The organism is Epilithonimonas sp. (assembly GCF_032054305.1).
Classification (GTDB): domain Bacteria; phylum Bacteroidota; class Bacteroidia; order Flavobacteriales; family Weeksellaceae; genus Epilithonimonas.
In genome coordinates, this window is record NZ_DAMBSX010000002.1 from 230,687 (window position 1) to 288,357 (window position 57,671).

A 57,671-nucleotide genomic window follows, 5' to 3' on the forward strand; every position below is an offset into this window, starting at 1 on the left:
ACTTTTTCTTTAAAATTAAAAGTCCGTCACGAATTTGAATTAAATCTGTATTATCTCCTACAAACGCCGAAGTTGCTCCCAAGTGAATAATTCCTTTTGCAGAAGGCGCCACATCACCATAAGCGTGAACGTGAGCCATCACATCATGACGGAATTTCTTCTCATATTCTGCTGCAATCTGGTAATCGATATTTTCTACGTTGGCTTTCAGCTCCGCGATCTGCTCGTCTGTGATATCAAGGCCAAGATCTTTTTCAATCTCAGCAAGGGCTAACCAAAGTTTTCTCCAATTCTGGAACTTGTTGTTATGCGAGAAATTAAACAACATTTCTTCACTGGAATAGCGCTCTTCCAATGGGTTTTTGTAGGAATTCATTTCTTTTTTTACTTTCTTTTTATTAGATTCACAAATTTAAGGAAATTAACCGATTGAATAAAATCTAAATAAAAATTGGATTAAAGATTTAACCAAATCTTTATTTTTGAATCAAAAATTCGGCGGGATATTTGTATTTCTCAATCTAAATCTAATAGAAATGGTCTCAAAAATTACATCAGAAATCAAAGTCAGTGTAACGACAGAATATGATAACCATAACAGTTATCCTTCTGAGAATCGATATGTTTTCCGGTATAATATTGAGATTCAAAATCTTAGCAATTTTCCTGTGAAATTACTTTCCAGAAAATGGATGATCTATGATCTTGGGTTTGGTTTTACAGAAGTTGAAGGGGCTGGTGTTATTGGATTGACTCCTGTCATTGAAAGTGGTGAAAAATTTAATTATTTTTCTAATGTAATTGTGAAATCAGGTGTTGGAAACATGGAAGGCTTCTATATTTTTGAGAATGCTAATCACGAAACATTTGATGTTACAATTCCGAAATTCAATTTGGTTTCAGAAGTTTTGAGTAATTAAAGAATCTTGATTCTTTTACTAAAAACTTCTTTAACCTCTTCATTATTTGTGATCATTAATCTCTCGAAGCTTAAAAGTGAAATTTTAGCGCAAACTTCTGCATCAGCATCTGCGCGATGATGATTAAATTTGATCTGATGTTGTTCAGCAATATTTTTCAGACCATAGCTTTTAAGATTTTTCCACGCTTTTTTCGCTACACCAATACTGCATAGATAGTTGATATTAGGTTTAAAAAAGCCATAGTGTTCAAGACAACCTCTTAGAACATTGGCATCAAAAGCAGCATTGTGAGCTATCATTATATTTCCATACAATAGATTTTCTACTTCGTACCAAACATCAGCAAAAGTAGGAGAGTGTTGTACATCTTCCGGAGTAATGCCATGAACAGCTACATTATGATGATTGAAATAGGGGAAAGACGGTGGTTTTATCAGCCAAGATCTGGTTTCTTTGATTTGACCGTTTTCAACAATACAAATTCCCAACTCGCAAGCCGAGTTTTTTTCATGAGTGGCTGTTTCAAAATCTAAAGCAATAAAATCCATATTACTGATTTTTCTTTGAACCTAAAAAATATTTAAACATCAACCATTTTGTTTGATAATATGGGTCGATTTGAGATTTTTGTCTAAGCTGAATCGATTTTGGAAGTTGACAATAGAATCCAATGTGTGATTTGAAAATTGCACAAAGATGTTGCCATCCATTTTTATACGCTAAATAGACAGCAGCATAACCATCTAGATTTAATCTGAAAAATAAAATGAAAAATGCTTTATATGCCGGAAGGTTTTTCAGCAACATTGTTAGGTTATTCCTGAAATTGAGAAAGGTTTTTTGTGGATTTTGTTTGTTGAGTGTCCCGCCGCCAACGTGATAAACTTTGGATTTTCCAGTGTAATAAATTTTTTTTCCATTGTTTTTTAATCTCCAACAAAGGTCAATTTCTTCCTGGTGCGCAAAGAATCTTTCGTCAAAACCGGTCATATTCCAAAAGTCATCTGAACGGATAAATAATGAACAACCGGAAGCCCAAAAGATTTCGGTTTCGTCGTCGTATTGCCCATTATCAAATTCGATATCATCAAAAATACGTCCTCTACAGTACGGATAGCCGAGATTATCTATCAAACCGCCGCCAGCGCCAGCAAATTCGAACTTGTTCTTTTGATTATAATCCAGAATTTTTGGCTGAATTGCTGCGATGTTTTTGTCTTCGGAAAATAATTTCATGATTGGAAAAATCCAATTCTCAGTAACTTCTACATCAGAATTCAATAAACAATAGATATCTGCATTGATTGATTTCAATCCTTTATTATAACCAGCTGCAAAACCTGAATTATCTTGATTTTGAATGATTTTAACTGAGGAAAAATTAGATTTTAAAAATTGAACCGAATTATCTGTGGAAGCATTATCAATGACGAATATTTCGGCTTCAGAAGAATGTTCTATTACCGATGGTAAGAATTTCTCCAACCATTTTTTTCCGTTCCAATTAAGGATTGCAATTGCGACTGTCATTACTCTTCGTAAGTTTTTATAGCATCCTTATATTTCCATCTTCTATGTGACCAAAGCCAGTTATCCGGATTTTTCCTAATCGTGTTCTCCAAAAGCTTATGAAATTTCTTCACAACCTCGTGCTCTACAAATTTTTCTCCATCCGGATAAATTCTATGATAGTTAACTTGATAAAAACCCCGTTTAACTTTTTTCATCTCGCAATAGATGAAGACCATATCCATTCTCGTAGATAACTTGTCATATCCGATGAAAGCGGGCGTTTTCTGATTCAGAAACTTTAGTCCATAATTGACAGAATGTACATTCGGAGTTTGATCAGCAACGAACATATAAGCTGAATTCCCATCATTCTGATTTCGAAAAATATGTTTGATAACTTCGGTAGCTTCGAGAGATTTGTTATTAAACCTATTTCTTATCAATTTGATTTTTTCCTCCCAAAACGAACTGCTCATTTTACGATATACAGGATGGCAATCTTTTTGTGGAATGAGCGTTGCAAGGGCATTGAACCATTCCCAGTTAAAAACATGTCCGGATAACATTATAATATTCTTACCTTCATCTTTAGCTTGTTGAAAGAGCTCCTGATTCAAGTGTTGCATTCTCACTCTGGATTCGGTTTCGGAAATTGTAAAACCTTTTAGCATCTCGGCAAGATAGTCACAGAAGTTGGAGAAGAATTTTTTGGAAATATCATTGATCTCTTTCTCCGATTTTTCAGGGAATGAGTTTCTGAGATTTTCCAAAACTTCTTTCTTTCTGTAGCCTACTATATAATAATTGACGAAGAACATTATATCTGAAAATAAATATAATATTCTAAGCGGTAATCTGGAAATTAGTAATAATATGCCGAATAAAAATTGATTCAATGTATAATGAATATTGGCAAATATACTGAAAAATGGCTGAATTTTTAATTAACTTTGGCCTTTAATTAAAATCAATCATCGATAATAATGAGAAAATCTGTTAAGAAATTGTTATTTGTTGGAGGCATACTTTTATTATCTCTCGCAAATGCTCAAACATCTGAGCTTACCAAAGAACAAATCGAAGCTAAGAAAAAAGCAGCCGCCGAAGAAAAGGCTAAACTACCAAAACCTTATCATCCTGAAGCCAATGCGGCCTTAGATATTCAAAACGCTGTAAAACTTGCTAAAAAAGAGCATAAAAATGTTGTTATACAAGCCGGTGGAAACTGGTGTATCTGGTGTTTGAGGTTTAATAATTTTGTACAACAAACACCTGAACTGAAACAAATTGTCAATGACAATTACATCTATTATCATTTGAATTGGTCTCCGGAAAATAAAAATGAAAAGATTTTTGCTGATTATGGTAATCCTGGAGAAAAATTTGGTTATCCCGTATTTATAATTCTAGATGAAAATGGCAAACAGATTCATACGCAAGACAGCGCAGTACTGGAAGAGGGAAGTGGTTATAGTCTTGAAAAGGTAAAAGAATTTTTTAATTCCTGGAAACCAAAGAAATCTTAAACTATAACATTATAATAAAAAAAAAACCACTTCAAAATGAAGTGGTTTTTTTTTTATTTTGAATCTTATTTCAATTAAGCTTCTTCAGCAGGAGTTTCTACTGGTTTTGTAGGAGCTGGTTTTGGAGCTTCTACTGGAGCGTCAGAAACGATATCAAACTCGTAGTTGTACTCAACATTTCTGTGAAGTCTTACAACTGCAGAGAATTTACCAGTTCTCTTGATCGTGTTACCAGGAATTCTGATATACTTTTTGTCAACGCTAACACCAGCTTTTGCCAAAGCAGCAGCAAGATCAGCATTGTTGATAGAACCGAATAACTTGTCACCGGCACCCACTTTTGCAGGAATAGTAATTGTAGTTTTTTTCAATTGTTCTACAACTGCATTAGCAGCAGCAACCAATTTAGCTTCTTCTTCTTTTCTAGATTCCAAAGTAGCTTCTAGAGCAGCTTTGTTTTTTGGAGTTGCTAATAATGCAAAACCTTGGGGAATCAAGAAGTTTCTTGCATAACCTGGCTTTACGTTTACTGTATCAAACTCAAGTCCTAAGTTTTCTACATCTTTTTTTAGGATAATTTCCATTGTTGTTGTCCTTTTTTAGATTTTAGGTATTTCTAAAATCAAGTTAGAATTAATTAATTTATTCAGCAACAAAAGAAGCAGGCGAACCTACTTCTTTTATTATTTTTTTTATTTCAATAAGTCAGCTACGTAAGGCATCAAAGCAAGATGTCTTGCTCTTTTGATAGCTGCAGATACTTTTCTTTGGTATTTAAGAGAAGTTCCAGTGTATCTTCTTGGTAAGATTTTACCTTGTTCGTTTACGAATTGTAAAAGGAAGTCAGCATCTTTGTAATCTACGTGCTTAATCCCAAACTTTTTGAATCTACAATATTTCTTTTCAGATTTTGTATTGATATCAAGTGGAGTAAGAAATTTTACTTCTGATTCGCCCCCGGCAGAGGCTTGTTTTGCCATATCGTCTATTGCCATTATTTTAAATTTTTTAAGGGTTAATGAATTAAGCTTTCGCAGATTTTAATTTGCTTCTTCTTGTTACTGCATAATCTACAGCGTGCTTGTCAAGTTTAGTCGTTAGGTAACGGATAACTCTCTCATCACGTTTGAAGGCAGTTTCTAGGTCTGCAACCACAGTTCCTTCTCCTTTGAATTCGATAAGGGTATAAAAACCATTCTTTTTCAATTGGATAGGATAAGCCAATTTCTTAAGTCCCCAATTTTCTTTGGCAACGATTTCGCAATTGTTTGAAGTCAATAGGTCTTCAAATTTTTTCACTGCTTCCTCCACCTGAGCATCAGATAGAACGGGAGTTAAAATGAAAACAGTTTCGTAATTGTTCATAATGTTAATTAATTTTAATTAAAAATTCGAGTTGCAAAAGTACAACTTTTTTTTGAACTACAAATATACCTAATAAAAAAATCCCGTCAAATATTGACGGGATTTAAATTTATTAAGGTTAGTGGTTATTTCTTAATTACTTTAGTTGATGAAGTAGTTCCATCTGCCATTGTAGTTGTTACAACATATACACCAGCATTGAATTTGCTAAAATCAATTTGGGATTTAGTCTCGTTCAATTCTTTGGTTAATAGTTGTTTTCCGGCAATGTCAAATACTTTCACTGATTGTATACTTCCTTGAGCCTCAATAGTGAAGATGTCTTTAACAGGATTTGGATAAGCTTTGATTGTTGATTTACCGACCTCAGAAACAGCAAGCGTTCCAATATTTAGTGTATAATCTTCAACCTGTCCATAAGTGCTGGTTCCACAAGGTGAAGTATTAGAGGTTGCAGAACTTGAGTCATCTAACCTAACTCTCATACGGGTTGTGCCTATGCTCGCAGTAGCAGGAATGGTTATAGATCCTGTCCAAGGAGATGCTTTGGTTGGGGTAACTAAAACTTGTTCACCCGCATCGTCAAAATCCTTGTCATTGTTCAAGTCTATCCAGACCAAAACCTGGTCTTCTGGATAAGAAGTTCCTGTAAATGTAGCTGTAAATGTATAAGTCGATCCTGCCGTTACATTACCAACGATTGATGTGAAATTTTCATAACCTGCAGTAGAGGTTGAATTGTTGTTGATGTTAGCAAATGTTACATTACTGATTTTTTCAAAACTTGTAGAAGTTGCCCCAGCGGTACAATAAGTAGCTGCTGCTGTAGTGAAAGAGTAAACTGTACATCCTGTAGCTGCGCCAATAGTATTTTTAGGTATAACTTTCCAATAATAAGTTGTACTTAAAGCTAAGCTAGTTGCAGATGTGTAGCTTGTGCCCGTGACGTTGCCGACCAAAGTTGTTGGATTTGGATTGGTGTCCAGATAAACATCGTATGAATCTGCGCCGGAAGAAAGAGCCCAAGATAAAGTAGTGGCTGTAAATGGTACATCGACAGCTGCATTGGCAGGCGAAGTTAAAGCAGAACAGGCTGGTGCAGTTGTAGGAGCGATGGAGGTGGTAACCTTGAAATCATCGACTGCAAAGCCAAACTGATCCGTAGAGGAACATTGGATGGCTATATATACTTGTTGTCCGGCATAAGCGCTCAAACTAGTTGTGAATTCATGCCAGGTAATATCCGATGGTGTAGTCTGTACAGCTGATAAAGGAGTGAAATCCGAAACAGCCGTTCCTGTCGTAGAGATGTAAACTCTGTATTTTTCTGCACCATAAGTTGTATCACAGCTTTTTGCCCAAAAGCTTAATGCTCCTCCATCTGCAGCTAGCTGGATTTTTGGGGAAATAAGCCAATCATTGTTGGAAGCACCACTGGTAAGATAAAAAGATGCCATGGTTTTCTGACCTGTTCTTGCAGTCCAGTTGGAAGTAGAAGTAGGAGTTAAAACAGGGGTGGTAGTGGTAGAGTTAAATACCTGAAAGGCTTTGTTGGTACCATTTCCATTGGGAAATGTTATGCCGTTAAATCCACCAGAAGGACTGTTATCTACATCAAGTAAAGTCCAACTGCCAACATTTGAAATTGCAAAGTCGGTATAGCTTTCAAAACTGTCTTGAAATACGACATACTGTGCATTTACAGTATTTGTCGTTGACAAACCGGCCAAGGCCAGTAAAGAAAATAGAATTTTTTTCATAAAATTAATTTTTTTAATTCTCTCAAATTTAGTTAAATTATTTTGAAATAGCCAAATTATTTACAATAAAATTATTAAATATATACTTATTTTATATTTTTATTGAATTGTATTTTGTTTAAATAATTACTTATTAATGCTGAGTTTTTATAAAATTTTCTTTATTGATTGTGTATTTTAGAATTTTTGCGAAAATTTTACTTAAAAATTAAATTATATTTTTAGGGCTAAATCATTTTAAAACAATGAAATCTAGATAATAATTAAATAACTAAAGTTTCCGGATTATGAAGTCGAATGACATTCGCTCCTTTTTTTAATAACTTATGATGTAAATCCAATGTTTCTTTTTCAACTTCGTTCGGTTGTTTTCCGAGCGGTTTGTAGATAAATGATTTTTTTGAAATTCCAGCAAGAATCGGTAATTTTCCAAATCCAATATATTCGAAATCTTCAATCATTTTGTATTGGTCTTCAACGGTTTTTCCGAATCCAAATCCAGGGTCGAGAATAACATCTTTGATTCCTTTTTGTCTTAAAAGATTCACTTTTTCCGAGAAAAATCTATTGATAGAAAGGATAATATCATCAAATTTAATTTTATTGTGCATCGAATCATAAGTTGGATTAATATGCATCAATATATAAGGTAATCCTATTCTTGAAACTGTATCCAAAAGCTCAGAATCAAATTGTCCTGCAGAAATATCATTCACGATGTCAATTCCTTCATCATAACCAAATTGGACGACATCAGAATAAAATGTGTCCAACGAAATCAAACTTTGCGGAAATTCTTTTTTGATTGATGAAATTACATTTCCAATTCTTCTGATCTCTTCATCAGCTTTCAGAAATTCTGCATTTGGACGAGTTGATTGTGCACCAATGTCAATAATTGTCGCACCGTTTTTCAATAAATTTTCAGCTTGTTGTAAAGCCGATTTTTCGCTGTTAAATTTCCCGCCATCAGAAAAAGAATCTGGTGTCAGATTCAAGATTCCCATTAATTTTGGCTTTGATAAATCCATCAACCTACCGTTACAATTGATTGAGAAAAACTTCGAATTAGTTGTAAAAATCTGCATTGAACAAAAATATAATTTAGTTATGATTTATTTAGTCTCGACTATGGTTATTTTTGAGCCAAACAAAAACTGACAACCATCAACTTTTAACTTTCAACTAAATTTGTATCTTTGACCAATTAGACAGATTTATGCACAATACATCCGCTCAGTTTGACGACGTTATCAAGGCTTGCAGAGACCTTTTTCAGAAGAAAATGAAAGATTATGGAACAGCTTGGCGTGTTCTTCGTCCAAGTTCTATCACGGACCAGATCTACATCAAAGTAAGCAGAATCAGAACGTTACAAATGACGGATGTAAAAATGGTGGATGAGAGCGAAGAAGACGAATTCATTGCGATTATCAATTATTCCATCATCGGATTGATTCAGTTGGAGAAAGGTTTTTCTGATGAACTGAATGCTGATCCAGAGGAAATCATCAATCTTTACGATTCTTACGCTCAAAAAGCAAAAGAATTGATGGAACGCAAAAATCACGATTATGGCGAAGCTTGGAGGGATATGAGAATTTCTTCGATTACAGATCTGATTTATCAAAAAGTTTTGAGAACCAAGCAAATAGAAGATAATCAAGGGAAAACTTTGGTTTCGGAAGGTTTGGATGCCAATTATTTTGATATGCTGAATTATGCTGTATTTTGTTTGATTAAAATTAAAAGTTAATACCGGAAAAATTATGAAAGCAGTTTTACGCTACATTGTTTCACTAATATTCATCGCTTCAGGCTTCGTAAAAGCCGTTGATTTAAAAGGATTCTCTTTCAAATTGGAAGAATATTTCTCACCGATTGTTTTCAATCTTCCATTTTTAGAAAAATATGCTTTGGCGTTTTCAATTATTGTAGTGGTTTTAGAATTGGTTTTAGGTTTTATGTTATTGATGAAAATCAAGCTTAAACAAACACTTTACGCATTGATTACACTTTGCGTTTTCTTTGGCTTTCTGACATTTTATTCAGCTTATTATAATGTTGTTACAGATTGTGGATGTTTCGGAGACGCACTGAAATTCACACCTTGGCAATCATTCTGGAAAGATATTACGCTTTTGGTTTTATTAATCATATTAGCATTTCTTTACAGAAAAAGAGAAGAAGACGAAAAAGTAAGATTTGGAAAATTGCCATTATTAGGCGTTTTTGTTTTAGTAATGATTTTCGTGATGTATAGAGGAATTGCTCACGAGCCGATGATAGATTTCAGAGCTTATTCTATTGGAACTGACCTAGCAGCCGAGAAAGAGAAAATCAATAAAAATCCTTCGGAATATAAAACGTTCTATTCACTTAAAAATTCCAAAACTGGCGAAGTGAAAAAAGTGGATCAAGACGAATACATCAATAAGGAATATTGGAAAGATACAAGCTGGCAAATCGAAGAGGGGAAAACTACCTCTGAAATCTCAAAAAAAGGCTATGAATCAGAAATTTCGAAATTCAAGGTTGAAGATGTTAACGGAAACCCTATCACAGATGAAATCTTGAAAGAGCCAAGAGTTGTTTTAGTTTTTACCTATAAACCAAAAGAGGCAGATTTAGAATTAGTTAAAAAAACTGAAACCAAAGCTTTGACAGAGAAAGCGAAAGTTTACGGAATCAGTACACAACCCAATTTCTATAAACAGATCCCTAATTATCTAATGGATGAAATTGCTATCAAAACCATAGCAAGAAGTAATCCTTTTATATTGGTTTTGGAAAAAGGTAAAGTGGTTGAAAAATTGGGAGCAAAAGATTATTTAAATAAAGATTAAATTATATAATGAGAAAATCAAATAAACCAATCGCCGGATATCATCTATTAATGATTCTTTCTGCGGTTGACGGAATCTTCAAAGCGGAAGAAGGCATCAAAGTTCAGGAATATATGGCGGAAGAATTTCCGTTCCGTCTCAATCTGGACGAAGAATTAGAAATTATTGCGCAGTTGACTTCTGACCAATGGCAAGAGCACTTCGAATTCCACGCCAAATGTTTCGAAGAAGATTCTACCGAGAAGGAAAGAAAAGACTTTATCCAATTTGCAAAATCCCTTATCAAAGCTGATAATGAAGTGAGCGATGAAGAACACACATTCTACATTCTACTTAAAAAACTTTGGAACTTAAATTAGTGTGATCATGAACAAGCTCCTTTTTGGATGTTTAATCTTTTCCTATAGCATTCATGCTCAAGATTGGCCTTCAATTAATCCACCTATTGCTGAAAAACATGATCATATCCGTGATATACATGGAGATAAGGTGAATGACCCCTATTATTGGATGATTGACTATTTCAAAAAAGGAAAAGATTCTACAAAAGTTGTGGATTATCTTAAATCTGAAAATTCCTACTGGGAAGGGATGATGAAAGATACCGAACCTTTCAGAGAGAAACTTTTTCAGGAAATGAAATCCAGGATTAAAGAAAAAGATGAGTCCGTGCCTGTTTTCAAAAAAGGCTATTATTATTATACCCGAACTGAAACAGGAAAACAGTATTTTAAATATTGCAGAAAAAAAGGTAGTTTAAATGCTCCTGAAGAAGTTCTTCTGGATGTAGATCAGCTTGCAGATGGTCATGCCTATTATTCGGCATCAGGATTCAGCATCAGTCCGGATAATTCTAAAATGATTTACGGAGTCGATGATGTTTCAAGAAGGCAGTATAAATTGTTTTTAAAAGACCTTAGAACGGGGAAAACAATCGATTTAGGAATTAAGAATACAACAGGTTCCGCTATTTGGGCAAACGACAACAACACTATTTTCTACACAGGGAAAAATCCTGAAACGCTTTTAACTGAGAAAATCTTTAGACACTCTTTAGGAACCGAGCCATCAAAAGATGTTTTGGTCTATGAGGAGAAAGATAAAAGCAATTACATCGGTGTCGGAAAATCTAAGAACGAAAAGTTTATCATGATCTATTCCGGAGCAACAACATCTTCTGAGATACGATTTTTAAATGCTGATGAACCGAAAGGAACATTCAAAGTTTTCCAACCTAGGATGAAAGACGTTTTGTATGATGTAACTCCTCTAGAAGACAAATTTTTAATTACAACCAACAAAGACGCGCTGAATTTCAAAGTTATGGAAACCCCTTTGGACAAAACTGGTGTTGAAAACTGGAAAGATTTTATTCCGCACAGAAAAGACGTTCTGATAGAAGGAATCAGTGAGTTTAAAAATTTTCTGGTTTTCAGCGAAAGACAAAACGGACTTTCACAATTGGTGATTTTGGATAGAAAGACAAATAAGAGAGAATCCCTAAAATTTGACGAGCCAACTTACACCGTTTATTCATCGGAAAATCCTGAATATAATACCGATAATTTCAGGTTCGGATATACTTCTATGATTACCCCGAGTTCGCAATATGAGCAGAATTTACAAACAGGTAAAAGAACTTTACTAAAGCAACAAGAGGTTTTAGGTGGTTACAATAAAACCAACTATGAAACTGAAAGACTCTTCGCCACAGCAAAAGACGGCACGAAAATCCCGATTTCCATTGTTTATAAAAAAGGATATAAAAAAGACGGGAACAGTCCGCTTCTACTTTATGCTTACGGATCTTATGGAGGTTCGATGGATGCATATTTCAGTAGTGTAAGACTTAGTCTTTTAGACCGCGGTTTTGCCTTTGCTATTGCGCATATTCGAGGTGGTCAGGAGATGGGAAGGCAATGGTATGAAGACGGAAAAATGATGAAAAAGAAAAATACATTTAACGATTTCATCGACACTGGGGAGTTTTTAGTTAAAGAAAAATATACTTCTCCAAAACATTTGTATGCTCAGGGAGGAAGTGCAGGTGGAATGTTAATGGGTGCCGTTGTGAATATGAAACCGGAACTCTGGAATGGTGCAATTGCCCAGGTTCCATTCGTAGATGTTATAAACACGATGCTTGACGAAAGTATTCCTTTGACAACAAATGAATATGATGAATGGGGAAATCCAAACAACAAAGAAGCATACGATTATATGAAATCTTACTCTCCTTATGAAAACATTGAGAAAAAAAACTACCCGAATCTATTGGTAACGACAGGATTACATGATTCTCAGGTACAGTATTTTGAACCTGCAAAATGGGTGGCAAAATTGAGAGATTTGAAGACGGACAAAAATGTTCTATTCTTAAAAACAGATATGGATTACGGTCATGGTGGTGCTTCCGGCAGATTCGACTATCTGAAAGATATTGCACTTGAGTATGCTTTCATGTTTAAATTGGAGGGGATCAGTAAATGATGATTCACACAGGATTTAAGCTTAAATTTTAAATAAAAAAAAATTAAAAATATAATTATAGAACTATGAGAAAGAACATTGTTGCAGGAAACTGGAAAATGAACAAAACTTATGCTGAAGCTCAGGAATTGATGGCCCAGCTTTTAGAATACAAAAAAAATAACTCCACCAACTGTGAAGTTTACATTGCCCCACCAGCCTTATATCTTACAGCAGCTAAAGAAGTTTTTAAAAATGGAGAAGTAGGCGTTTTTTCTCAAGACGTTTCAGAATACGTCAGTGGCGCATACACAGGCGAAATCTCTGTAGATATGTTAGCTTCTGTTGATGCAGACGGAAGTTTGGTTTCACATTCCGAGAGAAGAACTTTTCACGGAGAAACAGACAGCCATGCCAACAGAAAAGTAAAAGCACTTTTGGACAAAGGTTTGACGCCAATCTATTGCAACGGAGAAAAATTAGAAGAAAGAAAATCAGGCAGACATTTCGAAGTGGTAAAAAACCAAACCGAAACTGCTCTTTTCACTTTATCTGCTGAGGAAATCAAAAAAGTGGTAATTGCTTACGAACCAGTTTGGGCCATCGGAACCGGTGAAACCGCAACTGCAGAACAGGCTCAGGAAGTTCACGCTTACATCAGAAGTCTTATTGCTGACAAATATGGAAAAGAAGTAGCAGATGAAGTTTCTATCCTTTACGGAGGAAGTGTAAAGCCAGAAAACGCTAAAGAAATATTCTCTCAACCTGATGTTGACGGCGGTTTGATTGGAGGCGCCGCACTTAAAATCGAAGATTTCTCAAAGATTATCGAAGGTTTTAATTCTTGATCAATCCAAAAAATAATTTGTCAGAATTTGTTATCTAATATAGTAGATTCTGACATTTTTTTCAGGAGCTGATCCCGCTTTCCACTATATCTTTTTTGTTTTTCAGGCGTTCTGTCATTCCGAACGGAGTGAGTAATCTAAAAAACAAAGGATGCCGTTGCAATCGGGGCTATGGATTTTATCATCCATACAAATTTTGTCAAAACTTGAATTTTTTCCTTTTCTAAAATTTTAATTCTAAGATTATAAAAATGAAAATCGAACATCTCGGCATTGCAGTAAAATCTTTATCAGATTCAGATGATCTATTTGCCCGACTTTTGGGAAAACGAAATTACAAACAGGAATCTGTAGAAAGAGAAGGTGTAAAAACCTCATTTTATGAAGTAGGAGAGAGCAAAATAGAACTTTTAGAAGCCTCAAAACCCGAAAGTCCGATTGCTAAATTTTTGGATAAAAAAGGAGAGGGCATCCATCATATTGCATTTGGCGTAGAAAATATCCAAACCGAAATCGAACGATTAAAAAAAGAAGGATTTATTTTCATCTCCGAAGAACCTAAAGAAGGCGCTGATAATAAATTAGTTGTCTTCCTTCATCCCAAATCTACTAATGGAGTATTGGTAGAATTGTGTCAAGAAAAACCATAAAAGGTTTGGTAGATAAAGAAATTTTGTTATTTTTGCACACACAAAATTTAACCAAATTTTGAGGTCCTATAGCTCAGTTGGTTAGAGCACCTGACTCATAATCAGGTGGTCCCTGGTTCGAGCCCAGGTGGGACCACTAAATCGAAGAATGGAAATTTTTCGTAAATTCAAAAACTCCCTGTTTATGGGAGTTTTTTTCGTTTTCTTACTAAATTTTGAAGACTTTTATCGTCATCGTTCTACCAAAAAGTTTCCCCGATTGCTTCCCCCGTGTCATTGGGATAGTTTTGCTGTAAACCTACTATATCCATAATTGAGGCATAAATTACGAGGTTGTAAAAATTAGGTTCAAAAATAAAATATCACATAAATTGCTGATATTCAATGATTTAATTTTTATAATTGAAAATTAATTTCTAACTTCGTCTCTTTTTTCTACCTAAAAAATAGGTTTGACATTATATTGTCAAAAACCCTGATTAGTAACATTAAAATTTTTATTATGAAAAACGCCTATTCGATTAAGGTAGCATTGCGAACTGACAAGATTCTCCAAAGTGGAGAGTGTCCGCTAATCTTGAGAGTTATTATTAATTCCAAGCAAAAGAAAATAGATTTAAAAGAAAGAATTAATCCTAAGTTTTGGGATTCAAAAAACTCTAAAGCCATTGGTAAAGGATTTGGACTATTGAATAATAAATTAGACAAGGCTAAATCTGATTTGGTTACATATTGTTCTCTGAAAGAAAGCGGAGGGATTCCAGTAACCTTTGACTTAATTGATAGCTACTTGAAAGGAAAGGATGATAATGATTTCTTTGAGGTTTATGACGATATTATTGCTTCTAAACGATTAAAAGAAGATACAAAATATAAATATTCATTGCTAAGAGACCGTTTGAAAGAATTTAAAAAGCAAATCTTTGTTTCAGATTTAAACTATAATTTCATTACAAAGTTTGATGCTTTTCTAAGAACAAAAAATATGATGGGTGACGGAGGTCTTTTCAATCATCATAAATGTTTGAAAGCCGTAATCAATGAAGCTATAAAACTTGATAAAATAGAAAAGTCGCCTTATGTATTATTCAAATTTAAAGCTGTGAAGCAATGCGAAGTTTTTCTTGAGGAGTTTGAAGTTCTCAAGATTAAAGATTTAAAGTTCACTGCTGACGAAAAGAAAAAATATTCTGCCAGTAGAGATATGTTTTTATTTTTCTGTTACACAGGTCTCAGATATAGTGATTGTAATAATATTAAGGTTGGCGATGTCGACTTCAAAAATGGATTCTTGAAAATTGAAATGATTAAAACTGGTAGTGAAATAACCTTACCTATTAATTCTCAAACAAAAGGATTGCTTTGCCGTTACATAGTTAATAAAAAAAGCGACGAAAAAATATTTCCTGAGATTACAAACCAAGTGTTAAATCGAAACTTAAAGAAAATCGCTGAAATTGCTGAAATTCCGAAGAGAATAACTTGTCACGTTGGAAGGCATACCTTTGGTTCTAATCTTGCATTTAGTAAGGTTTCAATACCTGTAATAAGTAAATTGTTGGGGCATAAGAGTATTGCTAATACGATGATTTATACAAATTCTAATTTGAATATTCTTCAAAGTGCTATGAAGGAATTTAATTACGGAAATAAATCTTAATTTTGTACAACTAACTAATGATAAAATTATACAAATAGAACATCGATAGACTAAAATAAAAATATTGCATTTAGCAAACTGACTCCTGTAATCGAAAAGTCGAAATTTCAAGTGGTACGGGAAAGGTTTAGCAAATGCTCAAGTTTAGGCTTGGGCGTTGCTTTACTTTGTACCACAGGGCTTCGACTCCCTCGATTACGAGTAAAGACCAACGTTCCAAGCTTTTTTTGTGTCTACGGTTTTCCGTAAGAAGTATTAAAATTGGAATAGTAATATTGATAATTTAAAAACTAAACCAACGAAATAATAATTATGGAAAACTTTTCTCTGTTAGTTCGGAAAAAATATGACGTCTTGAATTCCGATGAAAAAGTAATGTTTAATGAAGAATACGAAAGACGGAAGAAACCTTTTGGAGACGACAATAATAATGACCTTGCTTTAGAAATTCTACGTGACATAGCAATGGTGTTTGGAAATTCTACCGCAGTTCAAGAAATTAAAGAGAATGCAGAGGTAGAAAAGGCAACTACATCCAAAGGCTATGTAAACAATCCTTACTTGACTTCTATATCAAAATCTAAGGAAACTTATCTTTTTAATTACTTCTACGTTGTAATCATTGCTATCATTGGTCTTACGGCATATATGAAACCAACTAAAGCTAAGATAGAGAACGATATAATAAATAAATTCTTAGAAACTCAACCTCAGTTTCTAACTATCTTCAAAAATATATTTGTTGGAGAAGAAATTCCCGAAGAAAAAGCCGAAGCTTTCATATTCAATGCTTTTAGAAGGATTGGTTATGATAGTGTTTCTTTTGAGGATTCCAATTTTGGAATTGTTAGGCGTTTACAAATTAAAGATGATTTTTCTCAGAAACAACTTCTTGTAGCGTATGGATTATTCGGGAAAAGTATTATAAGTTTTACCGCTGGTAATTTGAACATGAATTCCTTTATGGAGAAAAGTGACTTGAAGAAAAATGGTAGGAAAAACGCTCCGAAAGAAAATGAAAATTATGGTGACATTGAAAGTTTAGATTATGATCCAGATTATTGGAAAAAGCATAATGAATCAACTTTTGATGAAAATCGTAGCATAAACGTTAAAAGAAAATCTGAGATTCTTACTTTGCCACAAAGCAGTGTAAATTCTTATGAGAGTAAATTGAAAAGTAAGTATGACGAAGATTCCATAAAGATATGATGATTAAAAATATATTCTTACTGTTTGCTCTTTTATTATTTCCAAATTTTTCTGCGCAAAATTCCTACGAAAAAGAATTGGAGGATGCGAAATTCTTTGTAAAGGAAATTTATAAAAATAATCCCTCGGAAATTTTGAATTATGTAAAATTAAGTGATAGTAAACTGAAACTTTGTACGACCGATGATCAACTCAAGAACTATATTGTCGATGGGGAGTGGAATATGTTTTATAGAATCATTAGAAAGGGGAATAAAATTGTTTATATAAGCAAGTCTAATAATATGTGGGGAGGAATAGGAGACTGGCTTAGTTCCCAAGATTTTTATTTTAATAAAGATGGAATTCTTATAGGTGCCATAAAAAAAGAGAATTTTTTCTTAGAAGAACCTAAATGTGCTAGGCAAATACAATATCGCGCATATTACAAAAATGTCAATGCTCCAAAATTAGATAGGGTTGAAAAATCTTAAATGAAGACGAAAAAGAAATTGATTTATCTAGTCCAGCTTGTAAAGGAAGTAAAAAAATGATTCTTGAAAGTATCGACCGCATTGATAAAATAACTTTTAGAACTGTCGAAGGTTTTATGAAATCTGAAAAAATTAAATATTATAAGTAAATTAGCTTCAAAGAAATTAATCCATGAAAAGTGATAAAACACTATTAATACAATTTACTGATTATTGTCTTGAAGAAAACAATGAGATAAAAAAATTAGAATATCTTCCTTTTGTAAACAAAATAAATATTTTGATTGGCTCTAATAATAGTGGGAAGAGCAAATTTATGAGGAAGGTTATGGATTTGGAAAACCTACATTTTATTAATGAAATTGACTACAAGCTTGTAAGTGAAGTAATAGACGATGTTAATGAAAATATTTATAAGCAAGATTATCTCCAAAAATTACCTAGAAGTTCTTACATTGAGACTGTTTTTATTAATAATACATCCTCCGATCATAATATTAGAAGAAGATTAAATACACAAGATGTAAAATTGACCTACTCAATTGATCATCCTAAAATGTATTTTATTCCTACTCTAAGAACAGCACATTCGTTGTACTTAAAAACCCAAGCAGATAATTATAATAGGGCAAATGAAAAATTTAAGAAGATTGAAGATGATATCTTTTTATTTACGCTAAATCAGAATTATAATCTTTCTAAAAAAGTCGAGATTTTTACTGGTAATAATCTTTATAATGAAATCTTGGATGCACGAAATTCTAAAAGAGATGTGAGAAAAAGATTTGAGGCGTTAGAAAAATTTGTTGGTAGAAATTTTTTTGGTAAGGCAATTGATATTGTAGCGGATTTTGCAGAGGGAAGAATTAGAATTCACATAGAAGGGGAAGAAGATAGATTTTTACACGAATTGGGAGATGGCATTCAAGCTTTGATAATATTAGTCTATAAAATATTCTTAGCGGAAGAAAATTCATTTATTTTCATTGATGAACCTGAAATAAATCTTCACCCAGGTATGCAACGCCTTTTTTTGGAACAAATAAATTCTAATCCTGATTTACTAAAGAAAAATCTTACATATTTCATATCAACCCACTCTAATCATTTCCTTGATTTAACTCTTGAGAAGGATAATGTTTCAATTTATTCTTTCTACTCTAAAGCTGAATCTGATGGAGACAAAAAACTAATTATCAAGAATGTAAACTCTGGGGACAATGAGATTTTAAAGAATATCGGAGTAAATAACTCATCTGTATTTATGGCAAATTGTAGCATATGGGTCGAAGGTGTTTCCGATAGAATATATATAAGAACTTTTCTTAAATCTTACTGTGAGAGTCTTGGACTAAGATTTCCGAAGGAAGATATTGATTTTGCATTTTTTGAGTATGCTGGGACTAATTTAGACCATTATTTTTTTGGTGATAATATTGTAGATGAAGTTCAAAATGAAATAATTTCTGACATTAGGGCAATGGCATTATCAAATAGAATTTTTCTACTTGCAGATAGTGATAATGCTTCTCTGAAGTCAAAAAAAGGCATTAGGTTAAAAAAACTTAAAGATGCTAAATCTCCAAATTTCATCCCATATATAATTGGAGACTATCGAGAGGTAGAAAACCTGTTACCGTTTGATATCTGGAATGCTGTATTAAAGGAATTTTGCAATAAAAATATTAGTGCAGAATACCAACAAGAAATCTCCCATAGGATTGAAATAGCACTTGGAAAACTTCAATCGAAAGATTATAAGAAAAAATATATTGGCGAATTTTTGAATGACGTCAGGTTAGAAGTGGGAGAGATTTCAGGCAAAATGATTCTAAATGAGTCGGAATATAAAAAATTATCTAATGGAACTTTTGGGACTCTAACGAATAAAAGATGGCTAAGCGAAATTGTTGCTGAAAAGGATTTACCTTGGGATATTTTTAGACAGAATAAGTCTGTTGAGAAGCTCACAAAAGATGTCTATGATTTTATCATGAAAAAATAATGTTCTTCATCTGAGGAAGATATTACAAGGTGGTTTTTTAATCACCTTTTTTATTGCAATAATTTTAGTGTTGATTGTTAATAACTTGCGATTTTGTCTAATTTTCTAATTCTGTAAAAACTTGAATTTTGACCCTCCAAGCATTATATTGTTGAAAATAATTTAAATTTATTACCAATGAAAAAAAGTAACAAGGCACTAGTGAGTTATGTGATTAAAAGTAATCAGCAATTAAAAAAAAGGATTAAGGCTCTGGAAAAAATCGTTTCCGAAATAAGTAATGTTAAAGACAACCTAACCGTGAAAGAAGTTTGCGAAATCTATCCAATTAGTGAGAGGACTTTTTATAGATATAGAGATGCGGGAATGAAAGTTTCCCAACCCAAACGAAATGGAAAAATTATAGTGAGCAGAAAAGAATTTGAAAAATACCTTAACCAATGATAGATAAAATTAAGTGTTACGCCGAAGATGTAAGATTATCAGATGAAATTCTAAAGACGAAATTTAAAAAAAGTTATAATTCCAGAAACGGAAACGAAGTTTATTTGTTCGACCACTTTAATTCGATTTTTGTAAAGAAAAACAAAATAGAAAGAAGTCAATCTATAGATGAAGAAGAAGGCTATATCAATAATGTAAAGCGTCAAAATCTATATGTACTATTCATAAGGCCAATAGGCTCTAATAAAGGCAAGATTATCTTTAATCAAAATATTAGAAAGAATTGGATTAATTATAATCATCTCCAATTTGGGAGAGGTTCTGAAGGGAAACATTTGTCGCCAATGTATGATTTGAAATTTAAAGATTTTGTAAAAATAATAGATTTGTATGCTGATGAATTGAGCATCCCTAAAAATGTATTTTGGAACGCTACTATAACACAATTAGAGTTGGGGGCTAATTTAAAATTTGATACCAGAATACGAAAAGGAAAGAAACTTGTCGGCACGATGAATTTAAACAAAATGTTGTCCTGCTTCGGAAGATTAAAAAATGTTGAAGAAAAGCACACTTATGGAAGTTATGGTATTTGTTTTAAGGCAAAGAATTTTGAGCTGAGCATTTACGATAAATTAAATCGGATTGTAAACACCAGAGAAATATTTAAAAAGTCTGGAGAAAGGATAAAGTCAAAAAATCGATTAAAATTAAGCAGAGTTGCATTTTTTCTGAGGTATGAGTTGAGAATATTAAGTATGAGCCATTTTAATCAAAGTGCTTTTGAAAATAGAATCGGTACTTTGAAGGAATTAAAAGATAATTGGAATGAAGTCCTGATAGCACTTTTTGAAACTACGGAAGATATAGAATTTTATGATTTTTTATCTCCAGAAATTGAAACGGAATTAATGATGACAGGCTTAAAGAGTAAAGGTCTTGAAAAATTCAAAAACCTTATGATTTACAACGGACTAAAAATGATAGGATACCAAAATTTTAAAGATTTCGTTGTACCGTTGGTAAACTCAAAGGTAAGGACTAAGTTTGAGACCGAGATATTACAAGTAAATTCTGAGTTCCGAGACCTGTCTAAATATGGCAACTCTTATCAGAAAAAGTTCCTAAATGCCTTAGAAAACAAGCTGAAATCCCTTCGAGTCTCTTAATATAGTAGTAATATATACCTCTTGAGGATAGTAAGCTATGTAGAAGGAGAAACAAGTAACTAAATATATGTAAGAAGAGGTATATCGATTTACAGCGTAAACTAAAGAAGTAGTTGAACAAGTCGGATTCGCTAAAGCAAGAGAAAAAATATTAGACCGCAGATAATTGATTAAGAATTTATTTTAAGCTGTGAAAGATGCTTGTATTTTGCTTTTTACTAAATTTATAGCTTCTTTGTCGCCCGAATAAAGGCGATTGATTTTTTGCTAATTAATAACCGTGTATGGAATTCAAATTTAAATTACCTGATGAAATAAAAGAGAGGATATATTATGAGATAATTTCGCTTGATAATCCGTTTGGATTAAGTGATTATTTTACTTTAGTAGATTTCTTATCGAAGTTCATAAAATTAGAAGAGTTACCATCCGAAGATGAAAGATACCAAAATGCTTTAGAAGATTCTATTCAACACTTAGTTAATAATGACGATTGGGATCTTGATTATACATTCATTCATAGATTTAAAATTTTAGAAAATGATGAATTGTTTAAAAAATTTCTTGAAACTCTGTTAAATAATATTAAAGGTAATAATGAAATCACTTTATCATCAATCATTGATAGTTATATTGAAAGATTTAACTATAAAATACTTAAGGCTCACAATCAAGATGGTAATCCTATTCTTTACATTGGTAGTATAGACTTACGATTTAACAACTCCGATATTCCTGAAAATGATATAGTTTTTTATGTTGTTAATAGAAATCAATTTGCTGATTTAAAAAAGTATCCTTGTTTTCTTTTACAATATGATTCTTGGGATGATTATAATTTTAAAACCAGATTTGAAGTCACTTACTATGACATTGATAAAAAACCTAGGTATATTGGAAAAATCAGAATATTGAAACGTGGAGAATATACTACTTTTGATGTTATTGATAAAGAGTTTTATAAGTTAACAAATGATTACTGTAGCTTATTTTCAAATGAAGAGGATTATTTTGATTTGAAAAAAATAATTGGAAATAGATTTGATTCTGTTCTTGCTGCTCTAAATGATGCTGCGTATTTTCCTTTGATTTATGAAAATTTTGAAAATGAGAAAGGTTTTAATGACTCATTGTGTAGAAATGAAAAAGAATCTGAGAAAATTTTAAGAACTATTCGTTATAAACTTAATTATGAAGACATATCAAATTTGTTTGTTTTTGACTATCTATTTACTCCGTTATATTCAGAATCAAATGTAAATTTTAGTTTCGATTTTAATGTGAATGCCTCAATACCTAAAAGAGTATATAGTATTATCGGAAAAAATGGAGTTGGAAAAACTCTATTAATAAAAGATTTGATTGAAAATTTATCTAAAAAAAAATCCGAAATAATAAAACCTCGTATCCCATTATATGGCAAGGTAATAGTCGTGTCTTTCAGCTACTTTGACTCTTATGAAAAAATTAATAATAAATTAGATTTTAATTTTACGTTCTGTGGTCTTGTGGATGTGAAAGAAAAAAGACCTCTAAATCATAATGAAATAAAATCTAAGTTAATTTCTTCATTGTTAAGGCTTACAGAAAAGAATGTACTGAATAAATACTTTTTTATTATTAGAGAATTTATTGATGAAGAATTATTGAAGATTATCGTTAAGATTCCTGATGGAGTAAATAATTTAGAGTTTTTTAGGACTAATCTTGACATTAGTATTAAAATAGATACTAAAAAAATTTCCGAAGTGGTTGATAAAATGAGTTCAGGGCAATTGGCCTTATTTTACACTATCACAGAAATTGTAGCAAATATTAGATATAATTCTTTATTGATTTTTGATGAACCTGAAACCCACCTTCACCCAAATGCTATAACCGAATTTATGTCTGCAATAATGCAGTTGTTAGAAGAATTTGACTCTTATTGTATTATTGCAACACATTCTCCTTTGGTTGTAAGAGAAATTTTTTCTGATAATATTTATGTTTTTGAAAAAGAAGAAAATATTCCGAGCATAAGAAAATTAGAATTTGAAACCTTCGGAGAAAATTTATCTACCATTACCGGAGAAATATTTAGGAATAGAGATGTACCTAAATATTATTTTAAAAGCATTGAAAGACTTGTCGAAGAAGGAAAAAGCTATCAGGAAATCGAAAACCTCATTCAAGGACAAGTTCCATTAAATTTGAATGTGAAAATATTGATAAAAAGTTTGGTGAAAAATAGAGATGAAGAACTTAATTAACTTTAATGAAGATTGCTTTGAGGTCTATAAAGAAGCTGTTAGGAAAAAACGAGATTTAGACAAAAAAGCTCTTTTGATTGGATTAGAAAATAGAATCGAATCTCAATTTACTTTATATGCTCAAAAATTTAATGCGAGGAAAATTTATGAAGTAACTTCTTTAGGATTTAATAGCGTCGAGAAAGATGCCTTAATTGACTTGTATAAGTATAAATCGGCAGTAGTTAGAAATCTAAAGAATAAGATTTTAGATAAGCAAATTGTGACTATTAACGCTACTTGTCAATATTGTACCCTAAATTCTGTAGCGAGTTTAGACCATTTTATTCCTAAGGAAGATTTTCCAGAATATTCTGTAAACGCTTTGAATTTATTTCCTTGTTGTACTGAATGTAATAGCAAAAAAAATAAATTATGTTTTGACGGAGAGGAAAGTCTGTTCTTAAATTTATATCTTGATGAACTTCCTAATAAAAAATATCTAAAAGCAGACTTTGATTTCAATAATGATATTCCTATGGTAACTTTTACCTTATGTAATCCTGAAATTATAGAAATTTCTATTTTTAAAACTATTTCTAACCATTATGAAAGATTGAATCTTTTAGAAAGAATGAGGGAGAAATCCAATGAAATTATAACCGAAATTATCAATTCTCTGAAAACTTATCATAAAATAAATTCTAATATTGAATCATTGAAAAATTTTATCGAAGATGAAGAGAATGAAAACAAAGAAGCTTATGGATATAATTATTGGAAATCAGTTTTGAGATTATCTCTCATCCAGTATGAAGAATTTTGGAATAAATTTATTGTTAAATAGCTAATTTACTTGCGATATGTTTTTATTGAATTCATATATAATATTTCTTTTTTGCTAGTAATATCAAACTCTTACCAAAAATAACCAAAATAACTTACTTTTAATGCCATTGTGTCACTGTGTCATAATTAATTGTCCTAATTATTGATTTTTGTCATACTTTTTATAGAAAAAATTTATTATAGCAGTTTGGCAAAGATTTGAAGGTAAAAAAAGAGAAGTCCTCGTTTTGCAGAACGGGACTTCTTTATAAATGAAGACTCATAGTAAGAGAGGTCTTCGGTTTTTGAAGGTGCAAAAGTAATTCTTTTTTTCCAAACTCCTAACGATTCTCTTCTCGGATAAATCCTCTGTTCGTAATCCAGAGGTATGACCTAAATTTTTGAATATGGCTAAAAAAACTACCAGTTCTAAAATTGGGACGAAAGCATCTGCGCTTTTGAGAAATCCTAAGTCATCCAGTAAAGTGAAAGCTGTTGCTGCGAGTGCATTGTCCCAAGTCGAACCGAAAAGAAGAAAAAAGTAGGTTTGTTAAAGGTTAGCGTTCCTTACAAAAACGCATTTTTTTATGTTTAATTTAAAAACGAATAACTATGATTTTAGAAAATCAAAAAGCAACTTTTGGAAGTGATTACGATTCCGAAAGTTTTGTAAACGTGAGGCAAATTACGGAATTATGGATGAAAGACCAATTAAAAGAAGATTTGTTTGAGCTTTATTCACTTCAAAATAAAGTTTCCGAACCTATTAAGATTGGGAATTCAAAAAGTTTAATTGCGGCGTTAAATTATTTGGATAGTCAATGTGAAAAAATTGATATTGATACCGAGGTTAGAAATGTTTATTTGGATAAAATGCTTGATAATGAAAAAGCAATTTTTGATATTTTAGGGATTAACGATAAATTTATTTTAGATAAGAATAAATCCTCCGACTTATTAAAAACTGAGACTGCTTATTCTGCAAAAAATGACTTGTTAGATATATTCTCTCTGAGCAAATTTGCTAATTATTGCAATGGTAATGAATATGAAGACCTGATTGAAAAAATAAATACTTATCTAAAAGATAAAAATATTACAAATACTAATCCGCTTAAATTGAGATTAGTTTATCGAAATGAGGATGGTAAGTTTTTTATTAGAGCATATACTTCTGCGAATGGGTACAAAGATTTCGGAATTAACTTTTCCATTTTTGTGGCTCTGATGGCTATAAATAAATATACTACAAGAACTAAAGAAGAATTTTTTGTTGATAATTATATAATTAATGATTCAAAATTATATATTTCTTTCAGGAAAAAAAATGAAGTTGAACTTAATAAAAATCTTTCTTTAAGATTTGGACTAACTCTTGAAAATGATGAAATTAAAAGAAATGCGGTTTCCTTTAATGGAGTATTTACTTTAGTTTATAAAAAAGGTGATAGGCAAAGTGAGGTTGCTGTTAGACCTAAAGGAATGAAATCTGATGAAGAATCTTTTCCAACGGACTTATTGACCTACAGGCATCAAGGGAAAGTGGAAACCGTTTTAGAAAAGGTTGAAAAATTGCCGGTACTAATTGAAAAATATATCAGCCAGATTAGTAAAGAAGCAAAAGATATTACTGAGAAAAAAAATCCTGATTCCATCCGAGAATTGATAGCAAAAAAAATAAAGGATGGTAGGAAATCTGAATTTAAGCCTCATAAGCAAGAAGTATTAAATGAGCTTAACAAAATAAAAGTTGATAATATGTTTAAGCTTTTTGAATTACTAGGAAGTATCGAAAAACTTTTTGACCAAGAGGATGTTGTTAGCGTTGATTATTGGCGTTCAAAATTGTATGAAGCTTTAATAGAAAAGAAATAAATATGAAATATCCAGTAAAATATACATTTCTTGGATTCCTCTTAAACTCAATAATTGATAACGGAGGATTTGTAGAATTAGAAATAGTCCAATCTAAGATTAATGATAAAAAAGTTTTAAGTTTTTTGAAGGAAAGATTTGGAGATGATCTCGATTTAAGTCTTTATACTAAGAATGAAATTATAGACTTAGAAGAATACTTTTATGACATGTATAGTTTAGTAGATTCTAAAAGAAAATTTGGAATTGAAAAAAATGGAATCTGTCTATTAGTGGCTTATTGTCTGAATGCTTTGCAAAATAATAATGAGAATATTAAATAATGAGAGAGTATAAGAAAGATGATTTTGTTCGTTATGTAGGAAATTTACCAAATGGAGTAAATATTGATATTGCTCAAATTTTTGAAATAAATTATAAAACCTCCGAACTTAAATTAATTATTAGTTCAAAAAAAATTGAGACTACTATTGATTTAATAAGACCAATATATACTACAAAAGAAAATCTTATAAATTTAGGATTTGCGGAGGAAAGAAAAAAGAATTTTACTCTGTATAAGTTTGGAAACTTAGAAATATCAAGTGTAACTATTCATTTACCTCAAGCCCATATAAATATTGGATTTTCTTTAGGTAATGTTTCAGCATTAACTGATGAAGAGATTGTACGGAAATATTTTAATAAAGATATGGAATTTGATTTTGAAAAATTTCATAGTGATTTTCCTGACTTGAATAACATAAATGATTTTATTGATTTATATGCTAAACTAAATCCTAATTTCAATCGTAATATTCTCTTTGGAGATTTATTTTAATTATCAGAAATTTCCCCTATAATTTCCCCCGACGTAATCTATCATTGCAAAAAGCCTTTGAATAAAGGGGAAATTTAAAAAAGTTCGAGCCCAGGTGGGACCACAATAAACACTCCGCAAGCCCCTATTTCAGGGGCTTTTTTATTTGTAAAATGAGTACAGCTCAAATATATGCTCAAACTTTCTTTGCATTACTTTTGCCTAAAGAGATTGATAATATTTCCAAAAACGTCAATCTCTAATGATTCTTCAAATCCCACCAAATATTTTTATCTTAGTCCTTCAATAGCCCTATTATGAGCAGAAACTCTTGAGTTAACAGAATTACCACTGGAAGCTGTAACAAAAGTTTTCAGTTTTTTAGAAGGCAACTATATACTTTATTGTACTAAAACCCTGGGATATGAAAAATGACGGTATTTAACTAAAGTGTTCATCCTAGAATTTTTATGTTAATAAATATAATTTGGTACATTTAAGTATATTATTCCCAAAAATATAATAATCCTATTGAAGCTGATAAAGCCATAAAATACAAATAATTACTATGTCAATCAGCCTTTAGAATTTGTAATGATGATGAATGCTGATCTAATAATAAATAAACTGATACATAAATTATTCGAAATTTTTAATTAAGTAAACTCTTACCAATGCCTACACCACAAGATATTCAGAAGGTTTTTTCTCCATTTTACAACGCTGAAACCAATATCTGGGAACGTTTTTCAGAAAAAATAACTGTTAGGGAGTTTCAGAAAAATGAGATTATAAAAGATTATCAAAGTATAGAAAAATATTTGAATATTGTAGCAAAAGGTTCTGTCGGTCTATTTGTTTGGAACGGGAAAAAAGATATCTGCATCAATTTACTGTATGAAAACAGTTTTATGAGCGATTATTTTTCTTTCCTCAAGCAACAGCCTTCAGGTATTAAAACACAGGCATTGGAAGACTGCACCTTATGGTCAATCAGCTATCCCGATCTTAATGAACTTTATTCCCGTAGTGAAACAGGATTAAGGATTGGCAAAGCGATTCCCGAAATATTGTTCCTGCGAAAACAACTGGATCAGATCAACCTTCTGACACTTAGCCCGGAGGAACGTTATCTTAACCTCATCAGTCAGCGTCCTGAAATTTTTCAACGCACACCTCTCAAAATAATCGCTTCTTACCTGGGATTGACTGCGGAAAGTCTTAGCCGCCTCAGAAAAAGGGTGACCGGGAAGTAAACTTACCCATCGTCAAGTGGATTTGGCTTTCTTATAATTAATTTTGGATGATCTAATCCAAAAAAATATGAAAGAAAGAAAACTACTTGGGAGTATTATCGTTTTTTATGCTATTGCCATTCTGTTTCGCTTTTTGGCGGTGAAAACCAATCTGTTTGATTTTACCAACAACGAATTTATAAAAATTTTACTCCGAGGAATTGGGCCCGCTATCGGTGCTTTGGTTTCGGTTAAATTATTTAATATTCCCTTAAAGCTTTCCCTGAAAGGAAATTACCAAAACATATTTTTGTCCTTGCTTGTTTTCTGGATTATTCCGGTTGTGCTCATTGGGACAGTCAGCTATATTCAGCAGGGACATTTCCCTTTTGTGCTTCTTTTCACGGTTTTGATATATGGGTTATTGGAAGAAATCGGCTGGCGCGGATTTTTGCAGGAACAATTAAAAGATCTGCCGAAACTTCAAAGCATCATCATTATCGCCGTTTTATGGTTTATCTGGCATCTGAATTTTGAATTCACCACTTCCAATATGATCTTTTTTGGTATCTTGCTTTTAGGTACTTGGGGAATTGGCAAAGTCTATAATAAGACCTATTCATTACTGGCTGTAGCCGGATTTCATTCGCTGAATAATTTTTTCAGAAATGGTCTTCATCATACAGAATTGATACTAATTGCTGTTTTGCTTATCATCTGGATAGGCTTTATTATTATTTATGAAAGAAATATTAAAAAAAACAAATCCTAACTAAATAGATTTATGAAAAAATTGTTCATGTTATCACTATTGGTTATTTTCACCCAAAGCTTCTTCGGACAGGCAAAAGAACTTAAACTTGATCAGAAGTATCCGGCAGATAGTTTGCGTCAATGGACATCAGGATTAATGGATGAGGTCAGCAAAAAACATCCCGGATTCTACAGATATACTGATAAGGAAAAATTTGGATTATTGATCGATTCCACTCGACAGAGCATTAAGGATTCATTAACCCAACTTGAATATTACAGGAAGCTGAAACCTTTGTTTGCCAAGATAGGATGTCTCCATACCGGAATTGAGCTGCCGGAAGAATCTAAAATTTATCTTAATACTCCCAATAACTTACTTCCGCTGGAGCTTTTTGTGGACGCTAAAACTCATGAAGTACTGGTTTCAAAAAATTACTCAGACAACAAAAATATTCAGATAGGTAGTGAAGTGGTTTCAATTAATGGAACTCCAATTTCAGCGATATTAAATAAATTGCTCGATGCTATTCCATCAGACGGATATAACCAAACGGAAAAGATACTTTTGCTGAATTACAGATTTCCATTTTGGTATCAGGAAATAATAGATGCACCCAAAGTTTTTAAAGTTGTTGTAAGATCAGAAGGTATTGATCAGACCTTTGCATTAAACGGTACTTCCAAAAATGTGTTTCCTCGTTTAGAACAACTTGAAAAGAATTATAATTCACCACTTGAATTTGAGATAAAAAATGGAATCGCTATTTTAAAAATTCATTCTTTTGCCAATACTGCAATAAAGCAAGGCGGGCAGAATTTTAAGAAATTTATCAAGGACGTATTCCAGACTCTGAAACAACAGAATATCAAAGATCTAATCATTGACGTACGGAACAATACAGGAGGAACGGATGATAATGCAGCTTTGCTGGCCTCTTTCTTCTTCGACAAGACATTCAGATACTGGGATAAGATCGAAGTTACAGAAGCTGTAGCGAGAGAGATCAAGGGCGTCAACAAGATGTTCTACAAAAAACCTGAGGAAAATAACGGATTGTATCTCTGGAAAAAATCCTGGATCACAAAAGAGTTCGATTACTACGAACCGCAGGAACCTGCCAAGATGAATTTTAACGGAAACAGCTATCTGCTAACCAACGGTCTGTGTCTTTCATCGTGTGCTGATTTTACGGCAGTAATGTCGTATAACAAAAAAGCTGTCGTAATCGGGCAGGAGACGGGTGGTGGTTATCAGGGTAATACAAGTGGAATGCTGAGCAAGGCTAAAATTCCGACCGGGTTGGTTATTACTATACCTTTGCAGAAATACACCAATGCGGTTGATTGGGATAAAAATTTTGGGCACGGCACAATACCGAATCACGAAATAGCAATTACATTCGAAAATTGGATCAATAAGCAAGATGTGGAATTAGATTATGCAATTGAATTAATAAATAAAAAGTAACTGAATTTAGCTCAGCAAAAACATATACGAGCGAACCGAAATGTAATAGTTCTAAAATGATAATTGTCTTAACTATAGACTAAAACCACATAATCAATTCTTATTTTTAGGACAGGAAGTGTTGAAAGATTTATCCAATTGAAATTAATTAATCAAAAAATTAATATGAAACAATTAACAAACATTCTACTTGTTGGTTTCTGCTTATTAACAGCAATTTTAACTCACGCTCAGAAAAAATCCAATCGGCTAATGAATGATTTTATAAAGGTTGAAGGAAACTGGACAGGACAATTAACCTATCTAGATTATAGTTCTGGAAAACCTTATACGATGTCTGCGGATCTTGAAATAAAAAGAATTCCGGGCACCAATGAGTTTATTTTCGTTCATAATTATCCCAAAGAAAAAAGTGCGAATAAAACCGATACCATTAGCATTTCAAAAGATGGACAATACATTGGTAAAGAAAAGCTTGTTTCCAGAACGAAACTTCCCAATGGCAATATGAAGGTCATCACCGAGAAAGAAGGTAAGGATGGAAATGATGGCAAAAAAGCAAGCATAAGACAGACTTATATATTAGGCAATACATCATTCTCCACACAGAAAGATATCCTTTTTTCCGGAGAGACTACATGGATTAAAAGACATGAATATGTTTACAAAAAACAGCATAATTAACCTAAGCTCAGAAAGTTATCAATGATTTTAAAAACGAACAGTAAATGATACAGAAAAACATTTTGATGGGTTTATTCATTTTCATTGGACAACTTTTTTTTGCTCAAAATAATGAGCCGTCAAAGATTGACAGTTTAACGAAAATAGAAGTTGTAAACAGCATTTGTAATTCGCTGATCAATAATTATGTTTTTCCTGATAAGGCAAAAGTGATGACAGACTTTTTGAAGCAACAAACTCAAAACAATATATTTAGGTCTGTCACAAACCCAAACCAATTCGCCAATGAGATTCAAAAAACACTTCGTTCAGTAAATGAAGACAATCATTTGCGAATTGAATATAATCCCCGATTAGAAAAAAACATCATAAAATTTCTTGCCAATAAAAATGGGGCAATGGCAATTTTGGCAGACGATATTAAAAAAGATCAAAAGCAAAATTTCTATTTCAGAAAGGTCGAAATTCTGCCTTCAAACATGGGCTATATTGAATTTACAAATTTTGCTGCTCCCAATCCTTCCGCAAGAAAAACAGTACATTCAGCAATGCAGTTTATTTCCCATACTGACGGACTGATCATTGATCTAAGAAATAATTTCGGAGGTAACGGTGAAATGTTAGGCGAAATCCTAAGTTACTTTTTTCCTGCAAGAACATACATAGGGAAAACTTATAACAGGATCGAAAATAAATGGACAGATTCTTATATTGAAAATAAAAAGGAAATAACAAACGGTTTAAAATTAGGAATGCCTTTATATATTCTAACAAGCAAGAGAACCTTTTCGGCTGCTGAAAGTTTTGCTTATACTTTACAAAGTATGAAAAAGGCTCTTATCATTGGAAATAAATCAAGAGGCGGTGCTCATGCAACAAGAAGTTTCAGCATGGGAAATGGCTTTGTAGCATTTATTCCCTATTTACGAGAAGAAAATGTTACCACTAAAACCGATTGGGAAGGTGTTGGCGTAATTCCGGACATTGAAGCAGAAGAGCAAAATTGTATTTTGACCGCTCAAAATCACTTCCTGAATCAAAAGCTACTGACCGAAAAAGATGAAAACGAGAAAAGGAAAATCAACTGGCAGATCAATTTTAATAAATCAAAATCGCCGGCCGTAGACATCAATGTAACAGAGGCAACCAAGTTTACAGGACGGTTTTCGGAGTTTGAAGTTACGCTTTCAGGCAATCAGCTAATGTTTAGGGATACCAATCAAAAAAGTAGCGAACCAAGAAAAGTAATAGCCATAACAACTAATTTATTCCAGATAGGTACTGATTATCAAGTAGAGTTTATAACGGATAGCAACAATGTATGTAACGCTATTAAAATGTATTGGGATGATGGTTATGAAGAAACAATCAATAGGACAAAATAAAATGAAGCCAGATATCATTACATCCAGTACAAATCTTTAAGCCAGGAAATTCTTACAACTATCAATCAATAATACAGTCTAAGATTTATATGAAACATTTTTATTTCATCCTCTTTTTAATATTAATGGGGTGTCAAACTACCAGTCAGACTCCAGATGAAGTGATTAACAACTATTACCGAAAGGGAAAATTCAATGGAAGCATATTAATTGCTCAAAATAATCAAATCGTTATGGATACTGTTTTCGGCTACCGGGATTTACATCAGAAAGCGGTACTGAAAAAAGAAACTCCATTTTATATTGCTTCATTAAGTAAATCCTTCACTGCCATTGCCATTTTTCAACTGGCGGAAAAAGGACTTCTTTCACTCGATGATGATGCCGTAAAGTTTGTCGACGATCTTCCTTCCTACGCCCATCACTTTACCATAAAGCAATTGCTGAATCACACCTCGGGAATAAGAGATTATGAAAATAGACTTACAAAAAAAGGTTTGACTAATAATGATGTAATCCATTGGCTTCAGAATCAGGATGGATTAGATTTTAAATCCGGAACAAAATTTCAATACAGCAATTCTGGTTACATTATCCTGTCTCTAATTATCGAAAAAATTTCCGGAATTTCATATGCCCAATTTTTGAAAGAAAATATTTTCGACCCTCTGCAAATGCATCATACCACAGTTTATGAATCAAATACAGCCATTCCGGATAAAGCTATAGGATATAACAAAGATAAAAAAGTGGATGACTATTCCATTCTTACGACTGGAGACGGGGGCATTTATGCTACGGCGGAAGACCTTCACAAATTGGACAAGGCGTTAAGAAACAATCAATTATTATCAAAAGAAAGCACCAAATTACTATATCAGACACCGATTCTGGAAGACGGTACCTATTCTGAATATGGATCAGGCTGGTTTATTAAAAAATCTGCCGGGACGATGATTGCCCAGCATACGGGTGGATTGGCCGGTTTCAGAAGCCTGTTCTAGAGAGATCTGAAAAACGGCAATACAATTATTGCATTGACCAATCAAGGGGATGCCTTCCCTGTATTTGATTTTCTGAACGACATAAAAAAGACTTTGGAATAACAGAGCCGGAATTATCAATATCATTTTATCATATTTCAACAATAGGAGGGAAGTCTTATAGTTTTAAGAGCCTGAACAATCATATTTCATGATAGTGTTTCGTTTCCTATTTGTAATTTAGCCGGACATTTAAAAAGCTCAACCATTGAATCCAATTAACGAAATATTATTTTTTTTCAGTCTGTTAGGAGCTTTCAACGGGTTATTGCTTGCGGTATATTTTAGTCTGATCGCTAAAAAAGAAGGACATCGACATTATTTTCTGGCTCTTTTGATCCTGATGTTGAGCATTCGGGTCATTAAATCCGTTTTCTTTTATTTTAATCCTCATTTGTCGGATGTTTTCATTCAGATAGGTCTTTCAGCCTGCGTTCTTGTGGGGCCATCTTTGTATTTATATATTTCCTATGACAGAAAAATAAATTGGATAATTCATACAGCTCCATTTCTGATAGTTGTTGGTCTTCTGTGCATTTTATATCCTTATTCTGAATATCGGGAACTTTGGAGCCAATTGATTGTCAGAGGAATCTATCTCCAATGGTTAATTTATATCGTTGCATCTTTACAATATATAAAACCAATTATCAGGAAGATAAAAAGCAGGCAGAAATTAGATAATATCGATATTTGGCAGCTAAGTATTGCGACCTGTATTTTTCTGATCTGGCTGGCTTACGGCACGGCTGCATATACCTCGTATATTGTGGGAGCTTTGTCGTTTTCATTTTTATTTTATCTCGTTTTTCTGTTGATCATATTCAGAAATTCAAAACAACCTGTTTTTTATCAGGAAAAAGAGCGGTACAAAAACAAAGTGATCAGTGAGGAGAATATCCTCAAAATTGAGCAGTTATTACCTTCTGTTATCGAAAGAGAAATGTTCCTTGACCCTGATTTTACACTTGATCAGGCTGCAAAAGAACTGAAAATATCCAAACATGTATTATCTCAATATCTTAATGAGAGATTGAACAAATCCTTTTCTACCTTTATCAACGAGTACAGAATTGAAAAAGCAAAAGTACTTCTGCAAAACAAAAGCAATTATTCTGTAGAAAGCATAGGCTATGAAAGTGGCTTTAGTTCCAAATCATCCTTTTTTACGGCGTTTAAGAAAATAACGGGCAAAACCCCTTCAGAATTTCAGAGAGCCCAGGTTAGTTAAGTACAGTTTTATAAATCACAACTCCGAATTGATAGCCTAAAACCGTTGCTAATGCCAAGTTTATCAGTTTTGTAAGGAATTAATTTATGAAACTATGATCAATCGCAGTCCAATCAATACGCTGAAAAAAAGGTCTCTAATGATGATTTTTTTCCTGACTTTATCACATCTCCAGGCCCAGAACAAAATTCTCTTCGTGACTTCTGATCAGGATTATTACGGGAACACAAAGATCAGTACTTCCAACCATTTTGAAGAGATCATTGTTCCTTATGATGTTTTTACAAAAGCAGGCTATCTGGTCGATCTTGTAAGTCCGAAAGGTGGCGCAATCCCTATCGGATATATCAATACTTCCGACAGTTTACAGAAACAGTATTTATATGATGGCTGGTTTATGGATAAGCTGGAACATACTATGAATCCTGCAGAAATAATGACCGAAAACTATGATGCTATTTTTTATAGTGGAGGCGGCGCAGCGATGTATGGTGTTCCGAAAGATGAAAATATTCAGAAAATTGCGGCCAGGATATATAACAGAAATGGGATTATCTCATCGATTTGCCACGGAACTGCAGGTATTGCCTTCTTAAAAAATGAAAACGGAGAATCGTTATATGCAGGGAAAAAAATTACAGGTTATCCAGATCATCTGGAAAAGAAAGAAATGGAGTATTACAAAGCATTTCCGTTTTCGATAGATCAGGCCATTAAAAATAATGAAGGAAAGTTTGTCTATTCCGAAAAAGGAAATGATGGGTTTTATATTGTAGATGGCCGTTTTGTGACAGGTCAAGATCCAAGTTCAGCAGCCAATGTGGCTCGTGAAGTTATCGCTCTGTTAAAGAAAAATTTCACCTCGCCTAAAGCTGAAAAAAGTGATTCTGAACAGATCAAGGAGATACTTTTGGATTATATAGAAGGCACTGCAAACGGACAGCCGGAACGATTGAGAAAAGCATTCCATCCTGATTTCAATCTATACGCCGTGGCAAAAGACACTTTGTGGATTCGGTCCGGTCAACAATATATTTCGAATTTCAAAGAGGGAGAAAAGAATAATCGGAAAGGCCAAATTATTTCTATTGATATTGAAAATGATGCCGCTATTGCAAAAGCAAAAATTTCTATACCCGGCAGAATTTTTACAGATTATTTCCTGATAATGAAATACCAGGGCGCGTGGAAAATCGTACAAAAAAGTTATAGCTGGAGGGAAGTGCCCAAGGAATGAGCAATAGATAATGTACTATGTTCACAATTTAAAAGGTAACTATATACTTAAAAAATTAATTTATTTTAAGTATAATATAGTGCAACAGGTTGCAGTAATTACTCAAATCTGATGAAGCAAAATGTAGAACTTGAAAAACGTAAAACAAAGATAATCAGTATGTTTAAAGCTAGATAAAATCAGATGAAAATCTCATTTTTGAATCTCATAATCAAGTGGGACCACTAAATCGAAGAATGGAAATTCTTTAGATGACATTACTGAAGCTGCAAAAAATAATGACCTTGCTTTTTTGTTAAATTCCAACAGTTTTATCCTGAATTTACTCCAAAAATTTAGGTATAAATACAAACCTGATTTCTACAGAGTTAAAATTGCGGGTATAAATTAAGTAAAAAAAGTATCCCGTTAACATTAAAGCAATTAAAAATATAAGTGCTTTAATTTTGATAACTTTTTATAAATATTAATTTAATTAAGTTGGTAATTATCAATGATCAATCTTAAAAGCAGGTCAACATATTCTTGCTTGGCATTCTTCCTATTGATCAGGTTGTTTCTATATTCGTAAGAGTCCAAAACTTTCGTTAATTTCAAATATGCCATAAAATCTTCACCTTTTATTTTGATTCTCCCACTATCATTTTTACTTCTGATAATATTATCATCCATGGTTCTAATCTTAAAAACCACATGCTTCAATTTTAGTTGTTTCAAATTATTATATCTTTCAATAATATTAACTTTGAAAGCATCAAATAGAATAGTCCTAAATTTAAGGTTCGAATCGCGTTCCTGCGCATTTATTTCCAACGTGAAGTTCATTATTTATTTATTTTTCACAAAAGTAATATCAAGAATAATATATTCAAAATAAAAATTCATTCAAAATCTTATAGGACAATATTATTCAGATTTAATTCTTTTCCTATCAACCAGGAAGCAATATAAAACGGCAAATAAAAATGTCCTTTTTTAATAACGCAAAAATAATAGATTCTTCTATTAGACAACATCGATACTCAATATGCAAACAACCAGCGAAATACAAATCAAGGCTGTAAAGAAAAGTATATCAGCAATATTCTCTAATCTATTGGAAACACGTTCTTTTTTAGATTTAATAGCCAGGAATGATAATGCACAGCTTATCATAAGACAAAATATTGCTCCTATAGTGAATTCATCGAGATAAAAATGATAGCTGAGTTTTGCAATTTTCAGAGAAGTAATGATGATCAAACAAAATCCAAGGAGATTTGTAGATGCATTTAATATATGAGGGGCAGTTTTTTTCATTTATCAAAAATAATCATTAATACATAATTAATAGTCTGAGATATAGATATTTAAACAATTTTATTAATACTTAAAAAATTCTTTAAAACTCAAAATGTGATTTTCGTAAAAATTAGCGAAAAAAATTTTATATTTGTCAAAATACTCAAGCTATGCAATCAACTTATATAGAAATTCAGCAAGTGTCATTTCTGGACTTCAAAAATAGCGTTATCAATGATTATCGATTGGGGAGAATTTCTCGTGAAATGTCATATTTAGGAAGACGGGAAGTGCTTACAGGTAAAGCAAAATTCGGCATTTTTGGAGATGGGAAGGAGTTGCCACAATTGGCAATGGCAAAAGTTTTCAGAAACGGGGATTTCCGCTCGGGTTATTATCGTGACCAAACGTTTGCTTTGGCAATTGACGCTGTTTCTGTAGAAAGTTTTTTTGCACAACTGTATGCGGATACAAGCGTAGAAAGAGAACCAGCTTCCGCAGGCCGACAAATGAACGGCCATTATGCAACAAGAAGTTTGAATGTGGATGGGAGTTGGAAAGATCTAACAGCGCAGAAGAATATTTCATCCGATATTTCCCCAACAGCTGGTCAAATGCCAAGATTATTGGGATTGGCTCAAGCTTCTAAAATTTATAGATCTGTAAAATTTAATGGTTCAGAAAAATTCTCAAAAGATGGAAATGAAGTTGCTTTTGGAACAATCGGAGATGCTTCTACAGCCGAAGGTCATTTTTGGGAAACCCTTAACGCGGCTTGTGCTCTGCAAGTTCCAATGATTGTTTCGATCTGGGACGATGGCTATGGAATCTCTGTGCCTACACAAAACCAAAGAGCTAAAGCTGATATTTCCGAGATGCTTTCCGGATTTCAAAGAAGCGAAGATGAAAAGCAAGGCTGCGAGATCATCCAGGTAAAAGCTTGGGATTATCCTGCATTGATGGAAGCTTATGCGAAAGCAGAACATTTTGCAAGATACGAAAGCGTTCCGGTTGTGATTCACGTGACCGAAGTGACCCAACCTCAGGGGCATTCTACTTCCGGCTCGCATGAGCGTTACAAGTCTGAGGATAGATTGAATTGGGAATCTGAGTTTGATGGACTATTAAAATTCAGAGAGTGGATATTGGACTATAGCATCGAAATCGAAGGTCAGGAAGAAGTTCTGGCTACCCTTGAAGAGTTAGATGCTATTGATTCTGAAGCTAAAAAATTAGTAAAAGAAGGACAAAAGAGAGCCTGGGAAGCTTATCAAAAAACAATTTCTGATATAAAAAATAAAGTATTCCCATTAGTAGAATCTCTTCAAAACCAAAACTCGGAAATAGGAGACTTGATTGAGAATTTCAAAAAAATCATTTCAGTTTCTAAAAAAGATATTTTTTCGTTGTTAAGAAAGGCTTTATTAGTTACCAGGACTAATCATTCTTCAGAAAGGCAAGAACTCCAAAACATCTATAACGAAATTTTGAGGATCGAAAAAGATAATTATTCTTCCCATTTATATTCGGAATCTGAATGGAAAGCAACGAATGTGAAAGAAATTAAACCAATATTTTCTGAAAGTTCGGATGATGTTGACGGTAGAGTCGTTGTTAGAAATAATTTTGATAAGATCTTTGAAAAATACCCTGAAACCCTTGTTTTTGGTGAAGATGCCGGGAATATTGGAGACGTGAACCAAGGATTGGAAGGTCTTCAGGAAAAATATGGTGCAACAAGAATTGCCGATACAGGAATCCGTGAAGCAACGATTCTTGGTCAAGGAATTGGTTTGGCAATGAGAGGTTTGAGACCAATTGCAGAAATCCAGTACCTGGACTATATTCTATATTGTCTTCAAGGAATGAGTGACGATTTGGCAACTGTCCAGTATAGAACGAAAGGAGGTCAAAAAGCACCAGTAATCATAAGGACAAGAGGGCATAGGTTAGAGGGCATTTGGCATTCTGGTTCACCAATGGCAGGAATTCTGAATCTTTCAAAAGGTATCAATATATTGGTTCCAAGAAGTCTAACAAAGGCAGCTGGCTTTTATAATACGATGTTGCAAAGTGATGAACCCGCTTTGATTGTAGAATGTCTGAATGGTTATAGACTAAAAGAAAAACAACCTGATAACTTGGGAGAATTCACTGTTCCTGTTGGGAAAGTCGAAGTGACCAAGGAGGGCAAAGATGTGACCTTAGTGACTTATGGCTCGACATGGAGAGTGGTAACAGAAGCAGCTAAGGAATTAGAGAAATTAGGAATATCTGCTGAAGTGATTGACGTCCAATCTTTGATACCTTTTGATTTAACAGACGAAATTGCCGAAAGTGTAAAGAAAACTAATAGATTGGTTGTTATTGACGAAGATGTAGAAGGTGGAACCTCTGCATTTATACTTCAGCAGATATTGGAAAAACAAAAAGCATTCAGGTATCTGGATTCTGACCCGGTAACGATCTCTGCTGAAAACCATCGTCCTGCATTTGCCTCAGATGGTGATTATTTCAGTAAACCTTCTGCGGATGATATTGTAGAAAAAGTCTATGCAATATTCACAGAGACTGATCCGGAAAATTTTCCAATAATCTATTAGAGAGAATAATGTTAAAATAAACCTAAAAAGCCTTTTGAAGATTCTATTTTCAAAAGGTTATTTTTTTGAAGGTCTTCTATAAAATTTTGTTCATTATCATGACGGATCAGAATATTTTCAAAAGTTGCTTTTCTATAAGAATAACCTTCCATAAAATCCTGATTATCATTCCAAATTTGATGATCCATTTTTTTCATCCAACTTACAAATTCAGTTTCCGATTTTGTACGAAAACTTTTTTTTCTTTTTATTAAAGTATATTTCATAGTTTATTTTCAACAAATTTAGCAATAATAAGTAATTATTATTTATTAATTTATAATTAAATATTTTTTAATATTAACTTAAAAGTAAAATAAAAATTATTTTATTTTCAATAATTTTTGAAAGTTTAGAAATTTTAATTATATTTGCATAAGAATTTAATCTTTAACAAAATGAAACTGGAAGAAGCCAAAGAAAAATACATCCAGACTTGGGGAACATTAGCCACAAATTGGGGAATAAACAGAACAATGGCGCAAGTCCATGCTTTGCTTTTGGCAGAAGGAAAACCCTTGTCAACAGATGAAGTTATGGAAACTTTGCAAATCTCCAGAGGAAACGCCAATATGAATCTTCGAAATCTTTTAGAGTGGGGAATTGTACGAAAAGAACTCCTGAAAGGCGATAGAAAAGAGTATTTTTTAGCAGAACGAGATATGTGGTTTCTTTTCAAACAACTTGTAAAAGAGCGTAAAAAAAGAGAAATAGAACCTGTTTTAAATTCAATTGCAGAACTCAAAATTGTAGATGAGGATACAGAAGAGGCGAAACAATTCACAGACTTGATGAAAGAAATGGAAAGTGTTACAGGCAAGGTCTTCAATATAATGGATTTGGCAATAAAAAGTGACGACCATTGGTTGGTTGGAAAAATTACCAACTTATTAAAATAATGGGTCGTCCTGAGCTCGTTGAAGAATCTAAAAGGAAATCATTTTCCTTTTTTATTTCGAATTAATTTTCAATAATTACTGAAAATATAAAATATTTTAAAATTATGAAAAACATACTCTTTAAAATCATTATGACAATTCTTTTCAAAACGAACCGAAGAACAAAAGGCGATTTCCTCAACCTTTAAAATTAAATACAATGAAAACTTTTATCAAATACGACTTTTATTTTCAAAGTATAATTTTCATCACATATATTGTTGGATGGCTTATTATTAAACATTATGACTTGATTTTTGAAAATTATTTCCTTCTATTTTACCATGTAATCGGAGGATTCCAATTATTAAGTTATTTAATTCGTTTTGGATTAAAATATCCTAAAAATTTAATGTATACTATATATGGAATCTTAATTATCCCTGTTTGGTTAATCTATTTTTATGATTCTCAAATTGAAAAAGTTGGTGAAATATTTTTCTATATACTTTTCTGTGGTTTCATTTATAGTCCATTTTTGGCGATTTCTTATATCATTTATACATATATAATTTACAAATCTCAAAATCAAACACAATGAAAACTTTACAAAACCACATTCTCATTTACGACAACGATTGTCCAATGTGCAACATCTATTCAAAAGGTTTTATCAAATCCGGAATGCTCGATGAAAACGGGAGAGAAGCCTTCTCAGAGATTTCTCCTGAAACAAAAAGCAAGATTGACATTCATCGTTCAAAAAACGAAATTGCATTAATCGACACGAAAAATAATAGAGTAATTTACGGATTAGAAAGCTTACTCACAATCATTGGTAATTCTTTTCCGACGTTAGAAAAAATCGCAAGAATAAAACCTTTTCATTGGTTTTTCCAGAGACTCTACAAATTCGTTTCTTACAACAGAAAACAAATCATTCCTTCAGCAAAAGATTTGACCGAGGACAACTGCGTTCCTGATTTCAACTTGAAATACAGAATTTTTTATCTTGGATTTGTTTTAATGTTTTCCGCTTATGTTTTAGGATTTTACAATCAGCGTATGTTTCCTGATTTCGAAAATAATTTTGGATTAGAATTTTTCATTTGTTGTATGCAGATACTTTGGCAAAGCACATTTATGGGAATTTATCTCAAACACAGAATTTGGGATTATCTGGGAAATATGATGACGGTTTCTTTGCTAGGAACATTGCTTTTGATTCCAGCTTTATTTTTCAAGTTTAATCAAATATTTTATTTTATTTATTTCGGAATTATAGTATTCATAATGTTTTTAGAGCATTTGAGACGATGCAGAATTCTGAAATTCGGAATCGTTCCAACTATTTCCTGGATGATTTTCCGACTCACTTTTGGAACTGTTCTTTTATACATTGTTTATAATTAAATCAATTACAATGAAAATAATTATCGCAGCCGGAACTGGTTTTCTTGGTAAAAATTTAGAACAATTTTTCCTTAGTAAAAATCAAGAAGTCAAAATTCTGACAAGAAATCCAAAACGCAATAACGAAATATTCTGGGATTCAAAAACAATCGGAGCTTGGAAAAACGAATTGGAAAATGCAGATGTTCTCATCAATCTTGCAGGAAAATCTGTGGATTGCAGATATAATGACGAGAATAAAAAAGAAATCTATGATTCCAGAATCAATTCAACAAGAGTTCTGCAAAGCGCCATCGATGAATGTAAAAATCCACCAAAAATCTGGCTTAATGCAAGTTCTGCAACGATTTATATTCATTCAGAAACGCATCTTAATACGGAGAAAACCGGAATCATTGGCGACGATTTCTCAATGAATATCTGTAAATCTTGGGAAAAAGAATGCTTCAAATTAGAAAATAAAAATATCAGAAAAGTTACACTTAGAACTTCTATTGTTCTAGGGAAAAATGGTGGCGCATTTCCAAAATTTAAACAAATCGCCAAATTTGGTTTAGGCGGAAAACAAGGTAAAGGAAATCAAATGATGAGCTGGATTCATATCGATGATTTTTGTGAAGCCGTAAACTTCATCATTGAAAATGAAAACCTGAAAGGTGAAATAAATATTACCGCTCCAAAACCATTGACCAATGAAGAAATGATGAAACAACTTCGGGAAAAACTCAAGATTCCTTTTGGAGTTCCAAGTCCGGTTTGGTTGTTGGAATTGGCTTCAATTTTTATCAAAACAGAAACAGAATTGATGTTGAAAAGCCGAAATGTTTATCCAGAGATTTTGCTGGAAAATGGTTTTCAATTTAAATATGATGATTTTGGAAAAGCTTTAGAGAAGTTATAATATAATAAAACACTTCGACTCCGCTCAGTGTTACAATCTAATTTAAATTTTAGAGATATCAGTCTGAGCGGAGTCGAAGACTTTTCACAATAAAAACTAAATTCACTAAATTTTGGAAATCAACTTTCAAAATTTTTCATTAATTTTCAAAATAATTCCAACCTTTTTTAAACTATTGCATCTTTCCTTATAAAAGCCAATGTATGGAACACGACATATACATAAGATGCAGAAATAAAGACCGCAATGCGCAGCGGAAACTTTATGAAGAATATGCAGGACGATTCTTCGCGACCTGCAAACGTTATCTGAAAAACGACGAAGATGCGGAGGAAGTTTTAGCTGACTCCTTCTACCTGATTTTCACAAAACTGGAACAACTCAAAGATTTTCAAGTTTTCGATGCCTGGGCAAAGAAAATTGTGGTCAATCAATGTCTTCAGAAGCTTCGTAAGAAACAACCATTTTCGATTTCTATTGAAGAAAGTTTTGTGGATTTACCAGATTTGGAATCAGAAAATGTTTCCGAAGAGAAAGGTATTTTATCTCTTCTTAATTTCCTTCCGGAAGGTTGTAGGACAATTTTTAACTTGTTTGCTATGGAAGGTTATCCTCATAAAGAAATTGCGCAAATGCTTTCTATCTCTGAAGGAACATCCAAATCTCAAGTGAATTTTGCCCGCAAGAAATTGCAGGAACTCGTGAAACTTCAAACAATTAATTCTTAAAGTTTAAAAAAATGGAAAATCAAGATATCGATAAAATGTTCAACGATGCTGGAAAATCAGCGGAAGAAAATTCAACATTTCCTTCATTTGAGAGAGTTTGGGGGAAAGTTGAAGAAAAACTGGAAAAGAAAGAACAAAAGAAGAGAATCATTCCGATTTGGTTGCCTTACGGAATTGCTGTGGGATTGGCTTTGACGTTTGGCGTTTTGTATTTTATAAAAGACGATAAAGTACAAATTGAACCTCAGATTGCTAAAAAAGATTTTGGAAAACCACTTAATCCAAATTCAACAGAAACTTCAAAAAAAGTTGAAGAAATCAATAAAACTTTTGAAGAGAATTTGGTGAAAAATCCAATAAAACCTGCTGAAGGAAAAGATATTATTGCTTATCATGAGGTTGATCCTAAGAAAGATAAAATAGACTTGGAAGTTCAAAGAAAGAAAAATGATGAGATTTTTATGCAGAAACAATCGGTCGCTATTTTTGACGAAAAATATATTAAAAAGAAAGATTCAGAAACTCCGCCGCCGCCAATTTCTAAAAGACTCGAAACATCGTCAGAAATTGTTGAAAATTATGCTTATTATGAAAGAAAAGTCGAAACTGTAAAGGCTAAATCGGCTTATTTTTCAGAAGTTAGTTCGGCATTGGAAGGAAAAGTTGCTGGTCTTGCAATTTCGCCTGGTATCGAAACTCCAGGAAGTCCTTCAAAAAGCTATAATAAGGATATTGAAGAAGTAGTTGTAGTTGGATACAAAAAAACTTTTTGGCAAAAACTATTCAAAAAATCACAAAAGAAAGCTCCAATCACCGAAGTCGAAACGGAATTACCGGATGCAGGAAAACTTACAGCTGGTGAAGTGAATGATTTTTCCAAATGGGACTATTGGCAGGATATTGCAGTTCCAATTCTTGACCAATATAAAAATACCTGGAAATTTTTCCCAGACAGACGAGTTTCTGTACAATTGACCAATTTTGATAACAATCCGATTATCAGTAAAAAATTGAAGTTGATTGATGATAAAAAAGAAGTGGTTTGGGAAAGCGTGACAGATAATCGTGGTAATGCTGAATTCTGGATTTCCTCATTAATAAATCAAAGAGTAAATTCACAGCAATATTCTATTATTGATGAAGACGGAAATATTCTGTCAAATAATCCAAAAGAATTCCGAACCGGACAGAATTTGATTAAAATCAATGAAAGTTGTACAGGAAAAAGGTCTTTAGATTTGGTTTTTGTAGTTGATGCCACAGGTTCTATGGGCGACGAAATCAATTATCTGAAATCAGAATTATTGGATGTTCTGAAAAAAGTTGAATCTAATTTAAAGAATACCAATGTAAGATATGGTTCTGTTTTTTATCGTGATAATGGCGATGAATATGTTACCAGGAAATTTGATTTTTCTAATGATGCAGAAAACTTAATTAATTTCATTAAAAAACAAAATGCAGATGGAGGAGGAGACACACCGGAAGCAGTTGCGGAAGCTTTGGAATCATCAATTGATGGATTGGCCTGGAGCAACCAAAATTCCACAAAAATAATGTTTCTTCTTCTGGATGCTCCGCCACACTTGTCGGATGAAAATATTGAAAAACTCCATCAAAAAATTAAGTCCGCTTCCAAAAAAGGAATTACAATCATCCCAATTGCGGCAAGTGATACGGATAAACAAACGGAATATCTGATGCGGACATTTGCCTTGCTGACAAACGGAACCTACACATTTTTGACCAACGACAGCGGAATCGGTAATAATCACATCAAACCAACAGCAAGTGAATATGAAGTGGAAAAATTGAATGATTTGTTATTGAGATTGATTCTTCAGCGTTCCACTGTTCCAGATTGTAAAAATGGTGTTACGAAAGAGTATATCAATAAAAAATTGGAGGTAGAAAGCTTGGATAAAAAGGATTTTGCTACTAAGATTTATCCAAACCCGACGAAAGGTATTTTCAAAATTGATACAAAACGGGATATAGAAGAATTTGTTCTATACGATTATACAGGTAAAATATTATTAAGGAAAAATAATTTGGGCAAAGGTATTAATTCATTCGATATTTCAGCTTATCCACAAAGTGTTTATCTTATTCGTCTGAAATACGGTTTCGATTCCGAAACATTTAAAATAATTAAAAATTAAATTACAAAAGCAACTCCAAGAGTTGCTTTTTGTCATATTATGCTTCCAGTAATTTTGGGTAAATCTACATCAAAATTTAAATCGAGATATGATGAGTATATTTTTTTGTCTATGATGTCAATGTCATAAATATGAAATTAATTGTTTGAAGAGCGTGGTTTAAAAATGATGCTTTTTAAAAATTTGGTTCCTGGTACTTCTACGAATTTATATAATAATGTGCCTAGCCAAAACATCAATAGAATTACTAATATTCCAATTATGAAATTAAATTTCCCGAAGTATGGGCTTATTCTATTAATTATGAGAACGCCCAAATTGTTTTGTAGCAAATAAACAGAGTATGTTGCAATCCCAATTTTAGACATTAGTGGATTTCCAAGAAATGAAATTAAGTTTTGACGATAGAGGAAAAGATACAGCAGGCAAAAAACAATAAGACTTACTGCAGTTATAAGCAGTGATCTATGAATTAAAATAATGAGAATGAAACATAAGATTATACCAATAAAATATTTTCTTTCATTTTGTAAGTATGATTTTCTAAGTAAAACTCCTATAAAGAACCATATTGAATATTGAAAAAAGTTAAAGATTAAAAAAAATCTCTTTGCAGCGGTCAGGTCAACCATGAATTTGTTTTCTACAGTATTTATAGCATAAAAGCATAACATTCCGCCAATTGAGATGATTCCAAAATTTCGTATTATATTTTTTTTATTAAGAAAAAATAATGCAGAAATTATGATATAAAATGTTATTTCCGCCCAAATCGACCAGTAGGCACCATCGATATATTTGAGATTTAATTGTGGAAAATATATAGTCGCTAGCCCCTGAGGTAAAAATGTATTTGAAAAAATAAAATTTTTATATTCACTTGATTTTGGAAACATTTGAGTTTTTGAGATAGAAAATATTACAAAGGTAATAAGCGACGCGGCAAACATTCCTGGAGCAAGACGGATATACCTCTTTTTTAAAAATTCTAAAAAATTTTTGCTACTTTGGAGGCTCATAAGAATCACATATCCTGAAATAATAAAGAAAAATTGAACGCCCCAGAAACCAAATTTAAAAATTTTGGACGTGTCAACTATATAAGAATAATAGGTGCCGAAAAATGTGGTATAGTAATGAAATAGCATTACCACAAAAATTGCAATTACTCTGAATCCGTCTAAAATTGAAACTCTCATTATTTTTTTTCAAATGTATTGCTTTATAAATTAATAAGGCAAACATTTTTATCTAATAGTCCCTAAATTGCAAACCTACAGTTCCCTCTATAAATCATAAACTACTATTTTATTTTGATAATCAATTAAGTATACATTTTACAAATTCACGGAATTTATTGATGATTTAAGGTTGTGTATTCAATCGTAGAAAAATAAATCATTTTTGAACGCAGAAAATATTATTTTAAAACAAAAAATAAATAACAAAAAGCAACTTACAAAGTTGCTTTTTGTCATATTATGCTTCCAATAATTTTCCGTAAATTCGCTAAAATTTTTTAATCACAATGAACTACGATATTATTGTTATTGGAAGTGGGCCTGGCGGTTATGTGACTGCAATCAGAGCTGCTCAGTTGGGTTTCAAAACCGCTATAATCGAAAAAGAAAATCTTGGAGGTATCTGCCTTAACTGGGGCTGTATCCCAACCAAAGCCCTTCTGAAATCGGCTCACGTTTTCAATTATTTGAAACATGCTGAGGATTATGGCCTCAATAAAGTAGAAAATCCAGGCTTCGATTTCACAAAAGTGATTCAGAGAAGTAGAGGTGTAGCGTCTAAAATGAGTAGCGGAATTGCTTTCCTGATGAGAAAGAATAAAGTGGACGTCATTATGGGAACTGCGACAGTGAAAGCTGGCAAAAAAGTGACCGTCGTTGATGCTGAAGGAAAATCAACAGAATATTCTGGAACTAATATTATTATCGCAACTGGAGCACGTTCCAGAGAATTGCCAAACTTGCCTCAAGATGGTAAAAAAGTAATCGGATATAGACAAGCATTGTCGCTTCCTGAGCAGCCGAAGTCTATGATCGTTGTAGGTTCAGGCGCTATCGGAATTGAGTTTGCTGATTTCTATAACTCCATGGGAACTAAAGTAACTGTTGTTGAGTTTTTACCTAACATTGTTCCTTTGGAAGATGAAGAAGTTTCAAAACACGTTGAGAAATCTCTGAAAAAAGCGGGTATCGAAATAATGACCAATTCTTCTGTGGAATCTGTTGATACTTCCGGAGAAGGTGTTAAAGCGAAAGTAAAAACTGCAAAAGGAGAAGTTATCCTGGAAGCTGATATTCTACTTTCCGCTGTTGGAATTGCTGCGAACTTAGAAGGAATCGGCCTGGAAGAAGTGGGCATCAAAACTGATAAAGGAAGAGTTTTGGTGAACGAATGGTATGAGACTTCTGTTCCAGGATATTATGCAATTGGTGATATTATCCCAACTCAGGCTTTGGCCCACGTAGCTTCTGCTGAAGGAATTACTTGTGTTGAGAAAATCAAAGGTCTTCACGTTGAAGCGATTGATTATGGAAACATTCCTGGCTGTACATATTGTCATCCGGAAATCGCTTCTGTTGGTTTGACTGAAAAGCAAGCTAAAGAAAAAGGTTACGAAATCAAGGTTGGTAAATTCCCTTTCTCAGCTTCTGGAAAAGCAACTGCAAATGGCGACGTTGATGGTTTCATCAAAGTTATTTTTGATGCTAAATATGGTGAATGGTTAGGTTGCCATATGGTTGGAGACGGCGTTACTGATATGATTGCTGAAGCTGTTGTTGCAAGAAGATTAGAGACAACTGGTCACGATATCATCAAATCTATTCACCCGCATCCAACATTGTCAGAATCGATAATGGAAGCTGCTGCTGCTGCTTACGGAGAAGTGATTCATATTTAATAGGATTAACATAATATTCATACTATAAAACCACAGATTGTTCTGTGGTTTTTTTAATTTTACTTAATGGAAAATTCAAAATTAGGATTGGTTTTGTCTGGTGGAGGAACTCGTGGATTGGCTCACGCAGGTGTGTTGAAGTTTCTTAAAGAGAAAAATATCGAACCAAATATTCTTTCCTGTTGCAGCGCTGGCTCTATTGTTGGTTCATTGTATGCTGTTGGGAAAACTCCTGAGGAAATTTTGGATTTTTTTCAGTCTATTTATTTTTTTCATTGGAAGCATTTTACGTTTAATCAGCCTGGGTTTGTTTCGTCTGCTATTTTTACGACGTATCTCAATCCGATTTTTCAGGATATGACTTTGGGAGATTTGGAAAAAGATGTGAGAATTGTAGCCACAGAATTGATTACCGGGCAACAAAAAGTATTTGAAAAAAATTATAAAATTGTTGATGCTATTATTGCTTCGTCTTGTATTCCGGGGATTTCTACGCCTTATTTTATTAATGACGAAATGTACAGCGATGGTGGCGTTCTAAATAATTTTCCCGCCGATGTCATCCATAATGAATGCGATAAGCTGATTGGGGTTTATGTCACGCCACCACAAGATGTAAAAGCAAATGACCTTAAAACAATCCGTTCTGTTACCACAAGAGCTTATGAACTTTTGTCTCATCGAACAGAGATTTACAAATTCGCTTTTTGTGACTGGTTCATTACTTCAAAAAAATTATCCAAATACGGAATTTTTGAAAGAAATCCTCAACGCTTACAAGAGATTTTCGATATTGGATATGAAGAGGCCAAACGTTCTTTTAATGAAAATGAGGAAGAATTTACTTCAATCTTTGTAAAAAGGGAATAATGGCTTGCCAATTTTCCTCGGCATCATCATAGAAGGAAGAAAGCGTAATAGTTCCGTGATGGCCTGCAGTTTTGGAAGGGAGGTAGAAGTCTTTTTTAGTTTCCAAAGAATTGTATATTGGCTTCCATGCAGATTCCTCATTTCTTGCAGAAGCTATATAAACTGGGATTTTAACATCCTTTGCAAAGCTAGAAATACTCTTATTTTCTACTTTAAAATATTCTCCCGGTGAATAAGCGATAAGAGCTTTGTAGTCTTGAGGATGTTTTGAAGCCATATAGAATCCGAGCGAACCTGAAAAGGAACTTCCCCAATAGATTATTTTTTTTGCTTTCAACTGATTTTTAGCGTAATGATAAGACGCTTCCAAATCCGGGATTACATCTAGAAATGCTGTTGATTTTCCTTTTTTTATAGCTTCTTTTTGAGTGAGGTTTGTTACATGATTTACCATATCTCCCGATCTAAGGTCAACAGCTAAAACACTGAACCCCAACTTAACCAATCTAGGAGCAATATTTCTAAAAGCGCCCCTGCTAAAACCTGCCTGATGGTAAAGAATGATTAATGGACTACGCTTTCCGTTTCCAGAATAATAGTCAGCATAAATTGTTAATTCGTCAGACGCCAAAAAATTAACAGTTTTATAATTGTGATACTTTGCATCAGGTATTTCAGGGAAAGTATTGTCAGAAATAGATACCGTAGTTGAGCAATTGTACAGACAATTCACAAGAATAATCCAAAGTATGAAATAAAAATTTTTCATAATGCTCTATTTAAATATTTTTCTGATTATAATTGTATATTAGTTTCGATTAATCAAATATAACGCATTATTTTTAATTATTTACATTACGATATTATTCTAACCTTAAATTATTTAAAAATTAATTCTTATTTAAATTAATGATTTTGTCGCCACAAATTTTACAAAACCGAGCATTCTCGTCATTATCTTCGTTCCCGCACCTATTGCATTGAAAATTATTTTTCTTTTGTTTTCTGAATTCTGAAGTCACAATGCCCGTGGGAACTGCAATAATACTGTAACCACAAAGCATCACAATCATTGATAAAATTTTACCAACAGGTGTTCCAGGAGAAATATCACCATAACCAACTGTAGTAATGGTCACAACTGCCCAATAAACACTTTGTGGAATACTGCTGAATCCATTTTTTCCTCCTTCCACAACATACATCAATGACCCAATAATGACAATGAAAATTATCATAAACAATAGAAAGATGTAGATTTTTCTGGAACTGTGTTTTAGAGCGGAAACAATGAATCTTCCATCGTGCATATAATCAGCAAGATTGAAAATTCTGAAAACCCTTAGGATTCGAAGTATTCTTATAACCGCCACAAAATGCCAAATCGGAAAAAATAAACTAATATAAAAAGGAATAATAGAGAGGAAGTCAATAATCCCTAAGGGACTGAAAATATATTCTTCTTTATCTTTTATGCAGATGATCCTTAAAACATACTCTATTGAAAAAATAAGTGTAATGAAAAATTCCGCGTAGTAAAACTCTTTATAATATTGCAGCCTTATAATTGGAATCGTTTCTACCATTAATAAAACGGTAGAGATGAGTATTAAAAGCAATAAGCTAATGTCAAATATTTTACCTGCCTTTGTGTGTGATAAATAAACAGTTTCGTAAATTTTTTTTCTCCAGCCTTCCTCGGGAATAAGGTCAAATTCTGGTTTTATTCTCATAACTCAAAAATTGAAATTGATATGATAAAAGTAATCAAAATTAATGCTTTTTAAAATATTAGACAAAAGTCTTTTTTTTCAAGACAAAAGTCGTATATTTGTAAAAGAAAAATAAGAACGATGAAAAAATATAAAGTCACAGAAACAATAGATACTGTTCAAGAATCTGCCGCAATCTATGGATATCAGAATTTTGATGATGCGGGCGTTTTCAAGATTATAGATATTGCCCAAAGAGGCATTTCTTTTAATTTTTTTGATAATCTTGTAAAAAAATTCCCTTTTAGTTTTCAAGAGTGGGCTGGTTTTCTTCATATTTCCGGGAAAACTTTATCCAGATATCAGAAAGAAGAAAAAACGTTTGATACTTTACAGTCAGAGAAAATTCTTCAGATAGAAATGCTTTACACAAGAGGTAAAGAGGTTTTTGGTTCTTCTGAAAATTTTCTGATATGGCTACAGTCAGAGAATCTTGCTTTGGGCAAAACAAAACCACAGGATTTATTGGGCAGTAATTTTGGTGTTTCTCTTCTTATGGATGAGTTGACTCGCATAGAGCACGGTGTTTTAGCATAATATTGGATGATAGTTTATAGATTGGCGAAAGAAATTTATGCTAATGACCTTTCTGGAAAAGGCGCTGAAATAGCTGGCGGAAGATGGAATAGCAAAGGTAATTCTGCTTTGTACACAGGGCAATCTATTGCTTTGTGTGTTACAGAGATTGCTGTTCATATTCCTTTGGGTATTTTGCCCAAGGATTATCGTTTGGTTCAAATAGAGTTCCCTGAGCTTAATTTTTTCGAACCAAAAAGATTACCGAAAGACTGGAATACTTTTCCGCATCCGGATAGTACTCAGAAAATTGGAGATAAATTCCTTAAAGAGAACAAATTTTTATTTATGAAAGTTCCTTCAGCCGCGGTTCAAGGTGAATTCAATTATATCATCAATCCGAGACATAATAATTTTCCTGAGGTGAAAATCAAAAAAATAGAAAAATTTACTTTTGATGACAGACTGTTCATCAGATAAAAATATCAAATTAATGAGAATCAAAGAGTTTATAAAAGATTTTGAGCAAATCATTCCTATAAAACAGGCGGAAGATTTTGATAACGTCGGATTGCTTTGCGGAAATCCTGAGAGAGAAATCTCTGGTATTTTGATTGCGCACGATGCGCTGGAATCTGTTGTTGATGAAGCAATTGAAAAGAATTTTAATCTGATTCTTTGCTTTCATCCAATTATTTTTTCTGGATTAAAATCTATTACTGGAAAAAATTATGTGGAAAGGGCGGTTTTAAAAGCTTTGGAAAATAAAATTGCGATTTATGCAATTCACACAGCTTTTGATAATGATTATTTTGGAGTAAATTATAAAATCTGCGAAGTTCTTGGTTTGAAGAATCAAAACATTCTGATGCCGAAGCAAAATCAATTGAAAAAACTAGAAGTCTATATTCCTGTTGATTCTGCTGAGAAATTGAAAAATTCATTGTTTGAAGCTGGAGCAGGAAATATCGGTTTCTATGACGAATGCAGTTTTTCAATTAATGGAAATGGAACTTTTAAACCTTTGGATGGTTCAAATCCTGTAACTGGAACTCATAACGAAAGAGAAAATGCAAATGAAGTTTTGCTATCCGTGATTTTTGAAGATTACAAGAAAAATCAGATTCTCTTTGCGATGAAGCAAAATCATCCTTACGAAGAAGTCGCTTATCAATTAATTTCTCTCGAAAACGAAAATCAATATACTGGGTTAGGAAGATTCGGAGATTTGGAAACGGAAATGGATGAAGTTGATTTTCTGAGATTCGTGAAAGAAAAATTCAATCTTAATGTTATCAGACACAATAATTTAACTCAGAAAAAAATCAAAAGAGTAGGTGTTTTAGGCGGAAGCGGTGCAAGCGGAATCAAAGCTGCTTTATCTGCAAAATGTGATGCTTATCTCACAGGTGATGTGAAATACCACGACTTTTTTTCAGCGGTAGATAAAATGCTGATCTGCGATATTGGACATTTCGAATCAGAACAATTTGTAACTCAACAATTATTTGAAATTTTGTCCGAAAAATTCACTACATTTGCAGTCGCTAAAACGACAAAAAAAACAAATCCTGTTAATTATTTTATATAGATATGGCTAAAGTAAACGAAATTTCTGTTGAAGAAAAATTAAGAGCTCTTTACGATTTGCAAATCATCGATTCCCGTTTGGATGAGATCCGCAATACAAGAGGCGAGTTGCCGATTGAAGTAGAAGACCTTGAGATAGAAATTGAAGGTCTTGAAAAAAGAGCCCAAAAATTCGAATCTGAAATTGCTGAGCAAAATGCTGAAATCAACAGCAAAAAAGACTTGATGAAGCAAGCTCAAACTCTTATTGATAAATATAAAACACAGCAAGATAACGTTAGAAATAACAAAGAGTTCGAAGCTTTGGCAAAAGAGGTAGAATATCAGGAATTGGAAATTCAGTTAGCTGAAAAAAGAATCAAAGAATTTGGTGGGAAAATAGACCACAAAAAAGAAACTTTGTCTGATTTGAACGCTAAAATCGATGAACTAAAAAACCACTTGAACCATAAGAAAAACGAATTGGATAATCTGATCTCTGAAACTCAGAAAGAAGAAGATTATCTATTGGAAAAATCTAAAGAATTTGCCGAGAAAATCGATGACAGATTGCTGGCTTCTTATCAAAGAATCCGTCAAGGTTCATCTACAGGTCTTGCCGTTGTAGGTTTGGAGAGAGGAGCACCAAAAGGTTCTTTCTTTACAATTCCGCCACAAAAGCAAATGGAAATTGCTCAAAGAAAAAAAATTATTATCGATGAGCATTCTGGTAAAATCTTGGTAGATGACGAGTTAGTAAACGAGGAAACTGCTAAAATGGAAGATATCATCAAGTTCTAAAATCAGAATTTGATTTTAATAAATATAAAAGAGACCTGAAATTCAGGTCTCTTTCATTTTAGAGAAAATAATATAAAATTACCGGATATTAACAGATCCGGAGCTGCTTTCGTTTTTGGTCACTTTATTCAGGTCGCCTCTTTTCACAACATTGATATCGCCACTGGAAGAAGCACTTGCTGTCAAACTATTGCGAACACCAATCGTAATGTCAGCCGAGGAAGAAGTCGTAAGAACTGCGCTGTCTGCTGTTAAATTTTCAGCTTTGATATCGCCGCTTGAAGACGCTTGTGCACTTACGCTGTCTGCCTTTCCTGTGATGTTGATTCCGCCTGAAGAAGAAGATTGCATATTCAGATTTCTGGCATTGATTTCACCATAAAAATCGCCACTGCTGGAAGCTTGGATATTAATATTGTTTCCGTTGATATTTCCTTTAATGTTTCCAGAACTTGAAACTTTCACATCAAGGTCAGAAAATTTGAAATCATCTTTCAAAGTAATACTTCCACTGGAGTTGGCTACCAATCCGTTAAAATCCTTCGCATAAACTTTAATTTTGATTCTGTCAGTTGAGATGTTTAGTTTACCTTCAGATTGAATTTTTACCTGAACTTTTCTTCCGTCTTGTTTCACAACCACATATTGCATTAGGTCAGAGGGAGCGTACACAACAATTTTTTCTTCGCTGGATTTAAAAACTTCTGCACTAAGAGAAGTTGAGATTTGTAACTCATCAAAATCAACAGAATAAGATTTCTCAATCACTTCGCCTTTTCCGGAGTCTGATAATAGATGAGAAAACATCACATCATTGGAACCGTTTTTCTGTATGCAGGAAAAATTGGTAACAGAGGCCAAAAGAATTAGGGATAAAAGTTTTATTTTCATAAGTATAATTTTTTATAGTTTTGATTTGTTATTAATATGACAATTGAAAAGTATTTTTCGTTACATCAAAAAATAAAAATTTTCATTTTAATTAATTTTCTAAATTTACAGCATTAAAAATAAATCATTGATTATGAAAAATATATTGTTTGCATTCGTACTGATAGGGCTGTCTGTTTCAGCATTCGCACAATCTGGTCCACCAGCAGGTGACGCCAAAGTAGGAGAGTTCTATGGGCAAGATGTCTCTGCAAAAGCCGTTAAAAAAGCCATTTCCACAGATGAACTGAACAAAGAATTAAAAGCAACGCCGAAAATCGCTAAAACTTCCGTCAAAGGAAAAGTTACCGGTGTTTGCCCGAAAAAGGGATGTTGGGTAAGTCTGGCAACAGATTCTGGCGAAACTTTCTTCGTTAAGATGAAAGATTACGCATTTTTCGTTCCAACTGCTTTGGAAGGTAAAACTGTAGTCTTGGAGGGCAGCGCAGAAAGCAAAACCACTTCTGTGAAAGAATTGCAACATTACGCAGAAGACGCTAAAAAATCTCAGGCAGAAATTGATGCTATCAAAGAACCAAAAACTGAGACTAGATTTTTGGCAAGTGCGATCAAGGTTGTAGAATAACTTGATTTCAATATAGTTTACAAGCTTCAGATTTTTCTGAGGCTTTTTTATTTGGGCGTAACCCTTTGTTTTTCCAGAACGTTTGTCTATAAAAATCAAAGTTAGCCATAGAAAAACAAGCGGGTCGGACTATCCGCTCATATCTTTTTTTTGCCCAAGCTTTTCCCAAAGCAAAAAAAGGATAACCGCTACTATCCCTTACGCGCTCGCGCAAAAAACGACATCTGACATCCGTCATCACGCTTCCAGAATCCGATTAATCTGTGTATATTTACACTCTAAATTTTCAAAAAATGGCAGACTGGAAAACCGTTAAGGAATACCAAGATATTACCTATAAAAAATCAAATGGCGTCGCAAGAATCGCTATCAACAGACCAGAAGTCAGAAACGCTTTCCGACCAAAAACAACCTCAGAACTTTACGACGCATTTTATGACGCTTATGAAGATTCGTCCATCGGAGTTGTATTATTAACTGGAGAAGGTCCAAGCCCGAAAGATGGTGGTCACGCTTTCTGCAGCGGCGGTGACCAAAAAGCGCGAGGACATCAAGGTTATGTTGGCGAAGACGGAAGACATCGTTTGAATATTTTGGAAGTTCAGCGTTTGATTCGTTTTATGCCAAAAGCTGTTATTGCTGTGGTAAACGGTTGGGCTGTTGGCGGTGGACATTCGCTTCACGTGGTTTGTGATTTGACTTTGGCGAGTGAAGAGCACGCGATTTTCAAACAAACCGATGCTGATGTAACGAGCTTCGACGGAGGTTACGGTTCTGCATATTTAGCGAAAATGGTGGGTCAGAAGAAAGCCAGAGAAATTTTCTTTTTAGGTAGAAATTATTCTGCCCAGGAAGCGTCTGATATGGGAATGGTCAACGCTGTAATTCCTCACGCAGAATTGGAAGACACAGCTTACGAATGGGCTCAAGAAATCCTTGCTAAATCTCCAACTTCCATCAGAATGCTAAAATTTGCAATGAATTTGACAGACGACGGAATGGTTGGTCAGCAGATTTTTGCTGGAGAAGCAACGCGTTTAGCTTATATGACAGAAGAAGCAAAAGAAGGTAGAAATGCTTTCTTGGAAAAGCGTAAACCGAATTTCGGAGACGACCAGTGGATTTCTTAACTATCGAATAAATAGAGCAATTGCCTATGTTCCATTCATCTTTTATTTGCAGAAAAGCATTATTGCCACAGATGGCTTTTGCTTGTGCATTGTTTTCTGCTCAAAGTCCTTTGCAAAGAAGCATTCCTGAAAAAGAAGAGATTTCTTCAGAAGCGATAATGAAGTTCTTGACGGCTGCAAATAAAATAAAATCAACGGAATTCCACAGTTTTATGCTTTTGAGACACGGTAAAGTGGTTTCGGAAGTGTATTGGAATCCTTATCAAAAAGATTTAAAGAACAGATTATATTCCTGCAGTAAGAGTTTTACTGCGACCGCCATTGGTTTTGCTGTTCAGGAAAATAAATTGAAAGTTACCGATAAAGTCATTTCTTTTTTTCCGGATAAACAACCTTCCGAAATCAGTGATAATCTTAAAGAATTATCAATCCAAAATCTACTGACAATGTCAACGGGAATGGAAAAAGAACCTGATTTCATCCGTGGAAGTGAAAATGATTGGGTAAAAGCTTATTTGGCAGTTCCAATTGATAATAAACCTGGAAGCAAATTCAATTATAGTTCGTTGGCGACATTTATGCTTTCTGCGATTATCCAGAAAGTGACAGGTCAAACGGTTGCAGATTATTTGAAACCTAGATTGTTTGACCCGCTGGGAATCAAAGATTACGATTGGGAAAATAATCCGCAAGGCATTAATACCGGCGGTTGGGGGTTACGTGTAAAGACGGAAGATATGGCTAAATTTGCCCAGCTCTTTCTACAAAAAGGAAAGTGGAACGGAAAGCAAATTATCTCCGAAGATTGGATTAATGAAGCAAGTTCTGTACACATTTTACAAAATCCAAATGCCGATGAAAAGCTGAAAAGCGAAAACGATTGGGTTCAAGGTTATGGCTATCAGATGTGGAGAAGTCGTTTCAATTCCTTTCGTGGC

General features: G+C 33.1%; 59 protein-coding genes and 1 tRNA gene (2 of these 60 running past the window's edge). 44 read left to right on the plus strand and 16 right to left on the minus strand.

Annotated elements, in window-relative coordinates:
* Positions 1–376: the 5' portion of an adenylosuccinate lyase gene (gene purB, locus RTX21_RS04985; protein WP_312765743.1), read on the minus strand. The gene continues 1,052 nt to the left of window position 1, outside the view; the window shows 376 of its 1,428 coding nt (coding positions 1–376); its start codon is at positions 374–376; its stop codon lies off the left edge, out of view.
* Positions 377–536: 160 nt separating this feature from the next.
* Between purB and apaG the strand changes: the two genes are divergently transcribed.
* On the plus strand, positions 537–920 hold the full coding sequence (gene apaG, locus RTX21_RS04990) for a Co2+/Mg2+ efflux protein ApaG (protein ID WP_312765745.1): 384 nt from the start codon (positions 537–539) through the stop codon (positions 918–920).
* Here apaG and RTX21_RS04995 read toward each other — a convergent pair.
* The 3 genes from RTX21_RS04995 to RTX21_RS05005 are packed head-to-tail and all read right to left on the minus strand — an operon-like array spanning position 917 to position 3,331.
* Positions 917–1,471 (minus strand): 3'-5' exonuclease, encoded by a 555-nt coding sequence (locus tag RTX21_RS04995; RefSeq protein WP_312765747.1) that lies wholly within the window; start codon positions 1,469–1,471, stop codon positions 917–919. The two genes, apaG and RTX21_RS04995, sit on opposite strands and share 4 nt — an antisense overlap.
* 1 nt (position 1,472) lies before the next feature.
* The gene (locus RTX21_RS05000) at positions 1,473–2,453 is read right to left on the minus strand and encodes a glycosyltransferase family 2 protein (RefSeq protein ID WP_312765749.1); all 981 of its coding nucleotides are present in this window, start codon (positions 2,451–2,453) and stop codon (positions 1,473–1,475) included.
* A complete protein-coding gene (locus RTX21_RS05005) occupies positions 2,453–3,331 on the minus strand; it encodes a lysophospholipid acyltransferase family protein (RefSeq protein WP_312765750.1) in 879 nt (292 codons plus the stop codon). Before RTX21_RS05005 ends, RTX21_RS05000 begins: the two co-directional genes overlap by 1 nt.
* An 87-nt stretch (positions 3,332–3,418) precedes the next feature.
* Between RTX21_RS05005 and RTX21_RS05010 the strand changes: the two genes are divergently transcribed.
* Positions 3,419–3,961: a thioredoxin family protein gene (locus RTX21_RS05010; protein ID WP_312765751.1), complete on the plus strand. Its 543-nt coding sequence runs from the start codon at positions 3,419–3,421 to the stop codon at positions 3,959–3,961.
* Between the two features lie 74 nt (positions 3,962–4,035).
* Here the strand turns inward: RTX21_RS05010 and rplI are convergent, their stop codons facing one another.
* From rplI to folP, 5 genes are all read right to left on the minus strand, one after another.
* A complete protein-coding gene (gene rplI / locus RTX21_RS05015) occupies positions 4,036–4,545 on the minus strand; it encodes a 50S ribosomal protein L9 (RefSeq protein ID WP_312765752.1) in 510 nt (169 codons plus the stop codon).
* 108 nt (positions 4,546–4,653) lie between these two features.
* On the minus strand, positions 4,654–4,956 hold the full coding sequence (gene rpsR, locus RTX21_RS05020) for a 30S ribosomal protein S18 (protein WP_027382072.1): 303 nt from the start codon (positions 4,954–4,956) through the stop codon (positions 4,654–4,656).
* Between the two features lie 28 nt (positions 4,957–4,984).
* Entirely contained in the window at positions 4,985–5,326 is a 342-nt protein-coding gene (rpsF, locus tag RTX21_RS05025; protein ID WP_027382073.1) for a 30S ribosomal protein S6, read from the minus strand.
* Positions 5,327–5,451: 125 nt separating this feature from the next.
* Complete coding sequence (locus tag RTX21_RS05030) at positions 5,452–7,086, minus strand: GEVED domain-containing protein (RefSeq protein ID WP_312765753.1); 1,635 nt, start codon at positions 7,084–7,086, stop codon at positions 5,452–5,454.
* A 263-nt stretch (positions 7,087–7,349) separates the two neighbouring features.
* Positions 7,350–8,117: a dihydropteroate synthase gene (gene folP, locus RTX21_RS05035; protein WP_312765755.1), complete on the minus strand. Its 768-nt coding sequence runs from the start codon at positions 8,115–8,117 to the stop codon at positions 7,350–7,352.
* A 188-nt stretch (positions 8,118–8,305) separates the two neighbouring features.
* Between folP and RTX21_RS05040 the strand changes: the two genes are divergently transcribed.
* The 27 genes from RTX21_RS05040 to RTX21_RS05170 all read left to right on the plus strand — a co-directional run bounded on the left by RTX21_RS05040 (position 8,306) and on the right by RTX21_RS05170 (position 35,634).
* Positions 8,306–8,842 carry a DUF1599 domain-containing protein gene (locus RTX21_RS05040; RefSeq protein WP_312765756.1) on the plus strand — a complete coding sequence of 179 codons (537 nt, stop codon included), beginning with the start codon at positions 8,306–8,308 and terminating at the stop codon, positions 8,840–8,842.
* A gap of 13 nt (positions 8,843–8,855) precedes the next feature.
* Positions 8,856–9,932 (plus strand): BT_3928 family protein, encoded by a 1,077-nt coding sequence (locus RTX21_RS05045; protein WP_312765757.1) that lies wholly within the window; start codon positions 8,856–8,858, stop codon positions 9,930–9,932.
* Positions 9,933–9,940: 8 nt separating this feature from the next.
* Entirely contained in the window at positions 9,941–10,291 is a 351-nt protein-coding gene (locus RTX21_RS05050; RefSeq protein ID WP_312765758.1) for a TerB family tellurite resistance protein, read from the plus strand.
* A gap of 7 nt (positions 10,292–10,298) precedes the next feature.
* Positions 10,299–12,422: a S9 family peptidase gene (locus tag RTX21_RS05055; protein WP_312765759.1), complete on the plus strand. Its 2,124-nt coding sequence runs from the start codon at positions 10,299–10,301 to the stop codon at positions 12,420–12,422.
* A gap of 65 nt (positions 12,423–12,487) precedes the next feature.
* A complete protein-coding gene (gene tpiA, locus RTX21_RS05060; RefSeq protein WP_312765760.1) occupies positions 12,488–13,249 on the plus strand; it encodes a triose-phosphate isomerase in 762 nt (253 codons plus the stop codon).
* Between the two features lie 251 nt (positions 13,250–13,500).
* On the plus strand, positions 13,501–13,899 hold the full coding sequence (gene mce / locus RTX21_RS05065) for a methylmalonyl-CoA epimerase (protein ID WP_312765761.1): 399 nt from the start codon (positions 13,501–13,503) through the stop codon (positions 13,897–13,899).
* Positions 13,900–13,961: 62 nt separating this feature from the next.
* A tRNA-Ile gene (locus RTX21_RS05070) sits at positions 13,962–14,035 on the plus strand.
* 366 nt (positions 14,036–14,401) lie between these two features.
* Positions 14,402–15,559 (plus strand): site-specific integrase, encoded by a 1,158-nt coding sequence (locus RTX21_RS05075; protein WP_312765763.1) that lies wholly within the window; start codon positions 14,402–14,404, stop codon positions 15,557–15,559.
* 312 nt (positions 15,560–15,871) lie between these two features.
* Positions 15,872–16,771, plus strand: a complete 900-nt coding sequence (locus RTX21_RS05080) for a hypothetical protein (RefSeq protein ID WP_312765764.1) — start codon at positions 15,872–15,874, stop codon at positions 16,769–16,771.
* Entirely contained in the window at positions 16,768–17,244 is a 477-nt protein-coding gene (locus tag RTX21_RS05085) for a hypothetical protein (RefSeq protein WP_312765765.1), read from the plus strand. The genes RTX21_RS05080 and RTX21_RS05085 overlap by 4 nt, the downstream gene beginning before the upstream one ends.
* A gap of 172 nt (positions 17,245–17,416) precedes the next feature.
* On the plus strand, positions 17,417–19,249 hold the full coding sequence (locus tag RTX21_RS05090) for an AAA family ATPase (RefSeq protein WP_312765766.1): 1,833 nt from the start codon (positions 17,417–17,419) through the stop codon (positions 19,247–19,249).
* 177 nt (positions 19,250–19,426) lie between these two features.
* The gene (locus RTX21_RS05095) at positions 19,427–19,693 is read left to right on the plus strand and encodes a helix-turn-helix domain-containing protein (RefSeq protein ID WP_312765767.1); all 267 of its coding nucleotides are present in this window, start codon (positions 19,427–19,429) and stop codon (positions 19,691–19,693) included.
* Entirely contained in the window at positions 19,690–20,862 is a 1,173-nt protein-coding gene (locus RTX21_RS05100) for a hypothetical protein (protein ID WP_312765769.1), read from the plus strand. The genes RTX21_RS05095 and RTX21_RS05100 overlap by 4 nt, the downstream gene beginning before the upstream one ends.
* 284 nt (positions 20,863–21,146) lie before the next feature.
* Complete coding sequence (locus RTX21_RS05105) at positions 21,147–23,114, plus strand: AAA family ATPase (RefSeq protein ID WP_312765771.1); 1,968 nt, start codon at positions 21,147–21,149, stop codon at positions 23,112–23,114.
* Positions 23,098–23,940, plus strand: coding sequence for a hypothetical protein (locus RTX21_RS05110; RefSeq protein WP_312765772.1), 843 nt, complete (start codon positions 23,098–23,100; stop codon positions 23,938–23,940). The genes RTX21_RS05105 and RTX21_RS05110 overlap by 17 nt, the downstream gene beginning before the upstream one ends.
* A 388-nt stretch (positions 23,941–24,328) precedes the next feature.
* Positions 24,329–24,466, plus strand: coding sequence for a hypothetical protein (locus RTX21_RS05115; protein WP_312765773.1), 138 nt, complete (start codon positions 24,329–24,331; stop codon positions 24,464–24,466).
* A 67-nt stretch (positions 24,467–24,533) separates the two neighbouring features.
* Positions 24,534–25,796: a hypothetical protein gene (locus RTX21_RS05120; protein ID WP_312765774.1), complete on the plus strand. Its 1,263-nt coding sequence runs from the start codon at positions 24,534–24,536 to the stop codon at positions 25,794–25,796.
* A 2-nt stretch (positions 25,797–25,798) separates the two neighbouring features.
* Positions 25,799–26,119 (plus strand): hypothetical protein, encoded by a 321-nt coding sequence (locus RTX21_RS05125; protein WP_312765775.1) that lies wholly within the window; start codon positions 25,799–25,801, stop codon positions 26,117–26,119.
* Positions 26,119–26,616 (plus strand): hypothetical protein, encoded by a 498-nt coding sequence (locus tag RTX21_RS05130; protein ID WP_312765776.1) that lies wholly within the window; start codon positions 26,119–26,121, stop codon positions 26,614–26,616. The genes RTX21_RS05125 and RTX21_RS05130 overlap by 1 nt, the downstream gene beginning before the upstream one ends.
* 653 nt (positions 26,617–27,269) lie before the next feature.
* Positions 27,270–27,851, plus strand: coding sequence for a Crp/Fnr family transcriptional regulator (locus RTX21_RS05135; RefSeq protein WP_312765777.1), 582 nt, complete (start codon positions 27,270–27,272; stop codon positions 27,849–27,851).
* Positions 27,852–27,918: 67 nt separating this feature from the next.
* Entirely contained in the window at positions 27,919–28,602 is a 684-nt protein-coding gene (locus tag RTX21_RS05140) for a CPBP family intramembrane glutamic endopeptidase (RefSeq protein ID WP_312765778.1), read from the plus strand.
* A gap of 12 nt (positions 28,603–28,614) precedes the next feature.
* On the plus strand, positions 28,615–30,054 hold the full coding sequence (locus tag RTX21_RS05145) for a S41 family peptidase (protein WP_312765779.1): 1,440 nt from the start codon (positions 28,615–28,617) through the stop codon (positions 30,052–30,054).
* 165 nt (positions 30,055–30,219) lie between these two features.
* Positions 30,220–30,738 carry a hypothetical protein gene (locus RTX21_RS05150; RefSeq protein WP_312765780.1) on the plus strand — a complete coding sequence of 173 codons (519 nt, stop codon included), beginning with the start codon at positions 30,220–30,222 and terminating at the stop codon, positions 30,736–30,738.
* A gap of 44 nt (positions 30,739–30,782) precedes the next feature.
* Positions 30,783–32,123 carry a S41 family peptidase gene (locus RTX21_RS05155; protein ID WP_312765781.1) on the plus strand — a complete coding sequence of 447 codons (1,341 nt, stop codon included), beginning with the start codon at positions 30,783–30,785 and terminating at the stop codon, positions 32,121–32,123.
* Positions 32,124–32,212: 89 nt separating this feature from the next.
* Complete coding sequence (locus RTX21_RS05160; RefSeq protein WP_312765782.1) at positions 32,213–33,127, plus strand: serine hydrolase domain-containing protein; 915 nt, start codon at positions 32,213–32,215, stop codon at positions 33,125–33,127.
* Between the two features lie 247 nt (positions 33,128–33,374).
* On the plus strand, positions 33,375–34,397 hold the full coding sequence (locus tag RTX21_RS05165) for a helix-turn-helix domain-containing protein (RefSeq protein ID WP_312765783.1): 1,023 nt from the start codon (positions 33,375–33,377) through the stop codon (positions 34,395–34,397).
* Positions 34,398–34,536: 139 nt separating this feature from the next.
* Positions 34,537–35,634: a nuclear transport factor 2 family protein gene (locus RTX21_RS05170; RefSeq protein ID WP_312765784.1), complete on the plus strand. Its 1,098-nt coding sequence runs from the start codon at positions 34,537–34,539 to the stop codon at positions 35,632–35,634.
* Positions 35,635–36,105: 471 nt separating this feature from the next.
* Here RTX21_RS05170 and RTX21_RS05175 read toward each other — a convergent pair whose 3' ends face one another.
* Positions 36,106–36,459 (minus strand): prevent-host-death protein, encoded by a 354-nt coding sequence (locus RTX21_RS05175; protein WP_312765785.1) that lies wholly within the window; start codon positions 36,457–36,459, stop codon positions 36,106–36,108.
* A 180-nt stretch (positions 36,460–36,639) separates the two neighbouring features.
* The gene (locus tag RTX21_RS05180; protein ID WP_312765786.1) at positions 36,640–36,933 is read right to left on the minus strand and encodes a hypothetical protein; all 294 of its coding nucleotides are present in this window, start codon (positions 36,931–36,933) and stop codon (positions 36,640–36,642) included.
* A 152-nt stretch (positions 36,934–37,085) separates the two neighbouring features.
* Here RTX21_RS05180 and RTX21_RS05185 point away from each other — a divergent pair, with 152 nt between their 5' ends.
* The gene (locus RTX21_RS05185) at positions 37,086–39,518 is read left to right on the plus strand and encodes a thiamine pyrophosphate-dependent enzyme (RefSeq protein WP_312765787.1); all 2,433 of its coding nucleotides are present in this window, start codon (positions 37,086–37,088) and stop codon (positions 39,516–39,518) included.
* A gap of 11 nt (positions 39,519–39,529) precedes the next feature.
* Here RTX21_RS05185 and RTX21_RS05190 read toward each other — a convergent pair whose 3' ends face one another.
* Positions 39,530–39,706, minus strand: coding sequence for a hypothetical protein (locus tag RTX21_RS05190; protein WP_312765788.1), 177 nt, complete (start codon positions 39,704–39,706; stop codon positions 39,530–39,532).
* Between the two features lie 249 nt (positions 39,707–39,955).
* On the opposite strand from RTX21_RS05190, the gene RTX21_RS05195 reads away from it, so the two are divergent.
* The 5 genes from RTX21_RS05195 (at position 39,956) to RTX21_RS05215 (ending at position 45,639) form a co-directional block, all read left to right on the plus strand.
* Positions 39,956–40,456, plus strand: coding sequence for a MarR family transcriptional regulator (locus tag RTX21_RS05195; protein WP_312765790.1), 501 nt, complete (start codon positions 39,956–39,958; stop codon positions 40,454–40,456).
* Between the two features lie 576 nt (positions 40,457–41,032).
* Positions 41,033–41,848 carry a DCC1-like thiol-disulfide oxidoreductase family protein gene (locus RTX21_RS05200; RefSeq protein ID WP_312765792.1) on the plus strand — a complete coding sequence of 272 codons (816 nt, stop codon included), beginning with the start codon at positions 41,033–41,035 and terminating at the stop codon, positions 41,846–41,848.
* A 10-nt stretch (positions 41,849–41,858) separates the two neighbouring features.
* Positions 41,859–42,749, plus strand: a complete 891-nt coding sequence (locus RTX21_RS05205) for a TIGR01777 family oxidoreductase (protein ID WP_312765793.1) — start codon at positions 41,859–41,861, stop codon at positions 42,747–42,749.
* 203 nt (positions 42,750–42,952) lie between these two features.
* Positions 42,953–43,477: a sigma-70 family RNA polymerase sigma factor gene (locus RTX21_RS05210; protein WP_312765794.1), complete on the plus strand. Its 525-nt coding sequence runs from the start codon at positions 42,953–42,955 to the stop codon at positions 43,475–43,477.
* 11 nt (positions 43,478–43,488) lie between these two features.
* Positions 43,489–45,639, plus strand: a complete 2,151-nt coding sequence (locus tag RTX21_RS05215) for a VWA domain-containing protein (protein ID WP_312765795.1) — start codon at positions 43,489–43,491, stop codon at positions 45,637–45,639.
* Positions 45,640–45,776: 137 nt separating this feature from the next.
* Here the strand turns inward: RTX21_RS05215 and RTX21_RS05220 are convergent, their stop codons facing one another.
* A complete protein-coding gene (locus tag RTX21_RS05220; protein WP_312765796.1) occupies positions 45,777–46,838 on the minus strand; it encodes an acyltransferase in 1,062 nt (353 codons plus the stop codon).
* A gap of 329 nt (positions 46,839–47,167) precedes the next feature.
* On the opposite strand from RTX21_RS05220, the gene lpdA reads away from it, so the two are divergent.
* Positions 47,168–48,559 carry a dihydrolipoyl dehydrogenase gene (gene lpdA, locus RTX21_RS05225; protein WP_312765798.1) on the plus strand — a complete coding sequence of 464 codons (1,392 nt, stop codon included), beginning with the start codon at positions 47,168–47,170 and terminating at the stop codon, positions 48,557–48,559.
* A gap of 66 nt (positions 48,560–48,625) precedes the next feature.
* Positions 48,626–49,429 carry a patatin-like phospholipase family protein gene (locus RTX21_RS05230; RefSeq protein WP_312765799.1) on the plus strand — a complete coding sequence of 268 codons (804 nt, stop codon included), beginning with the start codon at positions 48,626–48,628 and terminating at the stop codon, positions 49,427–49,429.
* Here the strand turns inward: RTX21_RS05230 and RTX21_RS05235 are convergent.
* Both RTX21_RS05235 and RTX21_RS05240 read right to left on the minus strand, forming a co-directional pair.
* The gene (locus RTX21_RS05235) at positions 49,401–50,198 is read right to left on the minus strand and encodes an alpha/beta fold hydrolase (protein ID WP_312765800.1); all 798 of its coding nucleotides are present in this window, start codon (positions 50,196–50,198) and stop codon (positions 49,401–49,403) included. The genes RTX21_RS05230 and RTX21_RS05235 overlap by 29 nt on opposite strands.
* A 121-nt stretch (positions 50,199–50,319) precedes the next feature.
* Positions 50,320–51,162: an ion transporter gene (locus RTX21_RS05240; protein ID WP_312765801.1), complete on the minus strand. Its 843-nt coding sequence runs from the start codon at positions 51,160–51,162 to the stop codon at positions 50,320–50,322.
* 120 nt (positions 51,163–51,282) lie between these two features.
* Between RTX21_RS05240 and RTX21_RS05245 the strand changes: the two genes are divergently transcribed.
* From RTX21_RS05245 to RTX21_RS05260, 4 genes are read left to right on the plus strand one after another with little or no spacing between them, the layout of a single operon-like run.
* A complete protein-coding gene (locus tag RTX21_RS05245) occupies positions 51,283–51,738 on the plus strand; it encodes an antitoxin Xre/MbcA/ParS toxin-binding domain-containing protein (RefSeq protein ID WP_312765802.1) in 456 nt (151 codons plus the stop codon).
* A 6-nt stretch (positions 51,739–51,744) separates the two neighbouring features.
* Positions 51,745–52,197, plus strand: a complete 453-nt coding sequence (locus RTX21_RS05250; protein ID WP_312765803.1) for an RES family NAD+ phosphorylase — start codon at positions 51,745–51,747, stop codon at positions 52,195–52,197.
* Positions 52,198–52,210: 13 nt separating this feature from the next.
* Positions 52,211–53,308 carry a Nif3-like dinuclear metal center hexameric protein gene (locus RTX21_RS05255; protein WP_312765804.1) on the plus strand — a complete coding sequence of 366 codons (1,098 nt, stop codon included), beginning with the start codon at positions 52,211–52,213 and terminating at the stop codon, positions 53,306–53,308.
* Between the two features lie 2 nt (positions 53,309–53,310).
* On the plus strand, positions 53,311–54,087 hold the full coding sequence (locus RTX21_RS05260) for a hypothetical protein (RefSeq protein ID WP_312765806.1): 777 nt from the start codon (positions 53,311–53,313) through the stop codon (positions 54,085–54,087).
* 78 nt (positions 54,088–54,165) lie between these two features.
* Here RTX21_RS05260 and RTX21_RS05265 read toward each other — a convergent pair whose 3' ends face one another.
* Positions 54,166–54,978, minus strand: coding sequence for a head GIN domain-containing protein (locus RTX21_RS05265; protein ID WP_312765807.1), 813 nt, complete (start codon positions 54,976–54,978; stop codon positions 54,166–54,168).
* Between the two features lie 133 nt (positions 54,979–55,111).
* On the opposite strand from RTX21_RS05265, the gene RTX21_RS05270 reads away from it, so the two are divergent.
* From RTX21_RS05270 to RTX21_RS05280, 3 genes are all read left to right on the plus strand, one after another.
* Positions 55,112–55,603: a DUF4920 domain-containing protein gene (locus tag RTX21_RS05270; protein WP_248877136.1), complete on the plus strand. Its 492-nt coding sequence runs from the start codon at positions 55,112–55,114 to the stop codon at positions 55,601–55,603.
* 293 nt (positions 55,604–55,896) lie between these two features.
* Positions 55,897–56,733 carry a 1,4-dihydroxy-2-naphthoyl-CoA synthase gene (locus RTX21_RS05275; protein ID WP_312765810.1) on the plus strand — a complete coding sequence of 279 codons (837 nt, stop codon included), beginning with the start codon at positions 55,897–55,899 and terminating at the stop codon, positions 56,731–56,733.
* 26 nt (positions 56,734–56,759) lie between these two features.
* Positions 56,760–57,671: the 5' portion of a serine hydrolase gene (locus RTX21_RS05280; protein WP_312765811.1), read on the plus strand. The gene runs 630 nt beyond the window's last position; the window shows 912 of its 1,542 coding nt (coding positions 1–912); it begins with the start codon at positions 56,760–56,762; its stop codon lies beyond the right edge, outside the window.

Bases quoted from the DNA above. Each gene is read 5' to 3' on its own strand.
- RTX21_RS05080 (WP_312765764.1), top strand. From the start codon at position 15,872: ATGGAAAACTTTTCTCTGTTAGTTCGGAAAAAATATGACGTCTTGAAT.
- RTX21_RS05140 (WP_312765778.1), top strand. From the start codon at position 27,919: ATGAAAGAAAGAAAACTACTTGGGAGTATTATCGTTTTTTATGCTATT.
- RTX21_RS05000 (WP_312765749.1), bottom strand. From the start codon at position 2,453: ATGACAGTCGCAATTGCAATCCTTAATTGGAACGGAAAAAAATGGTTG.
- RTX21_RS05120 (WP_312765774.1), top strand. From the start codon at position 24,534: ATGATTTTAGAAAATCAAAAAGCAACTTTTGGAAGTGATTACGATTCC.
- RTX21_RS05195 (WP_312765790.1), top strand. From the start codon at position 39,956: ATGAAACTGGAAGAAGCCAAAGAAAAATACATCCAGACTTGGGGAACA.
- RTX21_RS05210 (WP_312765794.1), top strand. From the start codon at position 42,953: ATGGAACACGACATATACATAAGATGCAGAAATAAAGACCGCAATGCG.
- RTX21_RS05230 (WP_312765799.1), top strand. From the start codon at position 48,626: ATGGAAAATTCAAAATTAGGATTGGTTTTGTCTGGTGGAGGAACTCGT.
- RTX21_RS05205 (WP_312765793.1), top strand. From the start codon at position 41,859: ATGAAAATAATTATCGCAGCCGGAACTGGTTTTCTTGGTAAAAATTTA.
- RTX21_RS05115 (WP_312765773.1), top strand. From the start codon at position 24,329: ATGGCTAAAAAAACTACCAGTTCTAAAATTGGGACGAAAGCATCTGCG.
- RTX21_RS05085 (WP_312765765.1), top strand. From the start codon at position 16,768: ATGATGATTAAAAATATATTCTTACTGTTTGCTCTTTTATTATTTCCA.
- RTX21_RS04995 (WP_312765747.1), bottom strand. From the start codon at position 1,471: ATGGATTTTATTGCTTTAGATTTTGAAACAGCCACTCATGAAAAAAAC.
- rpsF (WP_027382073.1), bottom strand. From the start codon at position 5,326: ATGAACAATTACGAAACTGTTTTCATTTTAACTCCCGTTCTATCTGAT.
- lpdA (WP_312765798.1), top strand. From the start codon at position 47,168: ATGAACTACGATATTATTGTTATTGGAAGTGGGCCTGGCGGTTATGTG.
- RTX21_RS05245 (WP_312765802.1), top strand. From the start codon at position 51,283: ATGAAAAAATATAAAGTCACAGAAACAATAGATACTGTTCAAGAATCT.
- RTX21_RS05170 (WP_312765784.1), top strand. From the start codon at position 34,537: ATGATGATTTTTTTCCTGACTTTATCACATCTCCAGGCCCAGAACAAA.
- RTX21_RS05075 (WP_312765763.1), top strand. From the start codon at position 14,402: ATGAAAAACGCCTATTCGATTAAGGTAGCATTGCGAACTGACAAGATT.
- RTX21_RS05180 (WP_312765786.1), bottom strand. From the start codon at position 36,933: ATGAAAAAAACTGCCCCTCATATATTAAATGCATCTACAAATCTCCTT.
- tpiA (WP_312765760.1), top strand. From the start codon at position 12,488: ATGAGAAAGAACATTGTTGCAGGAAACTGGAAAATGAACAAAACTTAT.
- RTX21_RS05190 (WP_312765788.1), bottom strand. From the start codon at position 39,706: ATGGATCATCAAATTTGGAATGATAATCAGGATTTTATGGAAGGTTAT.
- RTX21_RS05255 (WP_312765804.1), top strand. From the start codon at position 52,211: ATGAGAATCAAAGAGTTTATAAAAGATTTTGAGCAAATCATTCCTATA.
- RTX21_RS05125 (WP_312765775.1), top strand. From the start codon at position 25,799: ATGAAATATCCAGTAAAATATACATTTCTTGGATTCCTCTTAAACTCA.
- RTX21_RS05155 (WP_312765781.1), top strand. From the start codon at position 30,783: ATGATACAGAAAAACATTTTGATGGGTTTATTCATTTTCATTGGACAA.
- RTX21_RS05185 (WP_312765787.1), top strand. From the start codon at position 37,086: ATGCAATCAACTTATATAGAAATTCAGCAAGTGTCATTTCTGGACTTC.
- apaG (WP_312765745.1), top strand. From the start codon at position 537: ATGGTCTCAAAAATTACATCAGAAATCAAAGTCAGTGTAACGACAGAA.
- RTX21_RS05200 (WP_312765792.1), top strand. From the start codon at position 41,033: ATGAAAACTTTACAAAACCACATTCTCATTTACGACAACGATTGTCCA.
- RTX21_RS05055 (WP_312765759.1), top strand. From the start codon at position 10,299: ATGAACAAGCTCCTTTTTGGATGTTTAATCTTTTCCTATAGCATTCAT.
- RTX21_RS05150 (WP_312765780.1), top strand. From the start codon at position 30,220: ATGAAACAATTAACAAACATTCTACTTGTTGGTTTCTGCTTATTAACA.
- RTX21_RS05040 (WP_312765756.1), top strand. From the start codon at position 8,306: ATGCACAATACATCCGCTCAGTTTGACGACGTTATCAAGGCTTGCAGA.
- RTX21_RS05130 (WP_312765776.1), top strand. From the start codon at position 26,119: ATGAGAGAGTATAAGAAAGATGATTTTGTTCGTTATGTAGGAAATTTA.
- RTX21_RS05270 (WP_248877136.1), top strand. From the start codon at position 55,112: ATGAAAAATATATTGTTTGCATTCGTACTGATAGGGCTGTCTGTTTCA.
- RTX21_RS05160 (WP_312765782.1), top strand. From the start codon at position 32,213: ATGAAACATTTTTATTTCATCCTCTTTTTAATATTAATGGGGTGTCAA.
- RTX21_RS05265 (WP_312765807.1), bottom strand. From the start codon at position 54,978: ATGAAAATAAAACTTTTATCCCTAATTCTTTTGGCCTCTGTTACCAAT.
- mce (WP_312765761.1), top strand. From the start codon at position 13,501: ATGAAAATCGAACATCTCGGCATTGCAGTAAAATCTTTATCAGATTCA.
- RTX21_RS05250 (WP_312765803.1), top strand. From the start codon at position 51,745: ATGATAGTTTATAGATTGGCGAAAGAAATTTATGCTAATGACCTTTCT.
- RTX21_RS05220 (WP_312765796.1), bottom strand. From the start codon at position 46,838: ATGAGAGTTTCAATTTTAGACGGATTCAGAGTAATTGCAATTTTTGTG.
- RTX21_RS05260 (WP_312765806.1), top strand. From the start codon at position 53,311: ATGGCTAAAGTAAACGAAATTTCTGTTGAAGAAAAATTAAGAGCTCTT.
- RTX21_RS05050 (WP_312765758.1), top strand. From the start codon at position 9,941: ATGAGAAAATCAAATAAACCAATCGCCGGATATCATCTATTAATGATT.
- RTX21_RS05110 (WP_312765772.1), top strand. From the start codon at position 23,098: ATGAAGAACTTAATTAACTTTAATGAAGATTGCTTTGAGGTCTATAAA.
- rpsR (WP_027382072.1), bottom strand. From the start codon at position 4,956: ATGGCAATAGACGATATGGCAAAACAAGCCTCTGCCGGGGGCGAATCA.
- RTX21_RS05275 (WP_312765810.1), top strand. From the start codon at position 55,897: ATGGCAGACTGGAAAACCGTTAAGGAATACCAAGATATTACCTATAAA.
- RTX21_RS05095 (WP_312765767.1), top strand. From the start codon at position 19,427: ATGAAAAAAAGTAACAAGGCACTAGTGAGTTATGTGATTAAAAGTAAT.
- RTX21_RS05215 (WP_312765795.1), top strand. From the start codon at position 43,489: ATGGAAAATCAAGATATCGATAAAATGTTCAACGATGCTGGAAAATCA.
- RTX21_RS05100 (WP_312765769.1), top strand. From the start codon at position 19,690: ATGATAGATAAAATTAAGTGTTACGCCGAAGATGTAAGATTATCAGAT.
- RTX21_RS05135 (WP_312765777.1), top strand. From the start codon at position 27,270: ATGCCTACACCACAAGATATTCAGAAGGTTTTTTCTCCATTTTACAAC.
- RTX21_RS05240 (WP_312765801.1), bottom strand. From the start codon at position 51,162: ATGAGAATAAAACCAGAATTTGACCTTATTCCCGAGGAAGGCTGGAGA.
- RTX21_RS05105 (WP_312765771.1), top strand. From the start codon at position 21,147: ATGGAATTCAAATTTAAATTACCTGATGAAATAAAAGAGAGGATATAT.
- RTX21_RS05175 (WP_312765785.1), bottom strand. From the start codon at position 36,459: ATGAACTTCACGTTGGAAATAAATGCGCAGGAACGCGATTCGAACCTT.
- rplI (WP_312765752.1), bottom strand. From the start codon at position 4,545: ATGGAAATTATCCTAAAAAAAGATGTAGAAAACTTAGGACTTGAGTTT.
- RTX21_RS05010 (WP_312765751.1), top strand. From the start codon at position 3,419: ATGAGAAAATCTGTTAAGAAATTGTTATTTGTTGGAGGCATACTTTTA.
- RTX21_RS05235 (WP_312765800.1), bottom strand. From the start codon at position 50,198: ATGAAAAATTTTTATTTCATACTTTGGATTATTCTTGTGAATTGTCTG.
- RTX21_RS05090 (WP_312765766.1), top strand. From the start codon at position 17,417: ATGAAAAGTGATAAAACACTATTAATACAATTTACTGATTATTGTCTT.
- folP (WP_312765755.1), bottom strand. From the start codon at position 8,117: ATGGATTTATCAAAGCCAAAATTAATGGGAATCTTGAATCTGACACCA.
- RTX21_RS05030 (WP_312765753.1), bottom strand. From the start codon at position 7,086: ATGAAAAAAATTCTATTTTCTTTACTGGCCTTGGCCGGTTTGTCAACG.
- RTX21_RS05045 (WP_312765757.1), top strand. From the start codon at position 8,856: ATGAAAGCAGTTTTACGCTACATTGTTTCACTAATATTCATCGCTTCA.
- RTX21_RS05145 (WP_312765779.1), top strand. From the start codon at position 28,615: ATGAAAAAATTGTTCATGTTATCACTATTGGTTATTTTCACCCAAAGC.